The sequence below is a fragment of the Kribbella alba genome (assembly GCF_039529635.1).
In the GTDB taxonomy this organism is placed as follows: domain Bacteria; phylum Actinomycetota; class Actinomycetes; order Propionibacteriales; family Kribbellaceae; genus Kribbella; species Kribbella alba.
This window is the reverse complement of record NZ_BAAANE010000006.1, coordinates 84,630-140,271: the sequence shown is the minus strand read 5'-3', so window position 1 is coordinate 140,271 and position 55,642 is coordinate 84,630. Positions and strand designations below refer to the sequence as shown.

Below are 55,642 nucleotides of genomic sequence, written 5' to 3'. Positions count from 1 at the left end.
CGTCGACGAACGTGAACCCAGCCGCGGCATCGTCGCCCTGTCCACGCTCGCGATCGAGGGCCGGGTCACGGGTTCGTCCCCGCTCCCGCTCGGTCAGCCGGTCCGCGTCAAACTGGTCGAGGCTGACATCGCCGCGCGCACCATTGCCTTCGAACTAGTCGGCTAGATAGCCGTTCACGGCTTCGGTCGTGCGGTCGAGGTCACCCGTCGCGAGTAGGTCGAGCAGCGCTCCGCGCAACATCGCCAGTACTCCGGTACGCCGCGCCTGCCCGCGATCCGAACCCCGCTCGCCCGCGGGTTGTGCGGTGGCGAGCAGGTCGAGCCAGTCGTCCACGGTCGAGCTCGCGAAGTCCGCCCACGGCCCGTCGGGTGCGACCAGCGAACGTCCGTAGGCCTCGACCCACAGCTTCATGAGTGGCCGGCGCTCCTCCGCGGCGAGCCACGTCCACAGCTCTCGCCCGACCACCTCCAGGCCGGGCGGCTCGTCGTACCGGCTGTTGAGCTGACGCAGCAGGTCGAGTTCGTCGGCTCGGGCGCGGGCGAGGAGTGCGCGGATCAGGCCGTCCTTGCTGCCGAACAGGAACAGCAGCACCCGGGGGCTCGACCCGATCGCAGTCGCGAGGGGCCGCAGCGAAAGATCAGCCAGCCCGTGGGTGAGCGAGTACGCGTAGGCGCGTTCCAGGAGTTCGGTCTGGCGCGCTGACGGGGGTGGTTTCGTCGGGTCCACAGAGCTAGTATCGCTGACTGAAACAGTCGTGTCAGTCAATCGGGAGGACGTGCATGTCCGAGATGGTGATCAGGCCGGCGGACCAGCCGGGCGATCTGGGCTGGGTCGTGATGGTTCATGGCGAGGTCTACGCGGCCGAGTACGGCTGGGGTTCGTCGTTCGAAGCGCTGGTCGCGCGGATCGTCGCCGACTACGCGGCCGACCATGACCCGCAGCGCGAGGCCGCCTGGATCGCCACCGTGGGTGGCGAGCGGGTCGGCTGCATCTTCTGCGTCCGTGGTCCCGACGAGGGCACCGCCAAACTGCGGCTACTGCTCCTGGCGCCCGCGGGGCGAGGGCTCGGTCTCGGGGCCCGGCTGGTTGACACCTGCCTCGCGTTCGCCCGTTCTGCCGGCTACAAGCGGATGGTGTTGTGGACCAACGACCCGCTGGTCGCGGCTCGCCACCTCTACGTCGACCGCGGCTTCAAGCTCACGGGGGAAGAGCCTCACGAACTCTTCGGCACCGGCCTCCTCAGCCAGACCTACGAACTCGACCTTGTCTAGTTGGAGCCGGTGCGACAGGTGGGTGCGCCCTCCGCGGGTCCACCGCGGATGAAGTGGTCCAGGAACGTGACGACGTACCCGTTCTGGATCGTCAGCGCCCGACGCGGGTCGATGCTGCCCAGCGGTAGGAACTTCCGCAGCGGCTGGGCAAGGTAGAAGGCGCTGTAGTCGGTGAAGTTGAAGTGGCGCGCACCCGGGATGACCGAACACCACTTCGGCCCGGTGCTGGCGTCGATCAGGCTCTGGGCCCGACGACGATCGTCCGGGTTGTCCTTGGCCTTGGGTCCACAGGTCGCGGTGATACAGGAGTCCTCCGAGCCCAGCAGCAGGATCGGCGCCTTCACCCCCGCCTGGACCACCTTGCCGAACTGGGAGCCGTCGAGGTCGACCGCCCCCGCGCAGCGGCTGTCGAGATGGCACGCCTCGAGTGACGCCGCGCCGCCGAACGAGTGCCCCACATAAGACACCTTCGCGGCGGTGTCGATCCGCCCGGCGAACAGGCCACCTCGTCCGGCCAGGGTCGCCGCGACGAAGCGCGCGTCGGCGGCCCAGGTGGCGACGATCCGATCACCAGCGGCGTCGGCACCAGGCGTGTTGTCGCCGAGGTTGTCGGGATTCGCGGCCTTCGTGCTGCCGATCGCCTGGCCGTCGAGCACGGTCAGATTGGCGCTGTACGTCGGGGTGACGCCGGCGACGATGTAGCCATGGCTGGCCAGATCCTCGGCCAACGAGGCGTACAAGGGCGCAGCGAATCCCATGCCGGGTTGGAGTACGACGACCGGGAACCGGCCGGGCGCCACCGCAACATCCTGCAGGGCGTGGTCGCGCAGCATCTCGAACGGACCCTGGAACAACGAGGCGACTCCCTGCAGGTGGAGTCCGCTCCACAGGTCCGGTGCGTAGTCGGCCCTGGCCGCGGTGGCATTGGCCTCGGCCGGATACCAGATCCACACCGCGAGCCTGCGCGGAGCTCCCGGCTTCGGTGCGAACGGGTCGACCCGCGACGAATCGGTCCACTCGACGCTGGTCCGGCCGACTCGGAACTCACCGGTCGGGGTGGGCAGGTCCACGGGACGTGACCGCTCGACCAGCACCCACCCGACGTACCCGCTCCCCGCCATCAGGCCGACCAGTGCCGCGAGAACAACCCCCGCCACCACCCGCCGCGCCCTCATACTCCGATGGTGCCACCGGATCGAGCATCGAGCGCCTCCTCGATGTCGAGACCGGTACGCCGGTTCCGACGTCGCGGGTGATTCTGACTGTCCGACCTAGGAGTTTTCGATGGAGCTGCCGCAGATCGTGTCGCGCCCGGAGTGGGTGGAGGCCAGGAAGAGATTCCTGGCGGAGGAGAAGGAGTTCACCAAGCGCCGGGACGAGCTGAACGCCAACCGCCGCCGGTTGCCGATGGTGGAGGTGGACAAGGACTACGTGTTCGAGGGACCGGACGGGCGGGTGGGGCTGGTCGAGCTGTTCGAAGGGCGGTTGCAGCTGATCGTGTACCACTTCATGTTCCACCCGGAGTGGGATGCGGGGTGCCCGAACTGTTCGGGGTTCGCCGACGACATCGGGCACCTGAACGGCCTGACCGACCGGGGAACCACCTTCGCCGCGGTGTCGCGAGCGCCGTACGAGAAGATCGCCGCGTTCAAGGCCCGGATGGGGTGGACGTTCCCGTGGTACTCGTCGGACGGGAACGACTTCAACTACGACTACCACGTGACGCTGGACGACTCGGTGGTGCCGTTCGAATACAACTACCGCACGAAGTCCGAGTGGGACCAGCTGCAGAACAACGAGCATGTCCAGGGCGGTCAACCCTTCGACCTGCACGGCATGAGCTGCTTCCTGCGCGTGGACGACGACGTGCACCACACGTACTCGACGTACGGCCGTGGCACGGACTCCATGGGCTTCACCACCAACGCCCTCGACCTCACCGCCCTGGGCCGCCAGGAACCTTGGGAAGAACCCAAGGGCCGAACCACCGGCCTGGGCGCCGTGGCCGGCGACCCGCGGATAACCCATCGCGAAACCGAAGACCACTGCCACTGAAGTCCGCGACGACCTCGATCTCAGCCGGTGACCGAGATCGAGGTCGTCGGGACAGCTGCGGCCGGGCTACCGCAGGGTGAAGTAGTCGACGTCGAACAAGGAGCCGGTGCCGCCGCTGAAGGTGAGGAAGGCCGGCCCACCGGAGGAGGCTGCGAGCGTTGTCGACACGGTCTGGAACGTGTCCCAGCTTCCAGTCACCGGCACAGCCACCGTGCCGAGCACCGGACCGGTCGCCGAGCCGGACCGGATCCGGATCGTGCCGCCTGCCCCGGCGGAGGAGACCCTCGCACTGAAGCTGGTCGCGTTGGCCGTGTTCACCTGCGAGTAGCCGGCCCAGTCGCCGTTGTCGATGTAGCCGAGCGTCTGCCCCCCACTCGCCGACCCGTGCCCGGCGACTTGGACGCCGAACTGCGAGGTGAACGCCTCACCTTCGACGTGAGGCTGCGCGGAGACGCCGGCCGCGTACTGGATGCCGCCGAGCAGATGGGCGCGGAACGCAGGCTCCGAGTAGGAGGCGATGGTGTGCCCGAACCCCGTGTAGAAGGATCGGCCGGAACCTTGCGCGTGGTACCAGGCGATCGGGTGATCGCCCATGTCGCCGCCGGTGTAGGAGGACTCGTCCAGCGTGATCAGTACCCGCACATTGGGTCTGGGGTTGGTGCGGTAGTTGTACAACTCGTCCGTGCGCACCCAGGTCTGGCCCAGGTGGCTAGTCGACGGATGCGTGCGATCCTCCACCCTGGCCGTCGCCTGCTGGATGGCCGGATGGCTACGGAACCAGGCGCCGACGAGCTGACCGTAGTACGGCCAGCTGTACTCCGTGTCGGCGGCTGCGTGGACGCCGACATAGCCACCGCCGCCGTTGATGTACGACTCGAACGCGGTCTGCTGCGCCGCGTTCAGTACGTCGCCCGTCGTGCTGAGGAACACCACGGCCCGGTAGGCGGCGAGCTGGGTCGTTGTGAAGGCCGCGCTGTCCTCAGTGGCTGTGACGGTGAAGCCGTTGGCGTTGCCCAGCTCGCGGATCGCCTGGATGCCGGCCGGGATGGAGTCGTGCCGGAAACCGGCCGTCTTGCTGAAGACCAGTACCTGGTAGGGAGCGGAGACGGACGCGGACGCGGGCCGCCAGTCGACCAGGCCGCCGACCAGTAGCAAGGCACCGGTCACCAGTGATTCGCGGCGAGTGAAAGTTGTCATGGCATCTCCTCACGAGATGGTGAAGGTGTCGACGTCGAAGAGGTTTCCCGCGCCGCCGGTGAAGGTCAGGAACAACGGGCCGGCGGCGGAACCGGTGAGGGTGGTCGAGACGGTCTGGAACGTCTCCCAGCCGCCCGTCACCGGGACGGTGACCGACCCGAGCAGGGTGCCGGTGGCCGAGCCGGAGCGGACCTGGATGGTGCCACCCGCCCCGGCCGACGAGACACGTGCGCTGAACGTCCTGGCACCGGCCGTGCTCACCGAGGAATAGCCCGCCCAGTCGCCGTTGTCGATGAAGCCAAGGGTCTGCCCGCCGCTTGCCCCGGCATGAGTAGCCGCCTGCACTCCGAACTGCGAGGTGAACGCCTCGCCCTCCAGGGTGGAACCGATGGATCCAGTCGTGGCGATGGTGAAGGAGTCGACGTCGAACAGGTTGCCCGCGCCTCCCCGGAACACCAGGAACAACGTCGTCGAGCCGGTCGGCCGGTTGGTCAGGTTGGCCGAGACGTTCGCGAACGTGTCCCAGCCGCCGGTCGACGTCACTGGAAGGCTCGCCATCAGGGTCCCTGTCGCCGAGCCGGCCCTGACCTCGATGGTCCCGCCCGTAGTGCCCGAGGAGACCCGGGCGGTGAAGGACGTGGCGTTGCCCACTGCGTAAGGCTGGAAGGAGATCCAGTCGCCGCTGTCGACGAAGCCGACGGTCCGGCCGCCTTCCGCAGTACCGTGATCGGCCAGCTGGATTCCCGACTGGGCGCTGAAGTGCTCGGCCTGCCGATGGCGCGGCTGGAGTGTGCGGACACTGTGCGAGGTGAGCCCGCCGTTGTCGGTGTACTCCGCGTCGAACACGCCGAAGACGTTGGCCGCCGCGTCGTGCTCACCGTCCACCGGTACTGCGATCGATCCCGTGCACCCGTTCTTCGACGTGATCTGGTGCCGGTGATCGTCATGCCCGAGCAGATAGGTGACCTTCACCCGGCTGCAGTCGATCGTGCCGTCCTCGGGGTCGCTCACACTCACCTGGAACGCGACGGTGTCCCCGAAGGAGAACAGTTGCCCGTCGAGCGACGTCTGCAGGGTGATCGTCGGCGCGGTATTTCCCACGCTGATCTGCACATTGGCCGAGCCGGTCAGGCCCGCCGGGTCGGTCACCGTCAGCGTCGCCGTGTAGGTGCCGGCGGTGTTGAAGGTGTACGTCGGGTTGGCCTGGGTGGAGGTTCCGCCGTCGCCGAAGGTCCAGCGATAGGTCAGCGCGCCGCCCTCGGGATCCGAGCTCCCCGCGGAGGAGAAGGCCACGGTCAGCGGCCGCCCGCCGGACGTCGGGTTCGCGCTCGCCTTGGCGATCGGGTTGCGGTTCTGGTTGCCGCGGTACTCGATCCGCCACAGCGCCTGGTTGTTGGAGCCCGTGCCGTAGTCGAGCACATACAGGGCGCCGTCCGGACCGAAGGCCATGTCCATCACCTGCGTGCCGGTCCACGGGAACGCGCCGATGTCACCGGGCGCTCCACCCGCGGTCACCTCGATCGCCTTGATCCACTTGCGTCCGTACTCGCCGGCGAAGTACCGGCCGTCCAGCGAGGCCGGGAACTTGACCGCCGAGTTGAGGTTCGGGTCGTAGCGGTAGACCGGGCCGCCCATCGGGGACTCGGAGCCGCCGGTGCCGAACTCCGGCGGCGTGCCGGCATCACCGCCGTACCGGATCCAGGAAGGTTTGGCCGGCTGCAGTTGGGTCTGACCGGTGTTGCGGAAGGAGTTGTTCGTGACCCCGCCCGCGCAGTTGAACTTGCCGCCGGACGGCCCACTCGGGAACTGGAAGTCGTTGTAGGTCTCGTTCGTCGTGTTGGTGCCGGTGCAGTAGGGCCAGCCGTAGTTGCCCGGCGAGGTGATCCGGTTGAACTCCACCTGGCCGTTCGGTCCACGGTTGGCATTGGTGACGCCGGCGTCCGGCCCGTAGTCGCCCAGGTAGACGATTCCGGTCGCCCTGTCCACGCTCATCCGGAACGGGTTCCGGAAGCCCATCGCGTAGATCTCGGGGCGGGTCTGTGCGGTGCCCGGCGCGAACAGGTTGCCGCTCGGGATCGTGTAGGTCCCGTCAGGCTGTGGGTGGATCCGCAGTAGCTTGCCACGCAGGTCGTTGGTGTTGCCGGCCGTGCGTTGCGCGTCGAACTGCGGGTTGCGGGTCGTGCGCTCGTCGATCGGTGTGTAGCCGTCGGACTGGAACGGGTTGCTGTCGTCGCCCGTGGTGAGATAAAGGTTGCCGGCAGCATCGAAATCGAGATCGCCGCCGACGTGACAGCACTGGCCGCGGTCGTTCGGCACCCGCAGCACGATCTTCTCGCTGGCCAGGTCGAGAGTGTTGTCGGTCTTGAGGGCGAAGCGGGACAGGTGCAGTTCGCCCTTCCAGCGGTCCCAGTCGGCCTGCGTGCCGTCGGTCGGCGCATCGCCGTCCGGAGTGGTCAATCGGGGCGAGAAGTACAGGTAGACGAAACGGTTGGTCGCGAAGTTCGGGTCGACCGCGACGCCCTGCAGACCCTCCTCGTCGTGGGTGTAGACGGTCAACTTGCCGGCGAGCTTGGTGTTGCCGGCCGCGTCGGTGACCCGCACGGAGCCGTCTCGCGCGGTGTGGATCACCGTTCGATCAGGCAGTACGGCCAGCGACATCGCCTCGCCGAGCTCGTTGCCACCGCTGGCGAGCGACACCTGCTGGTAGTCGCCGGGCGGGATGACTGACCCGGCTTCGGCCAGCGGGGCGCTCAGGCCCAGGGCAGCTGTCAGGACGGTCGTGATCAGCACGGACGTGTGCCGAATACCTCTTCTGGTCATGGCGCACACTCCTTCAGTTGTTGATCAGCTCGAACTGTTCCCACGGACCGATCGCCGTTCGATTGGCGATCAGCGGGGCGGCCCCGGCGTTCTCGGCACACACGAGGCTGTTGTTGACCTGGGCCCGCAGGCTGACCGATCCGTCGGAGTTGCGGATCAGCTGGAAGGTCTCCCAGGAACCGACGGCCGAGTTCTTGGCGAGCAGCGGTGCGGCGCCGGCGTTGTCCGCGGCGACGTACAGGTTGTTCACCTTGGCCTTGAGGGAGATGTTCCCGCCGCCCCGGTCGGTCAGTTCGTACTGCTGAGCCGTGCCGATCGTGGTGCTGTTCGCGATCAGCGGCGTTCCGGTGCCGGCGGTGACGTACTTGCCGTTCGCCCTGGCGAGGAGGCTGACCGTGCCGGTACCACTGGTTGCCTTCGGCAAACCGATGGTGGCTCGGTCGTAGCGCCTCGCCGCCGTGGCCGGCGTACCGGACAGGGCTTCGAAGGGTTGTGCGTTGGTCGGTGAGCCGGTCCGCTCCACCAGGTAGGTCCGCCCGGCCTGAGCCGGGATGACGAAGGTCGCGTTGGTCTGCGGACCGACCACGGTCGCCCGCGTCTGACCGTCGACCACGGTCACGCTCTGCCCCGGCCAAGGGCTCCGCACAGTGAGCTGCTGGGCTGCTCCAGAGGTGATGGCCACAGTCGTTGCAGTGCCGTTGCTGATCTGGACGTGCGCCTTCGAGTTGTGCGGGATGGCGACAGTGCCTTCGCCGGTCCAGTCGCTCGGCCAGGCCGGCGCGACCCGCAGTACGCCGTCGTAGTACTGCACGAGCGCCTCTGGCACGGTTTGCGCCAGTACTCCGGACTGCTCGATGTACGGCTCGGACGCCTGTACTCCGGTGAAACTCGCGAGGCCGGACGGGTAGACCTGATAGGACCTGATCGCGGCCAGCAACGCGGTCTTGACCTCGCCGGCCAGGCCGAGCCGGGCGGCGTGCAGCGCGTCGAAGCTCCAGTCGTTGCCGTTGACATAGCTGCGCGAGGTGTACGTACGCCGGCCGAGCGCCGTCATCGGTCCGGTGTCTCCGACCAGGCTGAACGGCCAGACCGCTTCCAGGCCGATGTTCTCGCTGTTGTGGCGTTGGGCGGTCGGCTGAGTGGACAGGCCGATCATGTTGTTGCCATTGGGATCCGACGACGGGCCGAGCAGCTGGGTCTGGGTCGCGGTGTCGGTCCGCGGCAACGACTGGATCTTCGGGATCGCCGCGTTGAGTTGGTTGACCAGGTCGGCGTCGACACCGAGTGTCTGGGCCGCCTTGACCGCCACCGGGAAGAACGCCTGCATGGCGGCGATATCGGTGGTCGGATCGGTGACGTCCCACTGGGTCTCGTGGGCGTTGGATCGGGTGTGGAGCTTGCCGTCCGAGCCGGTCGTCGCGTGCGAGAGCAGGAACTGGGCGGCGCCGCGGATCAGCGGATAGTTCGTCGTCAGGAACGACCGGTTGTCGGTCAGCTGGTAGTGCTGCCACACCCACAAACCGATCTCGGCACCGGTGGTGACGGTGAGGGAGTTGTAGGTCGGCGCAATGGTCGAGTCGCAGGACGCGTTGCTCGTGCCGCCGTTGTAGGTGCCGTTGCCGTTGAACCTCATGGTCTCCGGAACGCACAGGCCCTGTCGGCCGGGCATATGCGCTGAGGTCCAGGCGGCGATCTCGTTGAGGTTGTTCGAGTACAACCGGAAGATCGGATCGTTCAGGCCGGGCAAGCCGGCGGCCAGGTTCGCGCCGACCTGCATCCGTAGGTTCCAGAACCAGTAGCCCGATGGATACCAGTCCCGCTTGTCCTGCGAGAACGTGAACAGGTCCGCGACGCCGGCCTGCGAACCTGGCAGCGTGCCGCGGCTTTGAGCGGCACTGGCGTAGAGGAAGATCGTGCGAAGGTTCTCGACGTAGTCGCCGGTGCCGTCGGGTGAGGTGATCTTGATCAGCCCCGCAGAGCGCCAGAAGTCGTGCCACCACTGCAGATGCGCGTCGCGCACCTCCGGCTGCGGCCGCGTCGCCGCTCCGTTCAGGACCGTGTTCGTGGTCGCGATCGAGTCGCCACCGGTCCACGTCGGTGCTGCCACGACCACCCGGAACGAGCCGTCGGTGTTCGGCTGGAACGAGACCTGTGCGGTCAACGAGTTGGGGGTGGAGGCATCGACGCTGCGGCCGCCTGCGGTCAGACCGGCGAGCGAGCCGAACGTGCGCCCGGAGGCGCCGGCGCCGGAGTTGTCCACCCAGGTCTCGGCGAGGGCCGCGACCGAGCCGGACGCCCGAGCTGCCGGGGAGCGGCCGCTCCACAGCTTCACTTGCGCGGTTTGGGCGGAGCTGGGGTCAGCGCCCGTCACGTCGACCACCAACTGCTGGGTGTCGGCCCGGACGAAGGCGGTCATCGTCATGCCGCCGCCGGACTGGCGCAGCATCCCGTCGTACAGGTCGAGCCGGCCGCTGAAGTCGGCGGCGCTGGTCATCCGGGACAAGCCCGGGATGACCAACTGGCCGAGCGACTTGCGATCGGGGAACGTATCGGTTCGGTTGAGCTGGGCGGTGAACCCACCGGCGGCCCAGACTGCCGCACCGAGGGCGCCGTTGCCGAGTGGTATCGACTCGGCGGGTGTGGAGTTGGCCCGGCCGAGGACGACGTCGGAGCGGCGGACCAGGTTGGGCGTGTCCACCACGAACGAGCCGTTCTGCCACGCGGTGGTGCCGGGGGCGGCTGAGGCGGACCCTCCTCCGGCGGCGAGCAGGCCGGCCACCAAGGCCAGAGTGAGGAGGATTTTGGGCAGGCGGGAGCGTATGAGCGTACTCATCGGATCTCTCCTGAAGAGCGGGGCGGACCCCTCGGCTTGCGGAGCGGAGAGACCAAGGGGTAGACGTCGGATCTTTCTGTGCCAGCCCGATCAAGTCAAGACTTCGGCAGCCGACCTGCCGAAATACTCCGCGCCCGCTGCGCAGACATCGATTGCCCGTCAACCTGTACGTGCCTGCACCGCGGTGCGATGGTGAGTTCGGGGGCAAACTCGGGCAATTCTTGGGGAGGTGGGACCGATGGCCGAACTCGAGGCAACGGTCCGGAAGCTGATGGACGCGTTCGACCGGAAGGATTTCGACACGATCACCGCGATGGCGACGGACGACGCGCAAGCGGTGGACGAGATCTCGCGACGCTGGATCCGCAGCGGCAAGGAGCTCGACGAGTACTTCGCCGAGGTAGGACCCGCGATCGAGGACCTCAGCTCGGAACTGAACGACCTGCACGAGCGCAACTGGGGTGATACCGGGCTGGTGACCTGCTGGCTCGAGCAGGACTACCTGTTCGACGGCGTGCAGGAGCACGTCTCGGCACCGACCACGGTAGTGCTCCGCAGAATCGACGGCGAGTGGCGGATCGCGTTGATTCACTCGGTCCCGTTGTCCGAGGCGGACTGACCTCCGGCCACAGCACTGTCAGGCCGTACAGCTGGCCGAGGGGCTCGGCGATCCGTTCCAGCCGGGTGCCCGTCCGGGTCGCGGAAGTAGATCGACGTGCCGCTCTCCTCCTGGTAGTCGACGCCGGCGGCCTGGAGGTACTCCCGCTGACCTTTATCGGGGACAGGACAGGCCATTGCCGCTGTGAAGGACGAGGAGCACTATCAGACGTGATGTGAGTCACAAACACTTCAGCCGCCGAGGGGGTGGCCCAATGACCAGAACTCATCTCACCCAGGAGCGGGCACCGTGCGGGCGGGTCGTGGACGGGGACCGGAGCCAGGAGGACGACTTCGAGGGACTCCGGTTCGACGACACGCAGTACGCCTGCGGGTGCCGGCGGACCCGGCACGAGTTCCATGACGGCAGCCTGCGGATCAGGACCATCCGGCATGACGGCAAGGTCCTGCTGGACGAGCACAGCGGCGACCACGAGGCATGACCGGGCGCCCATGGCGACATTCCATGACGTTGTGGTGATCGGGGGCGGCGGCGCCGGCTTACGCGCGGCCATCGCAGTGGCGGAGACCAACCCGCGGTTGAAGGTGGCCATCGTCTCGAAGGTCTATCCGATGCGCAGCCATACGGTTTCCGCGGAGGGCGGAGCCGCCGGGGTCGCCGCTGCCGACGACAGTCTGGACGAGCACGCCTACGACACCGTGTCCGGCAGCGACTGGCTGAGCGACCAGGATGCGGTCGAGGCCTTCGTCGCCGAGGCTCCGCGCGAGCTTCTCCGGCTGGAGCACTGGGGTTGTCCCTGGAGCCGCCAGCCGGACGGGCATATCGCGGTTCGGGCTTTCGGCGGCATGAAGAAGATGCGGACCTGGTTCGCTGCCGACAGAACCGGGTTCCACCTGCTGCACACGCTTTTCCAGACCGCTCTGTCCTATCCGGACATCGTCCGGTACGACGAGTGGTACGTGACGAAGCTGCTCGTCGACGAGGGGAAGGTGCGGGGTGTCGTGGCCATCGAACTGGCCACCGGCCGGGTCGAAACCATCACGGCGAGCGCCGTCATCGTGTGCACCGGCGGGTGCGGCCGGGTCTATCCCTTCACCACCAACGCGAACATCAAGACGGGAGACGGGATGGCGCTCGCCTACCGGGCCGGCGCGCCGCTCAAGGACATGGAGTTCGTCCAGTACCACCCGACCGGTCTTCCCTTCACCGGCATCCTGATCACCGAGGCGGCCCGGGCCGAGGGCGGCTGGCTCCTCAACAAGGACGGCTACCGGTACCTGCAGGACTACGACCTGGGGCAGCCATCACCGACGCCGGTACTGCGCAGCATGGAGCTCGGGCCACGGGATCGGTTGTCGCAGGCGTTCGTGCACGAGTTCGAGAAGGGCCGGACCATCGATACGCCGTACGGGCCGATCGTCCACCTGGACCTGCGCCACCTCGGTGCGAAGCTCATCGACGCGAAGCTCCCGTTCGTCCGGGAGCTGTGCTCGAAGTACCAGAACATCGACCCGGTCACCGAGCTCGTCCCGGTGCGCCCGGTGGTGCACTACATGATGGGTGGTGTCCACACCGACATCCATGGCGCGACACCGCTCGAGGGCCTGTACGCCGCGGGCGAGGTCGCCTGCGTCAGCATCAACGGCGCCAACCGGCTCGGGTCGAACTCTTTGCCGGAGTGCCTGGTCTTCGGTACCCGCGCCGGGCGGGCCGCGGCTGTGTTCGCCGGCCGGTACGGCGACACGGTACCGGCGGCGATCCTTGCGCAGGGCCGCGACGAGGAGCGCAGGCTGAAGCGAGAGCTGGAGCGGCATGCGGAAGGGCACGAGCGCATCGCGGACATCCGCTCGGAGATGCAGACCACGATGGAGAACGGCGCCGGGATCTTCCGCGACGGCGACTCGCTGGCGAAGGCGGCCGACGAACTGCGGGAGCTGCGAGTGCGGTTCGCCGACGCGGCGATCGACGACCACAGCCGGACGTTCAACACCGAGCTGGTGGCCCTGCTCGAGCTGTCGTTCATGCTGGACGTTGCCGAGAGCATCATCGCCTGCGCACTGCAGCGCGAGGAGTCGCGCGGGGCGCATCAGCGCACCGACTTCCCGGCCCGCGACGACGCGCGGTTCCTCGCGCACTCACTGATCACCCGGGAACCCGACGGCACTGGCCGTGTCCGGTACCTCCCGGTGACGATCACTCGCTGGCCACCAGGAGAACGCGTGTACGGGAGGTAGGGGATGGCGGACCGGATCACACTCGAGGTCGCACGCTACCGGCCGGAGTCGGACAGCGAACCGGTGATGGAGTCCTACGAGGTGCCACTGCGCGAGCATTGGGCGATCCTCGACGGTCTGACTTACATCAAGGATCACCTGGACGGCTCGCTCTCCTTCCGCTGGTCCTGCCGGATGGGCATCTGCGGCAGCTGCGGCATGACCGTGAACGGTGACCCCACGCTGACCTGCGCCACCTTCCTCACCGACTACGCGCCCGGCCCGGTGCGGGTCGAACCGCTGCGCAACTTCCCGGTGATCCGCGACCTCGTCGTCGACATCGGTGACTTCATGGAGAAGCTGCAGGCCGTCAAGCCTTGGGTCGTCCGCGACGTGCACAGCCCGATCGAGGCCGGCGAGTACCTGCAGACACCCGATGAGCTCGACGAGTACAAGCAGTTCAGCATGTGCATCAACTGCATGCTCTGCTACTCGGCCTGCCCGGTCTACGCACTCGAGCCGCACTTCCTCGGCCCGGCGGCCATCGCACTGGCCCAGCGGTACAACCTCGACTCCCGGGACGAGGGCGCCGCGGAGCGTGAAGACGTACTGTCGTCTCCGGACGGGATCTGGGCCTGCACCTTCGTCGGTGAATGCAGCGCCGCCTGCCCCAAGGACGTCGACCCGGCCGCCGCGATCCAGCGCTACAAGGTCACCGCGGCCACCCAGGCAGTCAAGAACTTTCTGCTGCCGCGGGGCGCGCGATGAGCGGCCTCTACCAGCGGCCGATCTCCACCTTCTGGTGGCTCGAGCGCCGTTCATACCTCGTCTTCGTCCTGCGTGAGCTCAGCAGCGTCTTCGTCGCGTGGTTCGTGGTCTACCTGCTGCTCTTGGTCAACGCCACCAGCGCCGGCAGTACGCAGTACGAGCGGTTCCTGGACTGGAGCGCGCACTGGTGGGTGGTCGTCATCAACCTGATCGCCCTGTTCTTCGTGTTGCTGCACGCGGTGACCTGGTTCGGCCTCGCGCCGAAGGCCATCGTGGTGCGGAGGCGTGGTCGCCGGGTCCCGCCCAGCCAGATCCTGGTTCTGCACTACCTGGCCTGGCTGCTGCTGTCGGCCTTCGTCGCCTGGGTGATCCTGCGATGACGACCCGCCGACCGCCCTCGCCCGAGCCGTTCCTCTGGCTCCTCTTCAGCGGCGGCGGCATGATCGCCGCCCTGCTGGTCCCTGTCCTGCTCTTCCTGTTCGGCGTCGCGTTCCCGCTGGGCTGGCTGACCGCGCCCGACCACGCACACTTGCTCTCGGTGCTGCAGAACCCCATCACCAAACTGGTCCTGTTCGGACTCTGCGTGCTGGCGCTCTTCCACTGGGCGCATCGGTTCCGCTACACCCTCTACGACGGCCTGCAGCTCAAGAGGTTCAGCGTCCCGATCATCCTGTTCTGCTACGGCGGAGCTGTCGCAGGATCACTCATCTCCGGCTACCTCCTGCTCCGCGCCTGACAGCGCGTTCTGCGGTGGAACCACGCGAGGCCGCGCACTGGTAGCCACCACGCGCTGGCTCGCAGTACTGGAGTGGGTGTATGACGATCTGCGGCGGTTGCGGGAAGTCGCGGCGACATTGGTTGCGTCGTTGCTGCGTTGGTCCATCGCGGCGGGCGGTGCGCTCGATAATCTCGGGGTATGCCGTCGATCCTGCATATCGCCTTCGTCGATCAGTGGAACGCCGCCCGGGAAGCGGGCGCCTATCGGGTCTCGACCCGGGGCAAGACCCTCGACGACGGAGCGACCTTCATCCACGCGTCCCGGCCGGAGCAGGTCAGCCTGGTCGCCAACTTCGTGTACGCCGATGTCACCGAGCCGCTGTGCCTGCTGGTCATCGATGTCGAGCGCCTCGTCTCGGCCGTCTGCGACGAGGACCTGGACGGCATCGGCATGTCCTTCCCGCATATCTACGGGCCGCTCAACCTCGACGCGGTGGTCGACGTCCGGCCTTACGAGCGGGGCGCCGACGGGCGCTGGCCGGACATTTCGGTGCAGGCCTTATCCTGACTGTGGAACGGGCCGGTCGGGCGATCGCGTCGTTCACCGTCAAGGTGAGCGCCGAGGAAAGTCCGGACTCCACAGGGCAACGTGGTGGGTAACGCCCACCCGGGGTAACCCGCGGGACAGTGCCACAGAGAACAGACCGCCAGCGGCCTCGACGGACCAGTGGTTCGTCGAGGTGCGGGTGAGGGTGAAACGGTGGTGTAAGAGACCACCAGCTCCGCAGGTGACTGCGGAGGCTCGGTAAACCCCACGTGGAGCAAGGCCAAGAAGGACGGCGGGCAACCGCCGTCCGCGTGAGCGTCCGAGGGCTGCCCGCCCGAGCTCACGGGTAGGCCGCTAGAGGTGGCCGGCAACGGTCACCGTAGATAGATGATCGCCACCGACAGAATCCGGCTTACATGACCGGCCCGTTCCCGCACCACCGCTCGACGCAGAACCGCCAGTTCGGCACACATGGTCCGGACTAGGTCTGCCCCGGCGCTCGATTAGGGTCTTTTGCATGGCGACGGCTGAGCGGGAACCGAAGAAGACGGCAGCACAGGACAAGACCTCAGCCGGTACGCCGGCCGCGGCCGAGGCCGCACCTGCTGCGAAGGGCCCGACCGACGACCTGAAGACGACCCAGCACGTGCTGTCCATCGGCCGGCGCAAGCTGCGGTACTCCGCGACCACCGGGCGGATCGTGCTGCGGCAGGAGGTGCTCACCGACGGTAAGTTCGACGGGCACCGGCCGAAGGCGGAGGTGTTCCTCACGGCCTACACCGTCGACGGCGCCGATGCCAGGGAACGACCGGTGACGTTCGCCTTCAACGGCGGCCCGGGTTCGTCGAGCATCTGGCTGCACCTCGGCCTGCTCGGTCCACGCCGGGTGGTGTCCGGGGATGCCGGCGAGCTGACGCCACCGCCGTACGAGCTGACCGACAACCTCCAGACCCTGCTGCAGCACAGCGACCTGGTCTTCATCGACCCGGTGTCGACGGGCTACTCACGCGCGGTCGAGGGGGAGAAGCCGGGGGAGTACCACGGCTTCACCAAGGACCTGGAGTCCGTCGGTGAGGTGATCCGGCTGTGGACGTCGCGGAACGGTCGCTGGATGTCGCCGAAGTTCCTGGCCGGCGAGTCCTACGGTACGACGCGGGCCGCCGGGCTTGCGGAGCATCTGCAGGACCGGTACGGCATGTACCTCAACGGGGTGATGCTGATCTCCTCGGTCCTCGACTTCGGCACGATCTTGTTCACGCCGGGGAACGACTTGGCCTATGTGCTGTATGTGCCTTCCTACGCGGCGATCGCGCACTACCACGGTGTCGGTGCGGAGGGATCGCTCGAGGAGGTGCTCGCGCAGGCCGAGGAGTTCGCGTCCGGTGTCTACCCGCAAGCTCTTGCCCAGGGCAACCGGCTGCCCGCTGAGCAGCGAGCCGAGGTGGTTGCCGAGTTGGCCAGGTTGACCGGGCTGACCGAGGACTACGTCGACCGGGTGAACCTGCGGATCGAGCACAGCCGGTTCTTCGCCGAGCTGCTGCGTCCGCGACGTCAGCTGGTCGGACGGCTCGACGGCCGTTTCACCGGCTGGGGTGCCGACGGTGCGCACGAGCGGCTGCAGGCCGATCCGTCGTACCACGCGATCATGGGGCCTTACACGGCTGCGCTGAATCACTACGTGCGCGCCGAGCTGGAGTACCTCAACGACCTGCCGTACGAGATCATCAACGGCGACGCGAACGAGGCCTGGTCGTTCAAGGAGTTCGAGGGCAGTCCCGTCACCGTGGCCGACAAGCTCGCTGAGGCGATGCGGGCGAACCCCCATCTCAAGGTCCACGTCGCCTCCGGCCGCTACGACGGCGCGACACCCTACTTCGCCACCGAGTACACGATGGCGCGGCTGGAGATCCCGGCGGAGCTCCAGAACAACATCGAGTTCCACTACTACCCGGCCGGCCACATGATGTACGTCCATGAACCGTCGCGGCTGCAGCAGTCCAAGGACCTGGCCGCCTTCATCAGAAGCGCCTCGAACCGATGACCACCCTGCCGCCCGCTGTCGAGGCAACCACCTCCCGCTATCTGGAGTTGATCGACCAGGCTCTCCCCGGCCAGGTGATCGGGCTCTACCTGACCGGCTCGATCCCGCTCGGCGACTTTCAACCAGGGCAGAGCGACATAGACGGCGCGGTGATCGTCGCCGAGCCGTTGAAGGACGCTTCGGCTGTGCAGGAGGTGCACGCCGCGCTGCCGTCGAAGCCTGCCTTCGACGTCACCTATCTGACCATCGACGACCTCGCTCTGCCGCCGGACCGGGACAAGCCGGTGGTGTTCACCCTCGACGGTGTGTTCAAGGAGGCGCCACGCGGCGGTCCGATGACGCCCGTGCTGGCCCGCGACCCGGTTGTGTTGAGGGCTGCACCCGGGCTGGTGGTTCACGACGACGCGCAGGCTCTGACGGCCTACACCCGCGACAACCTCACGTCGTACTGGGCGCCGATGCTGGACCAGGTCGAGACGGCGACGGCTGCGCTGCCGGATGACGAGGTGCTCGAGGCCTGGCTGGTTCCGTGGTGCGTGCTCGGTATTCCGCGCCTGCACGCGCTGCTTGCCACCGGCAACATCATCTCCAAGGGCGCCGCCGGCCGCCACGCCATCGCTGTCTTCCCTGACTGGGCTGCGCTGGTGGAACGTTGCCTTGCGCACCGAGAAGGCGACGAGCAACAGTTCACGGTCGCCGACGCCAATTCCGCGGTCACCTTCGGCCGCACGGTCATCGCCGCCGCGCTTGCCGTTGCCCCTGCCCTTGCCCTTGCCCTTGCCCTTGCCCTTGCCCTTGCCCTTGCCTGACATGCTGACGCTGGTCCGATCGCCTGCGCCTCTATCGGTCGCTGCGCTTCCGGCGGACGTCGTACTCCGTGCGCCCGAGCCGGATGACGCAGTTGCGGTCGGGCGGTTGTACTTCGACGCATATGAGCCGGGCATCGCCGGTGCCGATGAGTCCGAGGCCATCGATGACATCCGTGCCAGCTTTGCAGGGGAGTACGGCGCATTGCGGCTGGACTGGAGCTGGTTGGCGCTGAGCGGGGAGACGGTCGTCGGGACGGTCCTGATCGTTGATCGAGCGCCGTGGCCGGATACTCCAGACTGCCCGTTCATCATCGAGCTCTTCACCGCACGGAACTGCCGACGGCAGGGAGTCGGCCGCGCCCTCGTCGCAGCCTGCATCGACGCAGCGGGCGGTGAGGTGGCCCTGCGAGTCAATCAAGACAACAGCGCCGCGCGGCGGCTCTACGCGTCCTTCGGCTTCAGCGAGGCGTGAGCTTCGGGCCTCGGTCCGGGCCCTGCTGATCGAGGGCAGACGGGTGTTTGCCGATGCAGTGGTGCGTGGCTTCGGCAGGCCCGTGCTCGGCGGGCCGGGCTTCGGTGGTTGTCGGCTTCCCACTGGCCCTCAGCGGTGACACCGGGCGTGGCATGCCGGGGGCCGGGTGCCGGGCTAGGTGTTGCTCACGGGCCCGGGGAGGCGGCGTCCTGGTCGTCGTCCCAGGGCGCCTTCCAGGTGGTGTCGTTCTTCGGCTGGGTCAGTGTGCGCGCCGGCGTCGGTGGGCGCGGTTCGTCGCCCCAGGGGTTGAGGCGTGCGGTTTCCTCGGGGGTGATCCAGGGGATGTCGCTGGTGTGTGGCCAGGCCGGGGCTGGGCGCGGTGGCCCGTCGGCGCGGGGTGGCTCTTCGTCGTCCGTTGCGCCGGGTGCCCCGGGTGAACCGGGCGCGCCAGGTGCAGGTCCGCCGGGTGAACCCGGTGCAGGGCGTGTGTCTGGTGTGGCGGGTGGTCGTCGGCGGTTGAGGCGTGGGAGGCGGCCGGGTTCGGCCCAGGTGGGTCGGGTGACGGTGACGCGGCCGCGGGTGATGGTGATGTTCCAGTGGCCGTGGTGGATCTGGATGTGGTGGGCTCGGCAGAGCAGGACGAGATTCCACATCGCGGTGGGTCCGCCGTCGATCCAGTGGATCAGGTGGTGGGCGTCGCACTGGATGGGTGGTGCTCCGCACACGACGCAGCCCCTGTCGCGGAAGTTCAGTGCGCGGCGCATCGCGCGGTTGACGAACCGTTCTTCCTTCCCGACGTCCAGGGGTTCGGAGTCGGTGCCGAGGATGATGGGGACGACGCCGGCGTCGCAGGCGAGGCGGCGGACGGCGGCGGCGGACAGGTTGCCGCCGTAGACGAACCGGCCGAATCCCGGGTTGGTGTGGTCGAGGGCGCCGAGCCCATCGAACCCGCCGGGCCCGCCGAGCCCGGCGAGCCCGGCGAGCTCCTCGAACCCCTCGAACCCGCCGTTTCCCTCGAGCCCGCCGTTTCCAGCGAGCCCGCCGAGCCCGTCGTTCGCGTCGTTCCCGCTGCCTTCGGCGTTCCCGCCGTTCCGGCCGTTCCGGGCGTTCCTGCCGGTGGTGGCGAGGGCGTTTTGGAGGTCGGTGAGGTCGATGGTGACGGTGATGTGGGGTTTGATGGCGCCGTGGCCGGTGGTGCCGGCACCGGCGGCGGCGTTCAGCACCGTGGTCAAGGCGTCGGCTTGGCGCTTGTCGCGGGATCTTGGGTCTTGTTCGCCGTCGATGGTTTTGTGGGGTTTGGCGTTGGCGTCGATGAGGGTGTTGAGGAGTTCTGCGTTTTCGTTGGCGAGGAACCCGCCGAATTTCAGGCCGTGGTCGGCGTTTTTCATCCAGAACGCCTCGCGGGCGTAGGCCTTGTCCTCGGCGGGTTCGGGTCCGTCGGTGTCGAGGAGTTCGAGGATTTGTCGGCCGAGGTCGCGCAGGTCGCCGGGTGGCAGGTGCCGCGCGGCCCGCACCATCTGCTCCTCGGCCGCGACCACATGCTCGACCGGTACCGTGGTGGGGACCTTTTCCAGCGCGGACACGATCGCCCTCGCCTGGGCCAGGTGCAGCAGCACCGGAGCGTCCCCACCCGCGGCGCCGTCGGCGTTCTCCTTGTCGGCCTGCTCGTCACCGGTGGTCTGGTCCTCGCCGGTCTGGTCGCTGTCTGGTGCGGCGGGGTCGCGCTCGTTGCCAGGCTCGTCGCCGTCGAGGCCGGGGGTGGGTAGGGCGGCGGTGACGAGTTCGTACTTGGGCAGCGCCGCGGCGAGTTTGAGGTCGCGGCGGACGTCGGCTTTGTCGAGGCGGTGCCGCAACGACACGAGTTCGGCGGTGTCGCGGGCGCCGAGCTGTTTGGCGTGGCCGCCGGCGTCGAAACCGGCCAGGACCTGGAGCCGGTAGGTTTCCAGCCGGGCGATCTCGTCGCGCACTGCGTCGAGGGTGGTCAGCTGTTCGCTGCCACTCATCGACCACACCGGCCGCATCTCCACGAGATCCATACCGACAACTGTAGACGGGGCCGCCGACAGTTTCTGTGCCGAGAACCCGTTATAGATAAGGGATTCCGTGAGGCACCGAAACTAGCCAAGTTGTCCACAGCAACCGTAGACCTGTGGATGGGAGAGGCCTTGATCTAGGGCTGGTTGTCCACAGAAGTAAACCAGCGCGGCGTTTGATGCGCACCTCCGTCGTAGGCAAGTGGTGTCCATGCCAAGCAAGGAAGACGAGCCGGACGAGTTGAGTTTCCCCCCACCGGAGTCGCTGCTCGGGTCGGGTGAAGACCCAGGCATCCTGCGGAATAAGGCGACTCACGACTCAACGTCGGCTCGTCGTAGACCTCGCTGCACAACACCGAGACAGCAGCAGCCGACTCATGCACCACCTCGAGCGATGCCCGCCCATGAAACCGAGGCCCAAAGGGGTGCATAGATCCGTGACGACCAGGCGGTCCGTTGCACATGACCACGGGTGCATCAAAGCCGGGACACTTCAGAAGTGCCTACATGGCCTCAGTGGTAGATGCGGAAGCCGGTGAAGGTGTGGTGGTCGAAGGAGCTGTAGAACTTCACGGCCGTGTCCGTGACGAGGTCGACTCGCTGTGCACCGGTGAGAGGCACTGCGTAGGCGATGAGGGCGCGACCGATGCCCGGGCGACGATGAGTCGCGCTGACGGCCATCAGGGACAGGTGAGCCTGGATATGGCCGTCGCTTTGCAAGTAGGCAAAGCCGACTACCTCGTTGCCGTCCAGGGCGGCCACTGCTGTGACCCCGGGCGCCGTCAGTACTGCGTGTGCGCGCTCGGGGTCCGCTGGGAAGCTCGGCCAGCCCTCCGCCTCGCACAACGTAAGAACGCCGGCGAGGTGGCTGCGCTCATAACGCGCAGGGTTCACGGGAGTGTGAGCACCTCGGCGCCGGTGTCGGTGACCAGGAGGGTGTGCTCGAACTGGGCGGTGCGCGACTTGTCCTTGGTGGTGGCGGTCCAGCCGTCGTCCCAGAGGTCGTAGTCGTAGCTGCCCAGGGTGAGCATCGGCTCGATGGTGAACGTCATCCCGGCCTCGATCACGTCGTCGAAGCGCTCGTCGTCGTAGTGCGGGATGATCAGGCCGGAGTGGAACGAGGTGGCGATGCCGTGGCCGGTGAAGTCGCGGACCACGCCGTAGCCGAAGCGCTTCGCGTACGACTCGATCACGCGGCCGATGATGCTCACCTGGCGTCCGGGCTTAACCGCCTTGATGCCGCGGTTGAGTGCCTCGCGGGTGCGCTCCACCAGCAGGCGGCTCTCCTCGTCGACATCGCCGACCAGGAACGTCGCGTTGGTGTCGCCGTGCACACCGTCCAGGAACGCGGTGATGTCGACGTTCACGATGTCGCCGTCCTCGAGCGGGCGGTCGTCCGGGATGCCGTGGCAGATCACCTCGTTCACCGAGGTACACAACGATTTCGGGTAGTTCCGGTAGCCGAGGGTGGACGGATACGCTCCGCGGTCGACCAGGTAATTGTGGCCGACCTCGTCCAGCTCGTCCGTGGTCACGCCGGGCTTGGCTACGGCACCGACGGCCTGCAGCGCCTGCGCAGCAAGTTTGCTGGCGACACGCATTTTCTCGACGAGCTCCGGCGCCGTCACATACGAACCGTCGTACGGCGTGGGCGCGGGCTTGTCGACGTAGTCCGGCCGCGGGATGGATGCGGGGACCGGGCGGCGCGGCGAGATGAGACCGGGAATGAGAAGCGACATGGTGGGAACATTCTAGTAAGCCGCGACAAGACTCCCGGGAGGTGGTCAAGCGCAATGGCCGACGATCACAGCAACGAGTGGTACTACTGCCTCAAACACCACAAGGTCGAGCCGTACGAAGGCGACAAGGCGGCCGATCGGCTCGGGCCCTACAGCTCCCCGGAGGAGGCGGCGCGCGCCTTGGAGAAGGTTCAGGAACGCAACGAGTCCTGGGACAACGACCCGAACTGGAACGACGACTGAAACGCCGCACCTGACACCGAACAGTCGCGCCTGGCGCCGAGGGTCGCACCTGATTCCGAACAGTCGCGCGCCTGACGCTGAACAAGCGTGCTGACAAACGGCAGCTGAGGGGCACCACCTGAAACCGGTGGTGCCCCTCAGCTCATTTGTCTCGGCAACTGTCCTTCCGGGAAGGAGATCACGCCTTCTTGGCAGCGACCTTGCGGGCCGGGGCCTTACGGGCCGGCGCCTTCCGGGCGGTCGTCCGCTTCGCGGCGGCCTTCTTCAGCGGCGCCTTCTTGGCCGCGACGCGCTTGGCCGGTGCCTTCTTCGCGGCGGCCTTCGCTGGCGCCTTCTTGGCGGCGACCTTGCGAGCCGGCGCCTTCTTGGCCGCGGTCTTCTTCGCAGTCGTCTTCTTGGCAACGGTCTTCTTGGCCGGTGCCTTCTTCGCGACGGTCTTCTTCGCGGTCGTCTTCTTGGCCGGTGCCTTCTTCGCGACGGTCTTCTTGGCCGTCGTCTTCTTGGCCGGTGCCTTCTTCGCGACGGTCTTCTTCGCCGTCGTCTTCTTGGCGGGCGCCTTCTTCGCGACCGTCTTCTTGGCCGGCGCCGTCTTCGCCGCACTCACCTTCTTCGTCGCTGTCTTCTTCGCTGTGACCTTGCGTGCGGTCGTCGTCTTCGCAGCGCTGGCCTTCTTGGCGACAGTCTTCCGGGCGGGAGAAGCCTTTGCGGTGGTGGCCCTCTTGGCCGGCGCCTTCTTTGCCGGAGCCTTCTTCGCGGCCTTCTTGGCTGTCGCCTTCGTTGCGGCTGCCTTCTTGGCTGGCACTCTGCCTCCTTGGTGCGGCTGAGGAAAACCACGGTGGATTCCTCGTCGTCACGATGATGACAACACTTGGTGGCTACGTAAAGCACCTGAAACGTCGCCACGTCAAGGCATCGCGATCAGCCATTTGGGCGGTAAAGCCGAAAATCCTTGTGGATAAGGGTTTCCGGTGCACGTCGAGCATGCCCGAAGGCGGCAAAGAAATGTTGGCGACACGCGCACGAAGATGCCGTTCAACGGCCTCTTCGCATGCTTTCGATGAAGTGTTGTCATCGGCAACGACGCTGAGAAGCGCTACTCGCAGTGGCCTGCGATGCTGTTGTCAGGCGACGAAACGAGGTGTTGAGAACAGTGCGGGACGACCTGCGAACAGTTGTGGAATTGCCCTCGCGAGTGCGTCGCGTGGTGAGCATCGTGCCGTCGTTGACGGAGGCGATCGCGGCCACGCACCAACACCTGTTGGTCGGTGCGACCGACTGGTGCACGCAGCCCGCGGACCTCGAGGTGACGCGCGTGCGTGGAACGAAGAACCCGGACGTCGATGTCATTCGCGAACTCGTGCCGGACGTGGTGCTCGCGAACGCCGAAGAGAATCGCGAGCAGGATCTCGACGCGTTGCGCGCTGCCGGACTCGCGGTCTGGGTGACCGCGCCGACCACTGTCGGCGAATCACTCGACTCACTCGAACGAATGCTCTGGGCAATCATCGGCGAGACCCCGCACTGGCTCGAGGTCGCACGCGAGGTCTGGAGTACGCCGTACGAGGGCCGTCGCCGGACTGCGGTGGTTCCGATCTGGCGGCGGCCGTGGATGGCACTCGGGCGGGACACGTTCGCGGGCGACGTGCTGGCCCGGCTCGGTGTTGACAACGTGCTCGCGGAATCACCCGAGCGTTATCCGCGGATCGACCTCGGCGCGTTACCGGAGTACGAGGTGGTGGTGTTGCCGGACGAGCCGTATGCCTTCTCGCCGGCGGACGGGCCGGAGGCGTTCGATCGGCCCGCGCGCTGCGTCTCGGGGCGGCACCTCACCTGGTACGGGCCGTCGCTGGTGGAGGCGCGCGACCTGCTCACCGAACAGCTGAGGTGACGTGCGCCACGATGATTGCGCTGTCAGCTAGACGCTTAGGGTTGCCTCACCTACACTCGGCTAGTGCCGTCTATGACCGCGAAGAAGAAGTGCTGCAAGGACAAACCGAGGTGCAAGAAGTGCCCGGTGGTCCTGAAGCGGCTTGCCGATGCCAGCTGCGCCGAGCGGCTGGACATGCGGCACTACATCGTGGACAAGAAGGTCCCGAAGAAGGTTCTGAAGGACGCGCGCAAGCGCTGAGCGGTCAGGAAGCGCGGCGCAGCTCGAGCGCTGAGACCGCCTGACGCAACAGGCCCGGGATGGTGACGTGCGCGGCCTGGCCGGTCGCCTCCAGCTCGTCCGAATGCCACCAGCCGTGGTCGCTGATCGTGGCCAGCTCGAGCTCCTCCTGGTTCGCGAAGCTCACCTCGACACCGTCGACGCCGACCGCGAAGAAGGTCTGGTGCTGGACGATCTGGCAGCCGCCCCACTCGAACTCGATCGTGTTCGTCGCGACCGGTTCGCCCAGCGACTCAGCGGGCAGCAGGATGCCGACCTCCTCGCGCAGTTCGCGACTCGCGGCCTGCGTGACAGTCTCGCCGGCTTCCACTCCGCCGCCGATGGTGAACCAGTACGGCGTGTTCGGGCGCAGCGGGTCCCACCCGTGCAACAACAGCACCTTGCCGTCCGGGCGGACAGGCAGGACTCGAGCCGTCGTACGCCGGACGACGGTGCCGGGCGGTGGCAGGCGGGAATCAGTCACACCACAAAACGCTAGTCGAGAGCTCCGGTACTTCGGGCGCCCGCGCGGCGCGTCTCACCTTCTGAGGCGGGCACGAGCGTGGTGAGACGATCGAGGTATGACGCTGCGCATCGGCCTGGGTCTCGCCGCACTCGGACGGCCCGGCTACATCAACCTCGGTCACGACCAGGACCTGCCGCCCCGCCGCGAGGTCGAGGATCTTCGCCACCGCACGCACGAGTTGCTCGACGAAGCCTGGCGCGTCGGCGTGCGCTACTTCGACGCGGCGCGCTCGTACGGTCTGGCCGAGAAGTTCCTGGGGGAGTGGCTCGCCGCGAACCCAGGTCGTCGTGCGGAGCTGACGATCGGCTCGAAGTGGGGCTACACCTACGTCGCCGACTGGCGACACGACGCGGTCACGCATGAGGTGAAGGACCACTCGCTGCAGACGTTCGAGCGGCAGTGGCCCGAGACTTTGCAGGCGCTGGGCGGTCCGCCCGACTTCTATCTCGTCCACAGCCTCACCTCGGACAGCCCGGCGCTGACCGACACCAAGCTGCTCGATCGCCTCGGCGAACTCGCGGCGGACGGCGTCCGCGTCGGGTTGTCGACCAGCGGCCCGCATCAGGCGGCGACCCTGCGCCAGGCGCTGAAACTCGACAGGCCCTTCTCGGCGGTGCAGGCGACCTGGAACGTTCTCGAACCCTCGGTCGGTACTGCGCTCGCAGAGGCCCACGACGCCGGGTGGTTCGTCGTCGTCAAGGAGGCCGTCGCCAACGGCCGGCTCACCTCGAAGGCCGGCGAGACTCCCTTCAACGAGTTCGCCGGTCAACACCACCTCAGCCCGGACGCGCTGGCGATCGGCGCCGCGGCCGCACAGCCCTGGGCCGATATCGTCCTGAGCGGCGCCACAACCGCCGAGCAACTCGAAAGCAACCTTGCCTATGCCAACGCGACCCCGCTGGCCGAGTTCGTCCAGGAGCCCTCGGAGTACTGGTCGGAACGCTCAGCTCTTCCTTGGATCTAGTCCGGTGTGATGGGCGGCGAAGGCCAGGCGGAGCTGACCGTTTCACCTGTGGGCAGACGAATCGGCCCGGCGGTCAGAAGGTGTGGTCGTCCGTGGGGAACGCGCCGGAGGCTACTTCGGCGGCGTAGGTGGTGGCGGCGTTGGTGAGGATGCCACGGAGGTCGGCGTACTGCTTGACGAAGCGGGGCATCGGGCCGGAGCGGAGGCCGGCCATGTCCTGCCAGACGAGAACCTGCGCGTCGGTGTCGCGGCCTGCGCCGATGCCGATCGTCGGAACCGGGATGCGCTTGGTGATCTCGGCGGCCACGTCGCCGGGAACCATCTCCAGCACCACCGAGAAGGCACCCGCTTCGGCGAGGGCTACCGCGTCGTCGATCAGACCGGCGGCCTGGTCACCGCGCCCTTGGACTCGATAACCGCCGATGCTGTGCTCGCTCTGCGGGGTGAAGCCGATGTGCGCCATCACCGGGATCCCGGCCTGGGTCAGCTTCTCCACAGCCGGTACGACGGTCCTGCCGCCCTCCAACTTCACGGCGTGGACGCCTGCTTCCTTCATGAAGCGGACGGCGGTGTGGAAAGCCTGCTCAGGTGATGCCTGGTAGGAGCCGAACGGCAGGTCGGCGACAACCAGCGCGTGTTCGACGGCACCGGCGACCGCACGAGCCAAGGGGATCAGTTCGTCGACCCTGACCCGCAGCGTCGACTCGTACCCGTACACGTTGTTCGCCGCGGAGTCGCCGACCAGCAGCACCGGAATGCCAGCCTCGTCGAAGATCTCGGCCGTGTACTGGTCGTACGCCGTGAGCATGGCCCACTTCTCGCCGCGGGCCTTCATGTCGCGAAGGTGGTGGATCCGATACCTGCGCGGCCGCTTGCCGCCGTCCGCCGGGGTGCTCAGTGTTGACGATGTTGACGGAGTCGACGGTGTTGACGCCGTACCGGCCGACTCGGAAGAGGTGCTGGCGGTCGGCTGCGCGCGACGAGCGGCCCGGTGCGACGAGGACGGCTCGCTCGGGACCTGGCTGGGCGCGTCCTGCTGGACGTCAGCGCGACGCCGTGCGCCGAGCGGCTGGCTCCCACTCGCCTGGGCTGCTGGGTTGTTCGCGGGCGAGTAGCCTTCGTACTCCGCTGACGGGTCCGAGGGGTATCCATTGGACGAGGTCGGCGCCGGGCCGGCCGCCGGCGCGGGCGAACTCCACCCGGTCGGCGCATTCGCGGGAGGCCTGGCCGCAGGCGGACCACCAGCAGGCGACCCAGCCTGGCTCGACGGACCTTGCGACGACCCACTGCCGCTGCCGAGGCCGTTGTTGCTCGGCCCGTGATTGCCCAGGCCGTTGTTGCTCGGCCCGTGATTGCCCAGGCCGTTGTTGCTCAGGCCATTGTTGGCCAGCCCGTTGTTGCTGGGGCCGTTGCTGCTGAGCCCGCTCGAGGCCGAGCCGGGTTGCTGTGGGCCCTGGCTCGGAGGCTGGTTCCAGCCGTTGCTGCTGGAACTGTGCGGGCCAAGGCCGTTGCTGGACTGCGGACGCGGCGGACCAGCCTGTGCCGGACCAGCCTGTGCCGGACCGCCAGGCCCGTGGTTGCCTGGGCCCGGATTGCCGGAGCCAGGTCCGCCCGCGCCAGGCCCACTCGGCCGCGCCTGCGGTTGGCCCGGTGGTTGCGAAGGCCCCTGGGACGGCGAAGGCGCCTGCGACGGCGGTTGGGCGGGGGCCTGCGACGGACCACTCATCCCGTTGCGACTCGGCGCAAAAGGGTTCTGCTGTGCCTGCGTCGGCGGTCCCTGCTGCTGCGGCGGCGTTTGTTGACCCGGCTGCTGGCTGGGCTGGCCACCCGGCTGCTGCGAAGGGCGGAACGGGCCCTGCTCCTGGTACGGCGTACGCGGCGCGAAGGGCGACTCGTCGTACCGGTCTGAGCTGGACTCGCCGTACGACTCCCCGTACCGGTTCTGCTCGTCATACGACTGCTCGCCGTACTGCTGGCCGCCGGCCGGATACCCACCACGCTCAGGCGCGGCGGGAGGCGGTCCCGGCAGGAAGGGAGGCTTCGGCACGTACGGCTGCTGCGGCACCGGCCCGCGCTCATAGGACCGTGGTGCGTTCGGCAGCGACGGCGACGGGTCCAGGCCGTCCAGCGAGGTCGAGCGTTCACGCCACCCGTCGCTGAATCGTTCCGGCTCGGAGTAGCCGTAGTCCGAGCGGTGTTGCTCCTCGGTTGTCCGGTTCTTCGGTCCGGTCCCGTACGGCGCCGGCAGTTCGTCGTCGGCGTCGCCGTTGGTACCGGCCGACATGGAGTTGTCAACCATGCCTTCATCGTCCCACCGTTGCGGAGGGTGAGCGCCACCGGCTGTTCGTGAGGGATCGGTCACACGCCGTTCGGGCAGGTCGAAGTCCTCCCGCGCGTCCGGATCCTCGGACGGGAAGAAGGGGCTGTCGTTGAACGGGCGGTTGCGCCACGAGCCGCTCAGGTCGGGTTCACCTTCTTCGCGTCCTCACGCCATGCGTTCGTGATCGGCAGCCGCCGGTCCCGCCCGAAGGCCTTGTGCGTGATCTTCGGACCCGGCGGATACTGCCGCCGCTTGTACTCCGCCTTGTCGACCAGCTGGATCACCTTGCTGACGAGGTCGGGGTCGAACCCGGCCGCGACCAGCTCGGCGGAGCCGCGGTCCTGCTCGACATAGTCGTCGAGGATGTCGTCCAGCAGGTCGTACGGCGGCAGCGAGTCGCTGTCGACCTGACCCGGCCGCAGTTCGGCGGACGGCGGCTTCGCGATCGAGTTCTCCGGGATCGGCGGCTGCTGCCCGCGCGCCTGCGCGTCCTCGTTGCGCCACTTCGCCAGCCGCCAGACCACCGTCTTCGGCACGTCCTTGAGCGGCGCGAACCCGCCGACCGCGTCGCCGTAGATGGTGGAGTAGCCGACGGACAGCTCCGACTTGTTGCCACAGGCAAGGACCAGGTGGCCGTCCGCGTTCGACAGGCCCATCCAGACCACCGCGCGGACCCGGGCCTGCAGATTCTCCTCGGCCAGTCCGGTCAACCCGAGTGTGTCGAGGAACGGCTGCACCATCGGCTGGATCGGCACCACCCGGTAGTTCAGCCCGGTGCGAGCGGCCAGTTCCGCCGCGTCGTCCTTCGAGTGGTCGCTGGAGTACACGCTCGGGTTGGAGATGCCGAACACGTGCTCGGCACCGACCGCGTCGCAGGCGATCGCGGCGACCAGCGACGAGTCGATCCCGCCCGACAGCCCGAGCAGGACGGACTTGAACCCGTTCTTCCGCACGTAGTCGCGCAGCCCGGTCACGATCGCGCCGTACATCTCGGCCTCGTCGGACAACCGGGGCGCCACCGCCACATCGATCGGCTCGTACGCCGGCAGCGGGTCCTCGTGCAGCACGGTGTGCACGATCCGGATCCCCTCGTACTCGCCGGACGGCGTACCGGTCGCGGCCGGCAGGTCGAGGTCGACCACCATGCTGCCCTGCTCGAACTGCGGCGCCCGCGCGAAGACCCTGCCCTCGGCGTCGGCGATCAGCGAGTCGCCGTCGAAGACGAGCTCGTCCTGCCCACCGATCAGGTTCACGTAGGCCAGCGAACAACCGGCCTCGCGGGCCCGCCGGCTGACCAGTTCACCGCGGACGTCGTCCTTGTTGGCCTCGTACGGCGAACTGTTCACGACCAGCAGGAGTCCCGCACCGGCGGCCCGCGTGACGGCCACCGGACCGCCGTCCTGCCAGAGGTCCTCACAGATCACCAGCGCGACGTCGACGCCGTGGATCCGGATCACCTGCAGGGTGTCGCCGGGGACGAAGTGCCGGAACTCGTCGAAGACGCCGTAGTTCGGCAGGTGGTGCTTCACCGCGCTGGTGACGACCTCACCTCGGTGGATCACCGCCGCGGAGTTCGTCGGCGAGCCCTTCGGCCGACCCAGCCGGTCCACGCCCATCGCCGTACCGGTCGCGCGATCGAGATACCCGCAGACGACCACGATCTCGCCCAGACCCTCGTCCGCCAGCCGGGTCGCGAGCTTGTGCAGCTTGGCCTGCGACGCATCCACGAAGGACCGGCGCAGTGCCAGGTCCTCGACCGGATAACCGGTCAGCGCGAGCTCCGGAAAGGCGACGACATGGGCGCCACGCTCGACCGCGTTCCGGGTCCAGGAAACGATCTTCTCGGTGTTCCCGTCGATGTCACCGACCGTCACATCGAGCTGAGCGAGAGCAAGCCGTAGCTGAGGCACGGGAGCACCTTACTGGTCAGTCGCACCACATTCGATCCGGTCGGCGCATCTTCACGATTTCGTGCGCGCAGCGGTCTCGTCGAAGGCATCGCGGTGGGTGCGGACCTGGGTCGCGTTGTCGCAGCTCTTTGTCAGGTCGTCGGGATCCGGATTCTGGTGCATTGCCATGCCACTTGCTTACACCCATGTGCCTTTTGTAAGGCTCTTGGACGCTGTGCATAGTGGGTTGTGTGAACCCCGTTGAGTTCGGCGTCTTCATCTCGCCGCAGTACCAGGACCTTCCGCGCCTGCAGGAGCATGTGCTCACCGCGGAGACAGTCGGCTTCGACTATGTGTCCATCCAGGATCACCCCTACTCGGCTCAGTTCCTGGACATTTTCGCGCTGATCGGAACCATGATCGGGCGGACCAGTCGGGTGCGGTTCGTGCCCAACGTGGCGAACCTGCCGCTGCGGCCACCGGCCATGCTGGCCAAGACCAGCGCAACTCTGGACCTCCTGTCCGGCGGCCGGTTGGAGCTCGGACTTGGTGGCGGCAGGCTCTGGCCACAGATCGCCGGACTCGGCGGTCCCCGGCGCACCCCTGGCGAGGTGGTCGAGTCGGTCGACGAGGCCATCACCGTCATCCGCGCGATGTGGACGCCCGGGCAGATCGCGAACTTCCAGGGCCGCCAGTACTCGCTGACCGCCGCACAGACCGGGCCCGCGCCGGCCCACGACATCGGTATCTGGCTGGGCGCGGTCGGACCCCGGATGCTGAATCTCATCGGCCGCAAGGCGGACGGATGGGTCGCGCCCCTGGCCAGCGACTACGACACCAAGCCGGCGGGCCAGGATCGCATCGACGCAGCCGCACTCGCGGCCGGTCGCAAGCCCACCGACATCCGCCGCATCATCCAACTGGTCGGTGCTGTCATCGATCACGTGCAGACCCCCGAACGGCCCCGCAGCGGTCCGGGCGGCCAGCCGATCCGCACCACGCCGGACGGCTGGGCGAAGATCATCGCCGAGTTCGTCCACGAGGAGCGCTTCGACGCGGTCAACTTCGTGCCCGAGGACGAGAGCGTCGAACAACTGACCCGCTTCGCCACCGAGGTCATCCCCGCCGCCCGCGCCGCCATCGCGGCGTCCTAGAAGTCTTACAGCCGGAGTTTGTGATGTTGCGGGGACGGGCCCGGACTGCGCAGCGGTCAAGAAGCGGCGACCTTGAACACCAAACAGGGACCGCGGACACGAAATAACGTGTTCAAGGTCCCGACTACCTGTCCCAGGTCCCCACTCTTGGTCAGAGCTCGCAACCTGGCTCCCACCATCGGCCTCGGCGAACTGATGCGCCGCGCGGACTACCGCGGCCCCCTCGAGAGCCTGATCCGCAGGTTCACCTATCCCATCGCGGCGGCTACTCGGTCGCGGAGTTCGGGGAGTCGGGCGTAGAAGACGTCGCCGGGGCACTGAGTGGTGTTGTAGTCGCGGTGTCCGACGATCGCCACGTGCGGATCCAGCCCGTAGGTGTTGCAGAGCCAGGCGCAGGTCAGGACGGAGGTGTCGAACAATGCGGTAGGCACGTTCGCCGTGACGTAGATGCCCTCGTGCTCGATGCCGATGGTGTGGCTGTTGTGGTTGGCGGTCTGTGCGCCCAGCACGTTCTGCCGGTTCGCGATGGACGACAAGGACTTGGAGCGGCCTTCCATCAGGTAGCCGCCGCGGCTGATCGTCAACTGCTGGCCGGCGTCGATCCAGCCGTTGGTGTCCATGTGCAGGTCCTGGATCCAATGCGACACCTTGTAGGCGGCGGCCAAGGAATAGTCCGTGACGTTCTGGCTCGCGGTGTGGTGGATGACGATGTGGTCCGGGGCGCCGATCACCTGGGTGGCCGAGCGCGGCGGCCGGGCTGACCATTCCGCGCGGGTGTAGGCACGTGGGGCGGGTGCGGCCTGGGCGGGACCGGTGGGCAAGGTGATGCCCCCGATCAACAGGCCGCCGGCGGCCGCGCCGCGGAAGAGATTGCGGCGGGACAGGGCATGGTTTGGTTGCTCAGTTTCGGGGGCGGTCATGTATTGGTAAATTCCCTACCGCGATCGGTATGAAACCACGCTGGTGTGTAATGGCGGGCGTGACGAGTCGCGGGGGCCGGACCGGGGACGTTCGGCTGGGCAGGGTTGGCAAGGGCGTCAGGGTGCTGGTTGCCCTGGTGGGGATCGGACTGTTGATCAACGGGTCGGTTCGTGCGACCGATGACCTGTGGCCGTTCGGGCCGATGTCGCAGTACGCGATGACCGTGCCGGACGACGCCTCGATCACCTACACACGGATCACCGCGCAGACCGACGCCGGCACCTCGGTCGACGTACCGCTGAACATCGAAGGTGCGGGCGTCGCCCGTGCTGAGATCGAGGCGCGGATCGGGGAGATCGTCGACGATCCGGCCAAGCTGCAGGCGGTCGCGGACGGCTGGGCGAAGAAGCACCCGGACAAGCCGCAGTACCTGAAGCTCGAGCTGATCCGCGACACCACGACGCTGGTCAAAGGCCGGGTCGAGGGTCCGCCGACGTCCGAGGTACTGGCGACCTGGCAGGTCCGCCGATGAGCCGCGCGCAGGGCCTCGCCGTTCGGGCTGCCGGCTGGTTCACTCCGACGATCGCGCTGGCCCGGATCGCCTGGCTGCGGACGATCCTCTACCTGTTCGTCATCCTCGACATGCACGCGTTCGTGCGCGACACCCGCCTGAAGGGCGAGCACCCCGGGCTGTACCAACCGCTGTTCCTCGCCCGCCTCTTCGACCTGCCGAAGCCGTCGGTGGCGAACACGACAGCCTTGTACTTCGTACTGATCGTCGCCTGTCTGGTGGCTGCCTCCAACAGGTTGCCGCGGATCGCCGGTTGGGTGGTCGCTCCGGCGTTCACCTGGTGGGTGTTGATCGGGATGAGTGACGGCAAGGTGGACCACGACCACCTTGCTCTCGTCGTCGCGCTCTGGGTCCTTCCGACGGTCGCGCCCAACAAGGCCCGCGTGGGCTCGCCGTACGCGGACCAGACGAAGTCGGAGGCGGCCGGCTGGGCGATCCGGTGTATCCAGATCGCGGTGGTGTCCACCTATTTCCTGTCGGCGATCGCCAAGCTCCGCAGCGCCGGGTGGGCGCTGACCTGGCCCGGCAGCGCGATCCTGACCTGGGCCATCGTGCGTCGGCCGCATCCGGTCGGGGAGTGGTTGCTGCAGCATCCGTGGATGCTGCACGTCATGCAGTGGGTAGGGATCATCGGTGAGTTCCTGTCGCCGGTGGTCCTGTGGCTCAAGGGCCGGTGGCAGTTGCTCGGGGCACTGTTCTTCCTCGGGTTCCACGTGGCCAATACGGCGATCTTGTTGATCCACTTCCTGCCGACGGTGGTCTGCTGGCTGGCATTCGCGCCGATGGAGCGGATCGTGCCGTGGTTCCAGCGGAGTAGGTCAGCTCGCGAATCCGGCCAGGCCGAAGACGAGGCCGAAGATCGCGGGCAGGCCAAGGAGCAGGCCGGCGCGTAGCCGGAAGCGGCGACCGCCCGGACCCGGCGTACGGACCACGCGGGACAGGACCGCCCCGGCGTACCCGAAGACGAGGGCGGCGAGCAGGATCTGCGTGGTCGGCAGGCGAGAGTCCTCGTGCGTCAGGCCGAGCGTGACCAGGCCGGGGCAGCAGAAGGCGAACATCCCGAACCCGAGTTCGGGGACCGGCAACCAGCGGCGGCCGAGCACGTCGAGCTCGGCGGGACGACGGGACTGGACCGAACGGACGAACCGGGCGGTGCTGATCAGCAGATCGCTGACGCAGAGCACGGCGGCGACGATCAGGGCGGCCCGGAAGATCGTCTGCACGGCTGAACGCTAAGGCCTCCGGGTCGCGGTTGGGTGACGATCCGGGCATGTCTGGGTCACGAGGCCGAGCCTTCGAGTGAACATCAGGCATCAGTTCGGGGTACAGACGCAGGGCCGGAGACACGCTTCCGCGGTACGCCGGGGCAGCGTGCGGCTGGGCCCGGCGAACACGTAACGTCTGCTTAACAGATCCGGGGCACACTGTGTGAGGCCGCGGAACCACATGTTCGAACCGAGGGAGAGGTGGACTCGCCGATGGACAAGCAGCAGGAGTTCGTGCTGCGCGCGCTCGAGGAGCGCGACGTACGGTTCGTCCGGCTCTGGTTCACCGATGTGCTCGGGTTCCTCAAGTCGGTGGCGGTGGCGCCGGCCGAGTTGGAGGGCGCCTTCGCGGAGGGCATCGGGTTCGACGGTTCCGCGATCGAGGGATTCGCCCGGGTCACCGAGGCGGACATGCTGGCCAAGCCGGACCCGTCGACGTTCCAGATCCTGCCCTGGCGGGGCGAGACGATGGGCACCGCGCGGATGTTCTGCGACATCAACATGCCCGACGGTTCCGCGTCGTTCGCCGACCCGCGGCACGTGCTGAAGCGGACGCTGTCCAAGGCGGCCGACCTCGGCTTCACCTTCTACACCCACCCCGAGATCGAGTTCTACCTGTTCAAGTCGCTCACCGGCGCGCCGGGCACGTACCCGGAGCCGGTCGACTCGTCCGGGTATTTCGACCACACCCCGCAGGGCATCGGCAACGACTTCCGCCGCGAGGCGATCACGATGCTCGAGTCGATGGGCATCTCGGTGGAGTTCAGCCACCACGAGGGCGGCCCGGGGCAGCAGGAGATCGACCTGCGCTATGCCGACGCGCTCAGCACGGCCGACAACATCATGACGTTCCGCGTCGTGGTGAAGGAGGTCGCGCTCAGCCAGGGCATCAGCGCGTCGTTCATGCCGAAGCCGCTGAGCGACCAGCCGGGCTCGGGCATGCACACCCACATGTCGCTGTTCGAGGGCGACCGGAACGCGTTCTTCGAGGGCGGCGCGCAGTACCAACTGTCCAAGACCGGCCGCGCCTTCATCGCCGGGCTGTTGCACCACGCGTCCGAGATCACCGCGGTGACGAACCAGTGGGTGAACTCCTACAAGCGGCTCGCGGTCGGCGACGAGGCACCCTCGTTCATCTCGTGGGGTCACAACAACCGCTCGGCCCTGGTCCGCGTGCCGATGTACAAGCCGCACAAGGGGCAGTCGAGCCGGGTGGAGTTCCGCTCGCTGGACTCCGCGGCGAACCCGTACCTCGCCTTCGCGCTGATGCTCGCCGCCGGGCTGAAGGGCATCGAGGAGGGGTACGAGCTGCCCCGCGAGGTCGAGGACGACGTCTGGTCGCTGACCGACCGGGAGCGCCGCGCGCTGGGGATCAAGCCGCTGCCGAGCAGCCTGGCCGAGGCGATCTCCGCGATGGAGGACAGCGAACTGGTCGCCGAGACGCTCGGCGAGCACGTCTTCGACTTCTTCCTGCGGAACAAGCGCACCGAGTGGCAGGACTACCGTCGGCAGGTCACCCCGTTCGAGCTGAACAAGCTGCTGCCGGTCCTGTAACGCGCTGCTTCCTCCCGCCCGCCCGCCCGCGCCTGCCCGCTCGCTTGCTTGCGTCCGAAGAACGTGAGGTCAGGACCCCGGGTTCTTCGGACGCAGCGGGCGGGAAGAGTCAGCTGGCGTCGGCGTGGTCGGGGGTGGACCAGCGGGAGGCGGCGGTGGAGTGCCGGTACGGCGTCTCGGGCTCGGCCGGCGGGCGGAGTGTGGTGAGGCCGGTGATGTCCAGGTCCGGGACGGGCTCCACCACGGGAGTTCCGTCGGGTGCGAGCGCGTACACCTCCTCGACCGTGAACAGCGCGACCGGCCGGACTCCTTCGGTGACCACCACGATGCACCCGGGCACGACCTGCTGGGCGCGGTTGCCCTTGCCCGGCACCAGGATCCCCTCGGCCGGCGAACGCCAGGCGCCCGGCGCGAACCGGCGCAGCGCGACCCCGGCCTGCCCGTCGTCCGCCGTTCTGGGCGGGAGGTAGGCGGTTGCTGTGTAGTCGTAGTCGTAGTCCGGCTCAGGCGGCCCGGACACTCGCCCACCCTGCTGCGGTGTCAACCAGACCACCGTGCCCCGGATAGAAAGCGACCCCGTCATCATGACCATAGCCAGCCATCATGCCCATTACGGACCGAATCCGCCAGACAACTCCGAGTGTTGACCGCAATCTCCCCGAGACCCCGCCGAGCCGCTACCGAGATGCGGACGCCCCGGTGTCCGCCGCGCCGGCACCGACCGGGTGGGTAGCCTTCGGGGGTGGCCGAGGTGCGGAGGAGTTCGGGTGAGGGGCGGCTGGCCCGGATCGGTTTCGCCGATTCGCGGCGGGCGGGCCGGATGCTCGATCAGCTGGATGCGCTGGATCCCCGCAGTCCGATGGCGACCGATCAGCTGATCACCTCGCTGTCGGAGTCGCCCGATCCCGACCTCGCGCTGCAGGGCCTGCTCGGCACGGCCGAGGCGCTGCACCACAACGGGTACGACCTCGCGGCGTTCGCGCGCACGCTCGAGGTGGACCCGGACTTCCGGCGTCGGCTGACGAGCGTGCTGGGTGCGAGCGAGGCGCTCGGGCGGCATCTGACTGTGCACCCGCGGCATTGGTACGACCTGGCCGATCCCGCGCTGGCCAGATCCCGGCCGACGCATGACGACGTCGTCGCACTGCTCGCCACGGCCGTGGATGCGCCGAACCCGGTGGACGCGCTGCGGGTGGAATACCGGCGGCTGCTGCTGCGGTTGGCGGCGCGGGATCTCGCTGAGGGATTACTCGTCGACGAGGTGGCCGTAGTACTGGCTGATCTTGCTGGGGGAGCCCTGGAGACGGCGTTGCAGATTGCGCGCAACCAGTACTTCGAGGCGCATCCGGGCGCGGCCGACTGCCGCATCGCGGTGATTGCCATGGGCAAGTGTGGTGGGCGGGAGCTCAACTACGTCAGCGATGTGGACGTGCTCTTCGTCGCTGAACCGCTGGCGGGCGAGCCCGAGGCGCCTGCGCTGAAAACCGCCACCCAGTTGGCATCCGCCGCGATGCGGATCTGCTCGGCGCACACCGCCGAAGGGACGCTCTGGCCTGTCGATGCCGCCTTGCGACCCGAGGGGAAGTCAGGCCCGCTGGTCCGGACCATCGACAGCCATCTCGCGTACTACGGTCGGTGGGCCAAGACGTGGGAGTTCCAGGCATTGCTCAAGGCCCGGCCGGTCGCGGGGGATGTCGAGCTCGGCCGGCGTTATGCCGAGAAGATGGGCCGGCTCGTCTGGTCGGCGGCGGACCGTGAGGGGTTCGTCGACGATGTCCAGGCGATGCGCCGGCGGGTGGTCGACCACATCCCCGCCGCCGACATCGATCGGCAGTTGAAGCTCGGGCCGGGCGGTCTGCGGGACGTGGAGTTCGCGGTCCAGCTCCTGCAGCTGGTTCACGGCCGCAGCGACGAGTCGGTGCGCAGTGGGACCACCTTGGTCGCGCTCGAGCAGTTGACCGCCTCAGGCTATGTCGGGCGGACCGACGGGGCGGTGCTCGCGGATGCGTACCGGTTCCTGCGGTCGATGGAGCATCGGATCCAGCTGTACCGGCTGCGGCGTACGCATCAGGTCCCCGAGGACGACGACGATCTGCGCAGGCTGGGCCGGTCGCTGGGGTTCACCAAGAACCCGATCGACGATCTCACCGCGGCCTGGAAGAAGCACGGCCTCGAAGTACGGCGGCTGCACGAGAAGCTCTTCTACCGACCGCTGCTGGCCGCGGTGGCGCGGATTCCGGGCCAGGAGGTGCGGTTGACGCCCGAGGCCGCCAAGCAACGGCTGACGGCTCTGGGGTACGACGACCCGGCCTCGGCGCTGCGGCACATCGAGGCGCTGTCCGAAGGAGTGTCGAGGCGTTCCTCGATCCAGCGGGCGTTGCTGCCGGCCATGCTCGGGTGGTTCGCCGAGTCGCCTGATCCTGACGCGGGACTGCTCGCGTTCCGCACGATCTCGGACGCGCTCGGCGCGACGCCTTGGTACCTGCGGCAGTTGCGCGATGAAGGTGCCTCCGCCGAGCGGCTCGCGCACCTGCTCGCGAGCGGGCGGTACGCCGTGGACCTCCTGCAGCGTGCTCCCGAGGCGACGGCGATGTTGGCCGACGAGCGTGAGTTGACTCCGCGGGCGGCCGATTCACTGCTGGCCGAGATGTCCGCGGCCGCGCGACGGCAGGATCAGCCCGAGGCCGCGGTGGCGGCGATCCGTGCGGTGCGCCGGCGGGAGCTGTTCCGCGTCGCGGCGGCGGATCTGTCCGAACTGGTCGACGTCGAGCAGGTCGGTGAGGCGCTGACCACGATCTCCGTCGCCACCCTGACCGCTTCGCTCGCGGTGGCCCGACGGACCGTGGCGAAGGGCGAGCCGGAGCCCACCAAAATGGCCGTCGTCGCGATGGGGCGGTTCGGTGGGCACGAGCTGAGCTATGGCAGCGACGCGGACGTGATGTTCGTGCACGACCCGCTGCCGGGTGCGTCCGAGAAGGAGGCGACGGATTTCGCGACGCAAGTGGCGAGCGAAGTCCGGCGGCTGCTGGCACTGCCGGGTGCTGATCCGGCGCTCGTCGTCGACGCGGATCTCCGGCCGGAGGGGCGCCAGGGGCCGCTGGTGCGAACGCTCGCTTCCTATGCCTCGTACTACGCGCGCTGGTCGGCCGTGTGGGAGGCGCAGGCGTTGCTGCGGGCGGATCCGCTCTGCGGAGATCCCGAGCTGTGCGAGGCCTTCCGGGAGTTGATCGATCCGTTGCGATACCCGGCAGACGGGATCCGGGAGCGTGACGTGATGGAGATCCGCCGGATCAAGGCGCGGGTTGACGCCGAGCGGTTGCCGCGCGGTGCAGACCCCGCGACCCACACCAAGCTGGGGCGCGGTGGGCTGGCGGACATCGAGTGGACCGTGCAGCTGCTGCAGCTGCGCGAGGCTCATCGGGTGCCGGGCCTGCGGACGACCCGCACGCTGGGCGCGCTGCGTGCAGCCGTCGAGGCAGGGCTGGTCGAGCCACGCGATGCGGAGGTCCTGGAGCGCGCGTGGAAGACGGCGACGCGCATCCGCAACGCGATCATGCTCGTCCGGGGCCGGCCCAGCGATTCGCTGCCCCGCGATCCCGGCGACCTGGCCGCGGTCGCCCAGATCTGCGGCTACCCACCGGGCGAGACCTCCCGCTTCTCCGACGACTACCGTCGCCAGACCCGCCGCGCCCGCAACGTGGTCGACCGCCTCTTCTGGGGCGACTGACCACCCCTCACCCGGGGCCTTCCGTCCCGACTGCCGCCCACCTGCAGCTTCGCAACCGGTACGTCGGCTGCGGGGCTGGAGTCGGCTGGCGGGTTCTTCGGCCGGTGGCGTCAAGTTTTGGCGCCAGCGGTCCTATATCCCGCTGTCGGGTACTCGGGCACGGGCTGGTCGGGGGCTGGGGTAGCTCGGCGGCAGCGGGGGGTTTGGGTAGGTTGGGTGGGTGGAGACGGTGGATGAGGTCCGGCAGGCGGGGGTGTTCAGCCACGTCCGGCGGAGTGTGCGGATGACGGTTGGGCAGCAGCGCGTCTGGCGGACCAACTGGACTGAACTGGGCCAGCGGCTGGAGGACCTGGCGGGTCCGGTCGACCTCGCCGCTTGGTTCGGGCGGAAAGCCCCGACCGTGCTGGAGATCGGGTCGGGGATGGGCCATGCCACGGCGCAGCTGGCTGCGGCGAGTCCCGAGGTCAATCACCTGGCGGCCGAGGTCTACCCGGCCGGCCTCGGCCAGTTGATGTTGTGGGTGGAGAAGCACGAGCTCGAGAACGTGCGGCTGCTGCACGGCGATGCGCTGGACTTCCTGCGGGACCACCTGGCGCCCGGGTCGCTAGACGGCGTACGGATCTATTTCCCGGATCCGTGGCCGAAGAAGCGGCATCACAAGCGGCGGTTGATCACGGCGCCGTTCGTCGCGCTGGTCGCGTCCCGGCTGGCACCGGGCGGAACGTTGCACCTGGCAACGGACTGGGCGAACTATGCGGACCGGATGCTGCAGATCTGCGAGGCGGAACCGACCTTGCGCAACCAGTACGACGGTTGGGCGCCGCGGCCTGATTGGCGTCCGACCACGAAGTTCGAGGCACGCGCCCATGCTGAGGGGCGGGTCTGCCGGGATCTGCTGTTCACCAGGCTCGCCTAATTCGGCCCGGCTGGACCGGCGATCCGGTCCAGGCCGACGGCCGGCTTCAGGAACCCCGGCTCGTGAAGTGCCAGTGACCGGATCCGACCGTGTAGATCGTGTAGCCGTCCTGCTGGACCGGTTCCCCGGCGTACGGCGCCGGCACGGCCGCAACCTCGGTGACAGCTGACGAAGGAACGTGGATCGAGGCGGTCGATCCGACGGGCACCTGCACGTCGAGCTCGAAGACCCGGCCGACGCGACGCCAGGAGACGGCAACGCGGCCGCGGACCGTGTCGGTTCGCAACGAGGCGGAGTCCACGTCGTCCCGGGCGTCGGGTCGCACCAGGATGCGCTCCCAGCCGTTGGCGACGTTGCGGAGTCCCGCGACATTCTCGAGCAACCACTGCGCGACGGTTCCCTGGAAGTAGTGGTTGCGCGACCGTGTGTCGTCCTCCCACATCTCCCACATCGTGTCGGCGCCCTGGTCGAACCAGTAACCCCAGCTCGGATAAGTCCGCTGCAGCGCGATCTTGGCCGCTACGTCGCCATGCCCGTGCGCGGTGAGAACAGGAAGCAGTACGCCGACCCCGAGGCATCCCGTGTTGAGGTGGAACCCGCGGGCCTCGACGTCCGCGACCAGGTTCGCCACGACCCGGGGGACCAGGTCCTCCGGGACCAGGCCGAACGCCAGTGGCAGAGCGTTCGAGGTCTGCCGGTAGTCGGGGTCCTTGTCCGTCCGGTAGAGCCCGGCTTCCCGGTCGAGGAAGGCTCGGTTCAGCCCGTCCGCCAGTTCGGCCGCGGACTTCCGCAGGCGATCCGCGTCGGCTGCCCGGCCGAGGAGTTCGCCGATCTCAGCTGTGGCGATCACCGCGCGGTACAAGTACGCCGTACCGGTCAGACGGCGGTCTTCGGGCGGTGGGCCGGCAGGGTAGCCCGGGGGGATCCAGTCGCCGAGAACGCTGAGCGACAGGCCGTCGACGACTCGCGCGAGTTCCCAATCGATGTAGCGGCGGACGGAGTCCCAGTGCTCCGCGAGCAGCCGTTCATCGCCATAGCTCCGGTGCATCTCGTGCAGCAGGAACGGGTAGACCGTGGACCACTCGGTGGCGGGGGAGAGCTCGGTGAGGCCCCAGCCGCTGCTCGGCACGATCACCGGCAACTGACCGTCCGCCTGCTGGCTGTCGCGGAGATCGCCGAGCCATTTCGTGAAGAACCGGGCGAGATCCAGCATCCCGGTCATCGTCTGAGCACCGACCTGCGCGTCGCCGGTCCAGCCGTTCTTCTCGAACTCCGGCGTGTCCGTCGGGATGCCGTGCAGGTTGTTCAGCACGGTTCTCCGCATCGCCTGCTCGATCTGCTCGTACAGACCTTGGCTCGCCGAGAACCGGCTGACCTCTGTGACGTCGGAATGAACGACGCACAGCGTCAGCTCGGGTTGAACAGCGCCTCCCACTTGCACATAGCGAAACCCCTTGTAGGAAAAGCGCGGCTCCCACTCCTCGACGCCGTTGCCAGCAGCAACGTATTCGTTGAGCTGGAAGCGGTCGCCCTCGACGTGTCGGTTGACCGCGGCAACCATGCCGTCGCCCGTCAGCGTCTCGCCGTGCAGCAGGCTGATCTTCGTCCCAGCTGGGGCACTCACCTTCAGCCTGGTCCACCCAGCCGTGGTTTGGCCGAAGTCGGCGACCCAGACACCTTCGCGCGGCGAGGTGACCTCGACCGGAGCGACCTCTTCGACCACGCGAATCGGTTCGTGCTCCTGTGCTCGAACACGACCTCGGGGAGCCGGCATGACGGTCGCCGGCGACCAGAGGGAGTCGTCGAAACCAGGAGCGTCCCACCCGGGTAGAGCAAGCCGGGCATCGTAGGTCTCACCGGCATAGAGCGAGTCCGAGACGGTCGGACCTGACGTCACCTGCCAGGTCTCATCAGAGTGGACCTCGGTGGTGGTTCCGTCCGTACGCGTGATCACCAGGCGTGCCAGCAGTCGGGGCTCGCCGGTCCAGGGCGCCTGGTGCCAGCGCCACACGTTCGGGGTCTTCATTCCGAAGAATCCGCGACCCAGCTCGGCGCCCAGGAGGTTGTCGCCGGTTTGCAGCAGGTCCGTCACGTCGTGGGTCACATAGAGGACGGTGTCGTCGTAGTCCGTGAACCCTGGGTCCAGCACGGCATCACCGACCCGCTGCCCGTTCAGCCGCAGTTCGGCATACGCGAGCCCACTGACATACAGCCGGGCTTGCTCGACCGATCCATCGACGACGAACGCCCGCCTGAGCAGAGGAGCCGCCTCGGTCTCGTGGTTGCCGCCGATCCACTGCGCAGCGCCGAATCCCTCGTCCAGCAACCCCGTCTCGAACCACCCGGGGTCGCTCCACGGTCCCACTCGTCCCAGCCCGTCCCACAGGCGAACGGCCCAGTGATACCTGGTACGCGGGGCTAACTCAGGCCCGTCGTACTCAACCCGAAAGGCGTCCGACGACTCCTGCCCCGAGTCCCACACGTCACCCGTGCCGGCCGCGAGCAGTTCGGCGGAGGACGCCACCAGCACCTGGTACGCCGACTGGGTGGCTCCATGCCCGGCGGCAGTCGCGATCCACGCGAGCCGGGGCCGACGGATATCCGTGCCCAACGGGTTCTCGGCGTACTCGACTGTCAGCCGGTCTACCACCAGCGGCCCACCGCGGGTCCAGTCGTCCGCTACGCCTTCGACCATTGGGCAGAGCTCCTCAGCAGACGACGCCAGTATCCCGCAGGACCGTACGTACCCACCAACCAGCAGGCAAGCTTCCTGTCCACATCCGGCCAGCTCAGGATCGAGGGGTGAGGGCGAGAGCCCAGAGGCGGTCGGGGACGAGGGTTGCGGCCTTCATCAGGAGCGCCATCTGCCAGGGAAACACGATCCGCGCGGACCGCTTCTCGATCCCGTTCGCGATCGAGCGCGCCGCCTCCTCGGCCGACACGATGAACGGCATCGGGAAGGAGTTCTCCGACGTCATCTCGGTCTCCACGAAGCCAGGACAGACGGTCAGTACGTCGACGCCGTTCGGGCGCAGGCGGGCTCGCAGGGATTCCAGCAGGTTGAGCTGCGCCGCCTTGGTGGCGCCGTAAGCCTCAGCGCCGGGCAGACCGCGATACCCGGCGACCGAGGCGATCCCGACGATCATCCCCGCGCGGCGGGCGCGCAGGAACGGGATCACCGCGCCGAGGCAGTTGGCGAACCCACCCAGGTTCACCTCGACATGCCGGTGGAACGACTCGACATCGAAGTCGTCCATCTGCTTCCAGTAACCGGCGCTCAGTACCGCGATGTCGAGCCCGCCGAGTTCCTCGACCACCTGCGCCAGCGCGTCCGGCACCCGCGCGGCGTCAGTGACATCAAGCGGGACCACCGCCATCCGATCGCCCGCCACCGCGCGGAGGTCGTCGGCTCGCCGGGCGGAGATGGCCACGGCCGCACCTCGCTCGACGAGCTCGGTCGCGAGTGCCGCGCCGATGCCCGAGGAGGCACCGATGATCCAGACCCTGCGTCCGGCGAGATCCATGACTCACCTCCTGATGAGGGCCAGTTGCGAGACACCGAGGTAGCCGGCCCTGAAGCCGGCCTCGGAGTAGGCCAGGTAGAACTCCCACATCCGCCGGAAGGTCGCGTCGAAACCAAGGTTCGCCACCACCGGGGCCTGGGAGGTGAACCGCTCGCGCCACAATCTCAGCGTGCGTGCGTAGTCCGGCCCCAGATCTCGCTGTCCTACGACTGTGAGCCCGCCCGCGGTCGCGGCGGTCTGCTCGATCGCGGTCAAGGAGGGGATCAGCCCGCCGGGAAAGATGTACTTGTGCACCCAGCTCTGGGCGTGCCGGGTCGCCAGCATCCGGTCGTGCGACATGGTGATCGACTGCAGGCCGAACCTGCCGCCCGGCGCGAGCACGCGGTCCACCGTCGCGAAGTACGTCGGCCAGTACCGCTCGCCGACGGCTTCGATCATCTCGACGCTGACGACCGCGTCGTACTGACCCTCGACGTCGCGGTAGTCGCGCAGCTCCACGGTGGCGTTCACGCCCGCCTCGGCGATGCGCCGGCGGGCAAGGTCGCGTTGCTCGGTGGACAAGGTGATCGACGTGACCTCGGCGCCGCGCTGTGCGGCTTGGATCGCCAGTTGTCCCCAGCCGGTGCCGATCTCCAGCACTCGCGATCCTTCGCGGACCCCCGCTAAGTCGAGCACTCCGTCGATCTTGCGGACCTGCGCCGCACCCAGCTCGTGGAACCCGGCAGCCACCTGGTCGTATCCGTCGGCAGCTGGGGAGAACCAGGCCGAGGAGTAGGTCAGGGTCGGGTCGAGGAAGGTCGCGAATAGCTCATTCGACAGGTCGTAGTGCCGGGCGATGTTCGCACGGGCACCGATCCGGTCGTTCTCGTCGGCGAGGCGCGGCTCGACCAACTTGCGGAACCGCTGCGCTACCGGCGGCACCAACTCGGTCAGCCTGCTCGCGAACGTAGTCAGCAGATCGGCCAGGTCCGTACCGCGTCCGGCCCGCCAGTCGCCGGCCATGTACGCCTCGCCGAATCCGATCTTGAGGTCGGCGCCGATCCGGTGGAAGAACGCGTCCGACACGATCTCCATCACCGGTGCGCCCGCCCCACCCGAGCCGAGCCGGGTGCCGTCCGGTAGCAGCACGACCACCGGCAGGTCCCGAACCGCGCGGTGCAGGATCAGGCGAGCCGCCTCGGCCCGCAGCGGACTGTTCGGCGTACGGGCGACTCCTGGCCAGCGGTCGGTGTCGATCAGTTGCAGCGTGCTCATCAGACTCCCTCCGGAGGAACGTGACGCCTTCGCGGGATCATCGGGAGGCGGCGCAGCCAGAGCCACACACCATGGATTCGGATCAGCGCCCACACCTGATAGGTCGCAGCTGGCGTGCGCAGCGCCACACCCAGCACCGCGAGGGCCCGCGCTGGACGTGGCCGTCCGGAGAACGCGGCGGAGAACACGCGCTGATCGCCCTGCGTCAGGTCGATAGCGACGGACACCCGCTCGGGATCGAGCCGCAGCGTCACGTCGTACCGCCCGTCGACCGAGAAGAACGGCGAGACGTAGAAGTCCTTGCCGACCGAGAACCGCCCGTCCCCATCAGGCCGCGCCAGCTGCGCATGCCGCTCGCCGTACGTGTTGTGAATCTCCAGTACTACGCAACGCACGTCCCCGGCCGAGGTGAGACACCAGAACACGCTGAGGGGATCGAAGACGTAGCCCAGGCCGCGCGCGTTCGCCAGCATCACGACCCGATCGTCGGGCGCGAGCGGAATCCCTTGTGCAGCAGCGAAAGCCGCGACATTCTCCCGCAGGGAGCGGTCGGCCGAGCCCAGGTGATCGGAGGGGGAGAAGGAGGCGAGTGCGCCGAACCGCGGAAGTTCATCCACGTCCACGAGCCACTGGTAGGTGCGGTGGCCGAACCGGTGGCGCACTGGCATCCGCCGCGCATGGGTGACCCGGCCTGGCACCAACGCCGGCAGCACAGGCAACATCACCATGCGCCGCCGAGCCTGGCCGCGGCCTCGACTCCTGAGCGGCAGCCGTCTTCGTGGAATCCCCAGCCGAGGTGTGCGCCCGCGAAAGCGAGCCGCACCCCGCCGGCAGCTCGAAGCGCGGGAGCCGCCGCGACCGACTCGGGAGTGAACACCGGATGCGTGTAGGTCATCCGCTTCACCGCGGTCGCCGGATCCACCCAACCATCCGGGTTCAATGTCACCAGGTGCTCATCCGCGGACTGCAAGCTCTGGAGGCGGTTCATCCAGTAGCTGACCAGAACCTGCGGCTCGTCCTGCTGACAACCACGCATGCGGTAGTTCCAAGAGGCCCGGGCACGATCGGACGCAGGCAGCACGGATGTATCCGAGTGCAACCACGTCGGGTTCACGGAGTACCGGAACTCGCCGAGCAACGACTTCTCCTCGGGAGTCGCGTCGCCCAGCAGGTCGAGCGCGGTATCGGCATGGGTCGCCACGACGACACGGTCGAACTCGGTCGGATGATGGTCGGCCGTGATCACCTCAACCGCGTCGTCATGACGCAACACGGCGCGAACAGGCGTCGAGGTCCGCACCGTGTCGATCCGGTCGACGACGGCATCGACGTAGGTCCGCGAACCTCCCGTGACGGTCCGCCAGCGCGGTGCTCCGCCGACCGACAACATCCCGTGGTGCTCGAGGAACCGGAACAGATAACGCGCGGGATAGCGGGCGGCATCCACCGACCCGGACGACCAGACGCAGGACACCAGCGGTACTGCGAAGTGCCACACGAAGTACGGCGAGAACTTCCGCCGTTTGAGGAAGTCACCCCAGGTCAGAAGATCGTCGCCGGCCGCGAGCACCGCCCGAGCCTCGCGGTGGAACCGCGGCACCTCGGCGAGCATCCGCAGGAACCGGCGATCCACCGTGCGGCGCGACTGGCTGAAGAGCGCGCCCGGCCCGCGGCCACCGGCGTACTCGAGTCCGCAGCCGTCGCAGTGCACGCTCATGCTCATCTCGGTCGGCTGGGTCCTGATCCCGAGCTCGGCGAACAACCTCAGCAAGTTCGGGTAGGTGCGCTCGTTGTGCACGATGAAGCCGGTGTCGATCCGCAGCGGCGTACCGGCCGAATCCGTCACGTCGTGGGTGTGGGCATGGCCGCCGGGCCGGTCGTCCGCCTCGAAGAGGGTGACGGCATGCGTCCGGCTCAGTACGTAGGCCGCGGTCAGACCGGAGATTCCGGAGCCGAGAACCGCGGCGGTCGGGCGATGGCCAGTCATAGCCGAAGCCTTCCAGGTGCATAAGTTTCGAACAATTTCTCTGCACTGCCGGATGGACTTCGGAGCCGGCGGCCGTCCTGATCGGTCCCGCCGGAAAGGGCTTACTTGTCTCAGATCGCGATTTCCCGTCTCATATCCCGAAACAAAGCCCCGTCGCTGTACTTTCTTTGCTTTCATGGTCGGCATGCAGCTCAACGTCGCCCCCACCGTCGGCGCCTTCACGCGTCGTCGTCACGTTGACCTGCTCCGCGTCGCGTCCGCGGCTTGTTGTTGACCCCTGGTGCCCCCTAGCCCGCTCTGATCACGCCAGCCCGCGACCGACCGGTCGCCCGCACCTGAAGGTCATTTTTGTGAGGATCACGAACTTCCGTCCGACCCGTGTCCTGGCCGTGTCGGCCGCCGTCGTTTCCCTCGTCGCAGCCGTTGCCGGCTGCTCGCGAGCCGAGACGAACGCGTCGCCCGCTGCTTCGACCGACAAGGGCCCGGCCACCGAACTGCGGCTGGGCTACTTCCCGAACGTCACTCACGCGGCCGCGCTCGTCGGCCTCGGCGAGGGCCTGTTCACCAAGGAACTGGGCACCACCAAGCTGGTGCCGACCAAGTTCAACGCCGGTCCGGAAGCTGTCGGGGCACTGCTCGGCGGCTCCTTGGACGCGACCTTCATCGGTTCCGGTCCAGCCATCAATGCCTACGCCAAGTCCAACGGCGAGGCGGTCCGGCTGATCGCGGGTGCGACTTCGGGCGGTGCTCAGCTGGTGGTCAAGCCGACCATCACCAAGCCGGAGGACCTGGTCGGCAAGACCGTGGTGACGCCGCAGCTCGGCAACACCCAGGACGTCTCGCTGAAGAAGTGGCTGGCCGAGAAGAACCTGACCGGCAAGGTGAAGATCACCAACCTGGAGAACGCCCAGACGCTGGACTCGTTCAAGAAGGGTGATGTGGACGCCGCCTGGCTGCCCGAGCCCTGGTCCTCGCGGCTGGTCCTCGACGCCGGCGCGAAGGTGCTGCTGGACGAGGCCTCGATCTGGCCGGACGGCAAGTTCCCGACCACCGTGCTGATCGTGCGGACGCAGTTCCTGCAGGAGCACCCGGCGACGGTCAAGGCGCTGCTCACCGGTCTGGTCGCATCGATCGACGCCAGCGCCAAGGACGCGACCGCGACCAAGAAGGTCGTGAACGACCAACTGCTGAAGCTGACCGGCAAGGCGCTGAAGCCGGCCGTGATCGACCGGGCCTTCGCGAACATCACCATCACCGCCGACCCGATCGCCGCGCAGTTCCCGCAGCTCGCCAAGGACCAGGTCACCGCCGGGATCGCGAAGCAAGCGCCGAGCGTCTCCGGATTCGCCGACCTCGGACCACTGAACGAGGTACTGACCAAGGCGGGCAAGCCCACGGTCGATGCCGCCGGGCTGGACAAGAAGTAGCAGCACCGTGATCCGGATTTACTCAGGAGGCAGACGATGACCGCGACGCTCGAGGCCAGTCAGGCAGTCGTTCCCGGGCTGAAGCCGGTCCGGTTCCACCAGGTCGGCAAGGCCTTCGGCCAGGGCCGGAAGGCTGTGGTCGCGCTCGACCAGGTCGACCTGGAAGTAGGCGCCGGCGAGTTCGCGTGCCTACTGGGTGCCTCGGGCTGCGGCAAGACCACGTTGCTCAACCTGGTCGCCGGGCTGGACCAGCCCACCAGCGGTCGGATCGAGCTGAACTCGTCAAGGCCCGCGGTCGTGTTCCAAGAGGCCGCGCTGATGCCGTGGTTGACCGCTGCCGGCAACGTCGAGTTGCCGCTGCGGATGGCAGGGGTGTCGAAGGCCGCGCGTCGCGCGAAGGCGGCGGAGCTGCTCGAGTTGGTGCGGCTGGCCGGGCTCGGTGACAAGCGGCCGCACGAACTGTCCGGCGGGATGCGGCAACGCGTGGCTCTGGCCCGGGCGCTCGCGTCGACCACGGACAACACCGGCTCGGGCTCCGGCAAGCCGTCACTGCTGCTGATGGACGAGCCGTTCTCCGCGCTGGACGCGATCACCCGGGACGTGCTGCAGGGTGAGCTGCTGCGGATCTGGCGTGCTACCGGTACGGCGATCCTGTTCGTGACACATGACGTGCGCGAGGCCGTCCGGCTGGGGCAGCGCGTAGTACTGCTGTCCTCCCGGCCGGGTCGCGTTGTGCAGGAGTGGGACGTCGACGGCTTGTCCGGGGCGGGGGAGACCGGTGCTGTGGACGAGATCAACGCAGCTCTCCGGACGGTGATCAGCAGTCATGCCGCAGCCTGACACCACCGAGTTGCAGGACCGCGTCTCGACCGACTCGTACGCCGGGTCGGTGGAGGCCGGGCTGGATGCGCTGGACACACCGGTCAACTCGAACGACGGCGGCCTGCTGCGGCGGATCGTCAGCCGGGTGTTGCCGCCTGTCGGCGCGATCGTGCTGTTCGTGGTGATCTGGCAGCTCCTCTGGGCGGCCGCGTTCTGGCCCGAGTTCAAGCTGCCCGCGCCGGTCGACGTCTGGTCGCAGATCTGGCAGCTGGTGACGACCGGGAAGATCGTCGAGCTGTTCTGGGTGTCGGTGCACCGCGCAGTGATCGGATTCGCGATCTCGTTGCTGATCGCGCTCCCGCTCGGCCTCGCCATCGCCAACATCACCGTGGTGCGCCGCGGTGTCGGACCACTGGTGTCGGGCCTGCAGAGCCTGCCGTCGGTGGCCTGGGTGCCGGCCGCGATCCTGTGGTTCGGCCTGAACGACCGGGCGATCTACTGGGTCGTCCTGCTGGGTGCCGTGCCGTCGATCGCCAACGGGCTCGTGTCCGGTCTCGACCAGGTGCCGCCGATCCTGCCGCGGGTGGGCAAAGCGCTCGGTGCCGGGCGGTGGGGCGGGATCAGGTACATCCTTCTACCCGCGGCCCTGCCCGGGTTCCTGGGCGGGCTAAAGCAAGGCTGGGCGTTCTCCTGGCGGTCGCTGATGGCGGCCGAGCTGATCGCGACCTCGCCGGATCTGGGTGAGGGACTAGGTCAGTACCTGCACAACGGCATGTCCCTGTCCGACATCTCGATGGTCTTCGCCGGGGTCTTGCTGATCTTCGTCGTCGGCGTCGGGATCGAGTTGCTGGTGTTCCGTCCGCTGGAGAACTCCGTGCTCCGCGCACGTGGTCTCACCCGCGCCACGTGACAAGCCCCGTACTGTTGGAGCGTGGTCCGATTTCTGCCGTTCCTGATCAGCCTGGCGCTCAGCGTCTACGCGCTCTTCTCCTGCATCCAGACCCGCGATGAGGATGTTCCCTACCTGCCGAAGCTGGTCTGGGTAGTCCTGATCGTGTTCGTGCCCTTCGTGGGGCCGATCGTCTGGCTGCTGATGGCGCGTAACACTGGTGGAGCGCGCCGCGACCGACCGGTGCGGCCCGCCACGACGCCGGGACGACCTGTAGCACCCGATGACGATCCGGACTTCCTCGCGTCCCTGGAGCGCTTCCGCGACCCCCGTACTACGGTCCGGCCGCCGACCCCGGGCGATCGGTCCAAGGGCAAGCCGGCTCCGAAGGACACTCCGGACGCCTCGAGCCCGGCTGACAAGGCACAGACCGAGGACGAGAAGGCCCGTGAGGCGAAGAAGAAGCCCCGCGACACCGAGTCCGGTGCGCCGACCGAGTCGGACGACGGCAAACCCTGAGCACACTTGCCGGCGCTGGCCGCTGGCGGCTGAGCGCCGGGCGTGCCTGGTCCTGGTCCTAGGTCGTGGTCCTGGTGCGAAGCCCCGGGGCAAAGGCGCAGTGCTGGGGGGACTCGCGGGTCTGCTTGCGATCAACCTCCGGCGGGTGAGGCCGCTGGGGTTGGGTCCGGGCCCGGCCGTTGAGTGGCCGGACCCGGATGGGCCGGGTGGTTCACTTCCCGGCGGCCGTCAGGCGGACTTCCTGTGTTCGGCGAGTACGACGTTGTCCCGCTCGGATTCCGTGGTGCCACCCCAGACGCCGTACGGCTCTCCCACCGAGAGAGCGTGCTGACGGCATTCGGGCTGGACCGGGCAGGTACCGCAGAGCGACTTGGCCACCATCTCGCGAGCGCGTTTGCGAACGCCACGCTCCGATTCGGGGGAGAAGAACAGCTCCGGGTTGACGTCGCGGCAAGCGGCCTGCGACTGCCAGTCCCACAGATCCATGAGCGGGCGGGGTAGGCGAGGCATCCCTCTCGACATGGCAACCTCCTTGACTCACCGTGAGCGCGGACGGGCGCTCGGTGAAAACTATGCTCAACTCATGCGTAGTTCAACCCTTGTTGTCTCGAACTTCGGTCGAGTTGTTATCGGCTCGTGGCGTTTTCCGCCGTCCGGAGGCCCGGAGCGGGCATCATGAAAGCCGTGGCGCCCGACACTGAAACCCTCACCGTGGGGGCCGCCGCGCGTCGTCTGGGGATCGCCGCGCCTACTCTCCGCAGCTGGGAACGTCGGTACGGATTGAGCCCGAGCGCACGCTCAACGGGTGGTCACCGCCGCTACAGCCTGGAGGATCTGGCCCGGCTGGGGGCGATGCTGCGAATGGTGAACCAGGGTGTCCCGACGGCCGAGGCAGCGTCGGTCGTTCGTGACCGGTTGTATCCCGACCCGTCACCGACTGTGACATCCGCCACTTCTATTGCCGAGGGCACCCGCGGGCGCGGCCACCTGGTCCCGAGGAGGGCCGGCCGATCGGCCGGCGGACGGTCGCGAACCGGCGGGCCCGGCAAGCTCGCGGACCTCTTCGAGCTCGCGAACGCGATGGACGGCGAACGGCTGACCCACGAGATCGCCCGCAGCCTCGACCGGTCGGGCGCGGTCGAGGCGTGGACGAGCCGGTTGGTGCCGCTTCTCGTCGGGGTCGGCGACCAGTGGGAGCGGACCGGTGCCTGCGTCGAGGTCGAGCATCTGGCATCCGACGCGGTCGCGGGCGGGCTTCGCTATCACACCCGCCGCGCGGTCGAGCGGTTCAAGCCGGACGAGACGGAGCGGCCCGTAGTACTGGCGTGTCTCGAGCGGGAGGATCACGCGCTTCCACTGCTGGCGGTGGCCGCTGCGCTGGCCGAGCGCGCCGTGCGGGTGCGGACCCTGGGTGCCGCGACTCCGGTGAGCTCGCTGTCGACTGCCGTACGGCGGATCCGGCCCGCCGCGGTGTTCATCTGGTCGAGTGCGCCGGGAACTGCCGATCTTGACGCGCTGCGGACCTTGGCGCGGACCCGGCCGTCGTACTCGCTGGTGGTCGGTGGGCCCGGTTGGCAGGCGCCGGGCAAACCCGACGCCTGGGTCAGCTCCCTCGCCGACGCCGTGGACACCTTGGTGCGAGCTGTGCGGACCTGAGTCTGATCAGCTCAGCGCACGCGCGAGGAGGATCCCGAGGGTCGCCGCAGCCAGACCCGCGGCGAGGCTCACCAGCACGTTGAGTACGGCGTACCAGCGGGCGCCCTCCTCTGCCAGCCGGATCGTCTCGTAGCCGAACGTGCTGTAGGTCGTGAACGCTCCGCAGAAGCCGACGCCGAGCAGCAGCGTGACCGTGCTGTCCGTGGTCACCGTGAGGAGGCCGAGGATGAAGCTCCCGGCGACGTTGACCGTCAAGGTGCCCCAAGGGAAGGGGGAGTCGCGGCGGCGCTGGACGGTCCGGTCGACCAGGTACCGCAGCGGAGCGCCGATCGCCGCCCCCGCTGCCACCAGCAGTACGGTCATCCGGCGTCAGGCGGGGTGAGCCGAACGACCTCGACGGGCTCGAGGGTGATCGATCCCTCGATCCGCAGCTCTCGCAGGCCGGCGACGAACTCCCGGACCAGCGGCTCGCGATCCACGATCATGATCGCGACCGGCATGTCCTCGCTCAGGCTGAGGATCCTGGTGGTGTGGATGTGGTTGTTCGCGCCGTAGCCCTCGACGCCGCGGAACACGCTCGCGCCCGCGAGTCCGGCGGCATGGGCGCGCCGGATGATCTCGTCGTACAGCGGCCGGTGCTGCCACTGGTCGTCCTCGCCGATCAGGATCGTCAGCCTGACCGCGGGGGTCGTCTCCAAAGTCATCGTCCGCGCCTTCCTGGTCGAGTCGCGCGCCGAGTGACCACGACCCCGGTCTGTACCGCGAGCAGGGCCGCCGCGACGGTGCCGAAGAAGTAGGTGACGGCGGCCAGCGGGTGGGCGCCCAGCAGCCCCTCCGTCTCGACGCTGAACGTGGAGAAGGTCGTGAAGCCGCCGAGAACCCCGGTGCCGAGGAACGGACGGCTCAGCGGGTGGACCGTCCGGGCCTCGGTGATCACGACCAGGAGGACGCCGATCAGCAGGCAGCCGCTGACGTTGGTCAGGAAGGTCGCCCACGGAAACGTGCCCGCGCGATGTGGCATCGCCTCGGCCAAGCCGTAGCGGCCCAGAGCGCCGATCGCGCCGCCGAGAGCGATCACGGCGAGCACCTGGGGGCCGGTCGGGTGGAAGCGAGGCCGATCAGACATCGTCGGCTGGGTCGTAGCGGTAGTACTCGTGGGAGCCGTGCGCGGTGTCCTGCTCGCCGGTGAGGGCGCGGATGACCATCGAGTGGGTGATCGCCAGGACCGGGCCGTCCGTGCTCGCGGTATGCCTCGCCAGGGCCGCACGTGCCCGCTCACGAACCCGTGAGAGCGGTTCCCAGGGCCGTGGCACCCCCTCTGGCCACTCGCCGTCGTACGCGTCGAACTCGGCCCGTGCAGCCCGTACGTCGGCTGTGCCACGCCAGGAGCCGGTGTGGTCAGGAAGCCAGTCGCGCAGGTCGTAGTCGACCCGGACGCCGAGGGCGAGCCGATGGCCGATGATCGCCGCGCTGTGCAAGGCCCGGGTGAACGGCGAGCTGACCAGATAGGTGGCGCCGATGCCGCTGAGCAGATCCGCGACAGCCTCGGCTTGCTTGGTCCCCTGCAGGCTGAGCGGCGCCGTGTCAGCCGCCATCCCCGGCCAGCCCCGGCTGTCGATCGGCTCGTAGTCCGGCTGGCCGTGCCGGACCAGGTAGATCTGGGTCACGAGCCAGTTCTACCTGAGATGACGAGCGCCCGCCCAGCCTCGGGCGTGGCCGCTCGGAAGGCCGGCGGGATCGGCGATCCCGCTCGGGGGACGAACGCTGTGGGGCGCGCCGAACAGGTGGTCGAGGTCGCTGCCGAGGTCAGGCTCGGCCGGTTCCAGCCAGCGGACCTCCGTCGCGCCCTGGTGCCCGTGCACCGCCAGCACCGAGTCCAGGTCCGGCCAGACCGCGGTCGCGGGGTTGTTGCCCCGCCAGCGCAACGCCACCGACCCGTCGGTGAATACGCAACCCTCGGCCACCACGCCGGTGCCGGAGACGCCGCTGAGGTCGTGATAGCGGACGAGTTCGAAAGTCCGCGGCCTCACCGTCCGGCCCCGGCAGGGCGACAACCGAGTGGACCCTGACCCCCGAGCGGACCTGCCACCGTGCTGCACCCCTTTGAACCTCGACCCGGACGGAACCCCGACGTTCATGTCGTTGCGACCCTCAACGACCCACCAGCCACGGTGGTTACACGACGGAAATGTCTGATCTCACCCAGTGACACCGCCCGCCTCGTTGCCACCGATAACGGCTTCTTGGACCAATGGCGCCCAAATTTGCCGACAGTGGCCCAGCAACCCGCCAGTCGACCCTGACCCTGCGCCACGGGCGGTTGGCGAGGCCATCGGTTTGGCAGCTGGGATTCGGGGGGTGGTAGCGTTGGTGACGTGAAGCGCAGCTATTGGCAGTTTTTTGAGTGGCCGGCCCTGGTGCCGGGCGACTCGGCTGAACGCTGACGCCCTACAAGAACCAGAGCCGGCTCGAGGCAAGGACAGTCGTCCTTGCCTTTTCTCATTCTCAGCCGGCGCTGTCCTCGGGAACGACCGCGGAAGTCCGGCGGAAAGGTCCCACTGATGAGCACCCTCCCGAAGCAGGCCACCGCTGGCGCGGTCGTGGACAGACGGATCGAGAAGACCGTCCCGCTGATCACGCCGATGGCGCTGCATGACGAGTTGCCGTTGAGCGAAAGCCTCGCGGAAGCCGTCGTCGCCGGACGGCAGGCGGTGGCGAACGTGCTGGACGGCACGGACGATCGCCTACTCGTTGTCGTCGGCCCGTGTTCGGTGCACGACGCTAAGGCCGCGCTCGAGTACGCCGAGCGCCTCAAGCCGGTCGCCGAGAGGCTGTCCGACGGGCTCCTCGTGGTGATGCGCGTGTACTTCGAGAAGCCCCGGTCCACGCTCGGCTGGAAGGGCCTGATCAACGACCCGGGCCTCGACGGTTCGGGTGACGTCAACACCGGCCTGCGAACCGCCCGCGCCTTGTTGCTCGAAGTGCTCGCCCAGGGACTCCCTGTCGGGTGCGAGTTCCTCGACCCCATCACCCCGCAGTACATCGCCGATACCGTCGGCTGGGGCGCCATCGGGGCGAGGACCGTGGAGAGCCAGGTGCACCGGCAGTTGTCGTCCGGTCTGTCGATGCCGATCGGGATGAAGAACCGCCCGGACGGCAGCATCGGTACGGCGGTCGACGCGATCAAGGCGGCCGCTGTCCCGCACGTGTTCACAGGTATCGCCCACGACGGT

General features: G+C 68.1%; 56 protein-coding genes and 1 other RNA gene (2 of these 57 only partly in view). 31 read left to right on the top strand and 26 right to left on the bottom strand.

All coding sequences use genetic code 11. From position 1 onward, the window contains the following. Positions 1-166 carry the 3' end of an RNB domain-containing ribonuclease gene (locus ABD210_RS17625; RefSeq protein ID WP_344112662.1) on the top strand. 1,271 nt of this gene lie to the left of the window's left edge, so the window shows 166 of its 1,437 coding nt (coding positions 1,272-1,437); the start codon falls outside the window, past its left edge; the stop codon is at positions 164-166. Here the strand turns inward: ABD210_RS17625 and ABD210_RS17620 are convergent. Further along, complete coding sequence (locus ABD210_RS17620) at positions 155-727, bottom strand: TetR/AcrR family transcriptional regulator (protein ID WP_344112661.1); 573 nt, start codon at positions 725-727, stop codon at positions 155-157. The two genes, ABD210_RS17625 and ABD210_RS17620, sit on opposite strands and share 12 nt — an antisense overlap. Before the next feature lie 53 nt (positions 728-780). Between ABD210_RS17620 and ABD210_RS17615 the strand changes: the two genes are divergently transcribed. Beyond that, entirely contained in the window at positions 781-1,272 is a 492-nt protein-coding gene (locus ABD210_RS17615) for a GNAT family N-acetyltransferase (protein ID WP_344112660.1), read from the top strand. On the opposite strand, the gene ABD210_RS17610 is transcribed toward ABD210_RS17615, so the two are convergent. Then, positions 1,269-2,447 carry an alpha/beta hydrolase family protein gene (locus tag ABD210_RS17610; RefSeq protein WP_344112659.1) on the bottom strand — a complete coding sequence of 393 codons (1,179 nt, stop codon included), beginning with the start codon at positions 2,445-2,447 and terminating at the stop codon, positions 1,269-1,271. The genes ABD210_RS17615 and ABD210_RS17610 overlap by 4 nt on opposite strands. A 109-nt stretch (positions 2,448-2,556) precedes the next feature. On the opposite strand from ABD210_RS17610, the gene ABD210_RS17605 reads away from it, so the two are divergent. After that, the gene (locus ABD210_RS17605) at positions 2,557-3,327 is read left to right on the top strand and encodes a DUF899 domain-containing protein (protein WP_344112658.1); all 771 of its coding nucleotides are present in this window, start codon (positions 2,557-2,559) and stop codon (positions 3,325-3,327) included. A gap of 66 nt (positions 3,328-3,393) precedes the next feature. Here ABD210_RS17605 and ABD210_RS17600 read toward each other — a convergent pair whose 3' ends face one another. The 3 genes from ABD210_RS17600 to ABD210_RS17590 are packed head-to-tail and all read right to left on the bottom strand — an operon-like array spanning position 3,394 to position 10,177. Then, the gene (locus ABD210_RS17600) at positions 3,394-4,524 is read right to left on the bottom strand and encodes a ThuA domain-containing protein (protein ID WP_344112657.1); all 1,131 of its coding nucleotides are present in this window, start codon (positions 4,522-4,524) and stop codon (positions 3,394-3,396) included. Between the two features lie 9 nt (positions 4,525-4,533). Continuing rightward, on the bottom strand, positions 4,534-7,344 hold the full coding sequence (locus ABD210_RS17595; protein WP_344112656.1) for a carbohydrate-binding protein: 2,811 nt from the start codon (positions 7,342-7,344) through the stop codon (positions 4,534-4,536). Between the two features lie 13 nt (positions 7,345-7,357). Then, positions 7,358-10,177, bottom strand: a complete 2,820-nt coding sequence (locus ABD210_RS17590) for a glycosyl hydrolase family 95 catalytic domain-containing protein (RefSeq protein ID WP_344112655.1) — start codon at positions 10,175-10,177, stop codon at positions 7,358-7,360. 238 nt (positions 10,178-10,415) lie between these two features. Here ABD210_RS17590 and ABD210_RS17585 point away from each other — a divergent pair, with 238 nt between their 5' ends. From ABD210_RS17585 to ABD210_RS17535, 11 genes are all read left to right on the top strand, one after another. Continuing rightward, positions 10,416-10,796 carry a YybH family protein gene (locus tag ABD210_RS17585; protein WP_344112653.1) on the top strand — a complete coding sequence of 127 codons (381 nt, stop codon included), beginning with the start codon at positions 10,416-10,418 and terminating at the stop codon, positions 10,794-10,796. A 253-nt stretch (positions 10,797-11,049) separates the two neighbouring features. Further along, on the top strand, positions 11,050-11,277 hold the full coding sequence (locus ABD210_RS17580; RefSeq protein WP_344112652.1) for a hypothetical protein: 228 nt from the start codon (positions 11,050-11,052) through the stop codon (positions 11,275-11,277). A gap of 10 nt (positions 11,278-11,287) precedes the next feature. Beyond that, positions 11,288-13,030 carry a fumarate reductase (quinol) flavoprotein subunit gene (frdA, locus tag ABD210_RS17575; protein WP_344112651.1) on the top strand — a complete coding sequence of 581 codons (1,743 nt, stop codon included), beginning with the start codon at positions 11,288-11,290 and terminating at the stop codon, positions 13,028-13,030. 3 nt (positions 13,031-13,033) lie between these two features. Further along, complete coding sequence (locus ABD210_RS17570) at positions 13,034-13,777, top strand: succinate dehydrogenase/fumarate reductase iron-sulfur subunit (RefSeq protein WP_344112650.1); 744 nt, start codon at positions 13,034-13,036, stop codon at positions 13,775-13,777. Beyond that, positions 13,774-14,157, top strand: a complete 384-nt coding sequence (locus ABD210_RS17565) for a succinate dehydrogenase/fumarate reductase transmembrane subunit (RefSeq protein ID WP_344112649.1) — start codon at positions 13,774-13,776, stop codon at positions 14,155-14,157. Before ABD210_RS17570 ends, ABD210_RS17565 begins: the two co-directional genes overlap by 4 nt. After that, a complete protein-coding gene (frdD, locus tag ABD210_RS17560) occupies positions 14,154-14,513 on the top strand; it encodes a fumarate reductase subunit FrdD (RefSeq protein ID WP_344112648.1) in 360 nt (119 codons plus the stop codon). The genes ABD210_RS17565 and frdD overlap by 4 nt, the downstream gene beginning before the upstream one ends. Before the next feature lie 180 nt (positions 14,514-14,693). After that, positions 14,694-15,062: a DUF952 domain-containing protein gene (locus tag ABD210_RS17555; RefSeq protein WP_344112647.1), complete on the top strand. Its 369-nt coding sequence runs from the start codon at positions 14,694-14,696 to the stop codon at positions 15,060-15,062. Between the two features lie 8 nt (positions 15,063-15,070). Continuing rightward, positions 15,071-15,473, top strand: an RNA gene (gene rnpB, locus ABD210_RS17550) — RNase P RNA component class A. 85 nt (positions 15,474-15,558) lie between these two features. After that, positions 15,559-17,082 (top strand): S10 family peptidase, encoded by a 1,524-nt coding sequence (locus ABD210_RS17545; protein WP_344112646.1) that lies wholly within the window; start codon positions 15,559-15,561, stop codon positions 17,080-17,082. Next, the gene (locus tag ABD210_RS17540) at positions 17,079-17,891 is read left to right on the top strand and encodes an aminoglycoside adenylyltransferase domain-containing protein (RefSeq protein WP_344112645.1); all 813 of its coding nucleotides are present in this window, start codon (positions 17,079-17,081) and stop codon (positions 17,889-17,891) included. The genes ABD210_RS17545 and ABD210_RS17540 overlap by 4 nt, the downstream gene beginning before the upstream one ends. A gap of 1 nt (position 17,892) precedes the next feature. Beyond that, complete coding sequence (locus ABD210_RS17535; protein ID WP_344112643.1) at positions 17,893-18,363, top strand: GNAT family N-acetyltransferase; 471 nt, start codon at positions 17,893-17,895, stop codon at positions 18,361-18,363. A 185-nt stretch (positions 18,364-18,548) separates the two neighbouring features. Here the strand turns inward: ABD210_RS17535 and ABD210_RS17530 are convergent, their stop codons facing one another. The 3 genes from ABD210_RS17530 to map form a co-directional block, all read right to left on the bottom strand. Further along, positions 18,549-20,399: an HNH endonuclease signature motif containing protein gene (locus ABD210_RS17530; protein WP_344112642.1), complete on the bottom strand. Its 1,851-nt coding sequence runs from the start codon at positions 20,397-20,399 to the stop codon at positions 18,549-18,551. Positions 20,400-20,909: 510 nt separating this feature from the next. Further along, on the bottom strand, positions 20,910-21,290 hold the full coding sequence (locus ABD210_RS17525) for a GNAT family N-acetyltransferase (RefSeq protein WP_344112641.1): 381 nt from the start codon (positions 21,288-21,290) through the stop codon (positions 20,910-20,912). Then, positions 21,287-22,135, bottom strand: a complete 849-nt coding sequence (gene map, locus ABD210_RS17520) for a type I methionyl aminopeptidase (RefSeq protein WP_344112640.1) — start codon at positions 22,133-22,135, stop codon at positions 21,287-21,289. Before map ends, ABD210_RS17525 begins: the two co-directional genes overlap by 4 nt. 54 nt (positions 22,136-22,189) lie before the next feature. On the opposite strand from map, the gene ABD210_RS17515 reads away from it, so the two are divergent. After that, positions 22,190-22,378, top strand: coding sequence for a hypothetical protein (locus ABD210_RS17515; protein ID WP_344112639.1), 189 nt, complete (start codon positions 22,190-22,192; stop codon positions 22,376-22,378). Positions 22,379-22,556: 178 nt separating this feature from the next. On the opposite strand, the gene ABD210_RS17510 is transcribed toward ABD210_RS17515, so the two are convergent. Further along, positions 22,557-23,180, bottom strand: a complete 624-nt coding sequence (locus ABD210_RS17510; RefSeq protein ID WP_344112637.1) for a histone H1-like repetitive region-containing protein — start codon at positions 23,178-23,180, stop codon at positions 22,557-22,559. Positions 23,181-23,582: 402 nt separating this feature from the next. On the opposite strand from ABD210_RS17510, the gene ABD210_RS17505 reads away from it, so the two are divergent. Both ABD210_RS17505 and ABD210_RS17500 read left to right on the top strand, forming a co-directional pair. After that, positions 23,583-24,266 carry a helical backbone metal receptor gene (locus tag ABD210_RS17505; protein ID WP_425552684.1) on the top strand — a complete coding sequence of 228 codons (684 nt, stop codon included), beginning with the start codon at positions 23,583-23,585 and terminating at the stop codon, positions 24,264-24,266. A gap of 63 nt (positions 24,267-24,329) precedes the next feature. Next, positions 24,330-24,506, top strand: coding sequence for a hypothetical protein (locus ABD210_RS17500; RefSeq protein WP_344112800.1), 177 nt, complete (start codon positions 24,330-24,332; stop codon positions 24,504-24,506). A gap of 4 nt (positions 24,507-24,510) precedes the next feature. Here the strand turns inward: ABD210_RS17500 and ABD210_RS17495 are convergent, their stop codons facing one another. After that, complete coding sequence (locus ABD210_RS17495) at positions 24,511-25,008, bottom strand: NUDIX hydrolase (protein WP_344112635.1); 498 nt, start codon at positions 25,006-25,008, stop codon at positions 24,511-24,513. Between the two features lie 97 nt (positions 25,009-25,105). Between ABD210_RS17495 and ABD210_RS17490 the strand changes: the two genes are divergently transcribed. Beyond that, positions 25,106-26,014: an aldo/keto reductase gene (locus tag ABD210_RS17490; protein WP_344112634.1), complete on the top strand. Its 909-nt coding sequence runs from the start codon at positions 25,106-25,108 to the stop codon at positions 26,012-26,014. 73 nt (positions 26,015-26,087) lie between these two features. On the opposite strand, the gene panB is transcribed toward ABD210_RS17490, so the two are convergent. Both panB and ABD210_RS17480 read right to left on the bottom strand, forming a co-directional pair. Then, positions 26,088-28,313 (bottom strand): 3-methyl-2-oxobutanoate hydroxymethyltransferase, encoded by a 2,226-nt coding sequence (gene panB / locus ABD210_RS17485; RefSeq protein WP_344112633.1) that lies wholly within the window; start codon positions 28,311-28,313, stop codon positions 26,088-26,090. A 158-nt stretch (positions 28,314-28,471) separates the two neighbouring features. Continuing rightward, positions 28,472-30,244 carry an NAD+ synthase gene (locus ABD210_RS17480; protein WP_344112632.1) on the bottom strand — a complete coding sequence of 591 codons (1,773 nt, stop codon included), beginning with the start codon at positions 30,242-30,244 and terminating at the stop codon, positions 28,472-28,474. Between the two features lie 230 nt (positions 30,245-30,474). Between ABD210_RS17480 and ABD210_RS17475 the strand changes: the two genes are divergently transcribed. Continuing rightward, on the top strand, positions 30,475-31,377 hold the full coding sequence (locus tag ABD210_RS17475; protein WP_344112631.1) for an LLM class flavin-dependent oxidoreductase: 903 nt from the start codon (positions 30,475-30,477) through the stop codon (positions 31,375-31,377). Between the two features lie 248 nt (positions 31,378-31,625). Here the strand turns inward: ABD210_RS17475 and ABD210_RS17470 are convergent, their stop codons facing one another. After that, entirely contained in the window at positions 31,626-32,297 is a 672-nt protein-coding gene (locus ABD210_RS17470) for a peptidoglycan recognition protein family protein (protein WP_344112629.1), read from the bottom strand. A 50-nt stretch (positions 32,298-32,347) separates the two neighbouring features. Here ABD210_RS17470 and ABD210_RS17465 point away from each other — a divergent pair, with 50 nt between their 5' ends. Next, a complete protein-coding gene (locus ABD210_RS17465) occupies positions 32,348-32,830 on the top strand; it encodes a hypothetical protein (protein WP_344112628.1) in 483 nt (160 codons plus the stop codon). Then, positions 32,827-33,762, top strand: coding sequence for an HTTM domain-containing protein (locus ABD210_RS17460; protein ID WP_344112627.1), 936 nt, complete (start codon positions 32,827-32,829; stop codon positions 33,760-33,762). The genes ABD210_RS17465 and ABD210_RS17460 overlap by 4 nt, the downstream gene beginning before the upstream one ends. Here ABD210_RS17460 and ABD210_RS17455 read toward each other — a convergent pair. Continuing rightward, on the bottom strand, positions 33,688-34,092 hold the full coding sequence (locus ABD210_RS17455; protein ID WP_344112626.1) for a hypothetical protein: 405 nt from the start codon (positions 34,090-34,092) through the stop codon (positions 33,688-33,690). The genes ABD210_RS17460 and ABD210_RS17455 overlap by 75 nt on opposite strands. A 255-nt stretch (positions 34,093-34,347) precedes the next feature. On the opposite strand from ABD210_RS17455, the gene glnA reads away from it, so the two are divergent. Beyond that, positions 34,348-35,688: a type I glutamate--ammonia ligase gene (glnA, locus tag ABD210_RS17450; RefSeq protein WP_344112625.1), complete on the top strand. Its 1,341-nt coding sequence runs from the start codon at positions 34,348-34,350 to the stop codon at positions 35,686-35,688. Positions 35,689-35,797: 109 nt separating this feature from the next. On the opposite strand, the gene ABD210_RS17445 is transcribed toward glnA, so the two are convergent. Further along, complete coding sequence (locus ABD210_RS17445) at positions 35,798-36,280, bottom strand: hypothetical protein (protein WP_344112624.1); 483 nt, start codon at positions 36,278-36,280, stop codon at positions 35,798-35,800. Between the two features lie 150 nt (positions 36,281-36,430). Between ABD210_RS17445 and ABD210_RS17440 the strand changes: the two genes are divergently transcribed. Both ABD210_RS17440 and trmB read left to right on the top strand, forming a co-directional pair. Continuing rightward, positions 36,431-39,415 (top strand): bifunctional [glutamine synthetase] adenylyltransferase/[glutamine synthetase]-adenylyl-L-tyrosine phosphorylase, encoded by a 2,985-nt coding sequence (locus tag ABD210_RS17440; protein ID WP_344112623.1) that lies wholly within the window; start codon positions 36,431-36,433, stop codon positions 39,413-39,415. A 220-nt stretch (positions 39,416-39,635) separates the two neighbouring features. Then, on the top strand, positions 39,636-40,331 hold the full coding sequence (gene trmB / locus ABD210_RS17435; RefSeq protein ID WP_344112622.1) for a tRNA (guanosine(46)-N7)-methyltransferase TrmB: 696 nt from the start codon (positions 39,636-39,638) through the stop codon (positions 40,329-40,331). Positions 40,332-40,377: 46 nt separating this feature from the next. Here trmB and ABD210_RS17430 read toward each other — a convergent pair whose 3' ends face one another. From ABD210_RS17430 to ABD210_RS17410, 5 genes are all read right to left on the bottom strand, one after another. Then, positions 40,378-43,026 (bottom strand): family 78 glycoside hydrolase catalytic domain, encoded by a 2,649-nt coding sequence (locus tag ABD210_RS17430; RefSeq protein ID WP_344112621.1) that lies wholly within the window; start codon positions 43,024-43,026, stop codon positions 40,378-40,380. Between the two features lie 94 nt (positions 43,027-43,120). Further along, positions 43,121-43,855, bottom strand: a complete 735-nt coding sequence (locus ABD210_RS17425; RefSeq protein ID WP_344112619.1) for an SDR family NAD(P)-dependent oxidoreductase — start codon at positions 43,853-43,855, stop codon at positions 43,121-43,123. A 3-nt stretch (positions 43,856-43,858) separates the two neighbouring features. After that, positions 43,859-45,109 carry a class I SAM-dependent methyltransferase gene (locus ABD210_RS17420; protein WP_344112618.1) on the bottom strand — a complete coding sequence of 417 codons (1,251 nt, stop codon included), beginning with the start codon at positions 45,107-45,109 and terminating at the stop codon, positions 43,859-43,861. Then, positions 45,109-45,837, bottom strand: coding sequence for a DUF1365 domain-containing protein (locus ABD210_RS17415; RefSeq protein ID WP_344112617.1), 729 nt, complete (start codon positions 45,835-45,837; stop codon positions 45,109-45,111). Before ABD210_RS17415 ends, ABD210_RS17420 begins: the two co-directional genes overlap by 1 nt. Further along, complete coding sequence (locus tag ABD210_RS17410; protein ID WP_344112616.1) at positions 45,831-47,096, bottom strand: NAD(P)/FAD-dependent oxidoreductase; 1,266 nt, start codon at positions 47,094-47,096, stop codon at positions 45,831-45,833. The genes ABD210_RS17415 and ABD210_RS17410 overlap by 7 nt, the downstream gene beginning before the upstream one ends. Positions 47,097-47,148: 52 nt before the next feature. Here ABD210_RS17410 and ABD210_RS32485 point away from each other — a divergent pair, with 52 nt between their 5' ends. The 5 genes from ABD210_RS32485 (at position 47,149) to ABD210_RS17390 (ending at position 50,753) form a co-directional block, all read left to right on the top strand. Further along, positions 47,149-47,370: a putative leader peptide gene (locus tag ABD210_RS32485; protein WP_425552683.1), complete on the top strand. Its 222-nt coding sequence runs from the start codon at positions 47,149-47,151 to the stop codon at positions 47,368-47,370. Between the two features lie 76 nt (positions 47,371-47,446). Next, a complete protein-coding gene (locus tag ABD210_RS17405) occupies positions 47,447-48,523 on the top strand; it encodes an ABC transporter substrate-binding protein (protein ID WP_344112614.1) in 1,077 nt (358 codons plus the stop codon). 36 nt (positions 48,524-48,559) lie between these two features. Further along, positions 48,560-49,363, top strand: coding sequence for an ABC transporter ATP-binding protein (locus ABD210_RS17400; RefSeq protein ID WP_344112613.1), 804 nt, complete (start codon positions 48,560-48,562; stop codon positions 49,361-49,363). Next, positions 49,350-50,255 carry an ABC transporter permease gene (locus tag ABD210_RS17395; RefSeq protein ID WP_344112612.1) on the top strand — a complete coding sequence of 302 codons (906 nt, stop codon included), beginning with the start codon at positions 49,350-49,352 and terminating at the stop codon, positions 50,253-50,255. The genes ABD210_RS17400 and ABD210_RS17395 overlap by 14 nt, the downstream gene beginning before the upstream one ends. Before the next feature lie 21 nt (positions 50,256-50,276). Further along, positions 50,277-50,753 (top strand): PLD nuclease N-terminal domain-containing protein, encoded by a 477-nt coding sequence (locus ABD210_RS17390; RefSeq protein ID WP_344112610.1) that lies wholly within the window; start codon positions 50,277-50,279, stop codon positions 50,751-50,753. A 228-nt stretch (positions 50,754-50,981) separates the two neighbouring features. On the opposite strand, the gene ABD210_RS17385 is transcribed toward ABD210_RS17390, so the two are convergent. Further along, the gene (locus ABD210_RS17385) at positions 50,982-51,275 is read right to left on the bottom strand and encodes a WhiB family transcriptional regulator (protein WP_012920258.1); all 294 of its coding nucleotides are present in this window, start codon (positions 51,273-51,275) and stop codon (positions 50,982-50,984) included. A 162-nt stretch (positions 51,276-51,437) separates the two neighbouring features. Here ABD210_RS17385 and ABD210_RS17380 point away from each other — a divergent pair, with 162 nt between their 5' ends. Continuing rightward, positions 51,438-52,409 carry a MerR family transcriptional regulator gene (locus tag ABD210_RS17380; protein WP_344112609.1) on the top strand — a complete coding sequence of 324 codons (972 nt, stop codon included), beginning with the start codon at positions 51,438-51,440 and terminating at the stop codon, positions 52,407-52,409. 6 nt (positions 52,410-52,415) lie between these two features. Here the strand turns inward: ABD210_RS17380 and crcB (ABD210_RS17375) are convergent, their stop codons facing one another. The 5 genes from crcB (ABD210_RS17375) to ABD210_RS17355 are packed head-to-tail and all read right to left on the bottom strand — an operon-like array spanning position 52,416 to position 54,439. Then, positions 52,416-52,772, bottom strand: coding sequence for a fluoride efflux transporter CrcB (gene crcB / locus ABD210_RS17375; RefSeq protein WP_344112607.1), 357 nt, complete (start codon positions 52,770-52,772; stop codon positions 52,416-52,418). Then, on the bottom strand, positions 52,769-53,113 hold the full coding sequence (locus ABD210_RS17370; RefSeq protein WP_344112606.1) for a DUF190 domain-containing protein: 345 nt from the start codon (positions 53,111-53,113) through the stop codon (positions 52,769-52,771). Before ABD210_RS17370 ends, crcB (ABD210_RS17375) begins: the two co-directional genes overlap by 4 nt. After that, positions 53,110-53,535 (bottom strand): fluoride efflux transporter CrcB, encoded by a 426-nt coding sequence (gene crcB / locus ABD210_RS17365; protein ID WP_344112605.1) that lies wholly within the window; start codon positions 53,533-53,535, stop codon positions 53,110-53,112. Before crcB (ABD210_RS17365) ends, ABD210_RS17370 begins: the two co-directional genes overlap by 4 nt. After that, positions 53,528-54,076 (bottom strand): histidine phosphatase family protein, encoded by a 549-nt coding sequence (locus ABD210_RS17360; protein ID WP_344112603.1) that lies wholly within the window; start codon positions 54,074-54,076, stop codon positions 53,528-53,530. Before ABD210_RS17360 ends, crcB (ABD210_RS17365) begins: the two co-directional genes overlap by 8 nt. A 9-nt stretch (positions 54,077-54,085) precedes the next feature. Further along, positions 54,086-54,439 (bottom strand): hypothetical protein, encoded by a 354-nt coding sequence (locus ABD210_RS17355; RefSeq protein ID WP_344112602.1) that lies wholly within the window; start codon positions 54,437-54,439, stop codon positions 54,086-54,088. A 531-nt stretch (positions 54,440-54,970) separates the two neighbouring features. On the opposite strand from ABD210_RS17355, the gene ABD210_RS17350 reads away from it, so the two are divergent. Continuing rightward, positions 54,971-55,642 carry the 5' portion of a 3-deoxy-7-phosphoheptulonate synthase gene (locus tag ABD210_RS17350; protein WP_344112601.1) on the top strand. 432 nt of this gene lie beyond the right edge of the window, so the window shows 672 of its 1,104 coding nt (coding positions 1-672); the start codon lies at positions 54,971-54,973; its stop codon lies beyond the right edge, outside the window.

Coding starts and splice junctions, on each gene's coding strand:
- ABD210_RS17615 (WP_344112660.1), top strand. CDS start 781: ATGTCCGAGATGGTGATCAGGCCGGCGGACCAGCCGGGCGATCTGGGC.
- ABD210_RS17610 (WP_344112659.1), bottom strand. CDS start 2,447: ATGAGGGCGCGGCGGGTGGTGGCGGGGGTTGTTCTCGCGGCACTGGTC.
- ABD210_RS17605 (WP_344112658.1), top strand. CDS start 2,557: ATGGAGCTGCCGCAGATCGTGTCGCGCCCGGAGTGGGTGGAGGCCAGG.
- ABD210_RS17600 (WP_344112657.1), bottom strand. CDS start 4,524: ATGACAACTTTCACTCGCCGCGAATCACTGGTGACCGGTGCCTTGCTA.
- ABD210_RS17595 (WP_344112656.1), bottom strand. CDS start 7,344: ATGACCAGAAGAGGTATTCGGCACACGTCCGTGCTGATCACGACCGTC.
- ABD210_RS17590 (WP_344112655.1), bottom strand. CDS start 10,177: ATGAGTACGCTCATACGCTCCCGCCTGCCCAAAATCCTCCTCACTCTG.
- ABD210_RS17585 (WP_344112653.1), top strand. CDS start 10,416: ATGGCCGAACTCGAGGCAACGGTCCGGAAGCTGATGGACGCGTTCGAC.
- ABD210_RS17580 (WP_344112652.1), top strand. CDS start 11,050: ATGACCAGAACTCATCTCACCCAGGAGCGGGCACCGTGCGGGCGGGTC.
- frdA (WP_344112651.1), top strand. CDS start 11,288: ATGGCGACATTCCATGACGTTGTGGTGATCGGGGGCGGCGGCGCCGGC.
- ABD210_RS17570 (WP_344112650.1), top strand. CDS start 13,034: ATGGCGGACCGGATCACACTCGAGGTCGCACGCTACCGGCCGGAGTCG.
- ABD210_RS17565 (WP_344112649.1), top strand. CDS start 13,774: ATGAGCGGCCTCTACCAGCGGCCGATCTCCACCTTCTGGTGGCTCGAG.
- frdD (WP_344112648.1), top strand. CDS start 14,154: ATGACGACCCGCCGACCGCCCTCGCCCGAGCCGTTCCTCTGGCTCCTC.
- ABD210_RS17555 (WP_344112647.1), top strand. CDS start 14,694: ATGCCGTCGATCCTGCATATCGCCTTCGTCGATCAGTGGAACGCCGCC.
- ABD210_RS17545 (WP_344112646.1), top strand. CDS start 15,559: ATGGCGACGGCTGAGCGGGAACCGAAGAAGACGGCAGCACAGGACAAG.
- ABD210_RS17540 (WP_344112645.1), top strand. CDS start 17,079: ATGACCACCCTGCCGCCCGCTGTCGAGGCAACCACCTCCCGCTATCTG.
- ABD210_RS17535 (WP_344112643.1), top strand. CDS start 17,893: ATGCTGACGCTGGTCCGATCGCCTGCGCCTCTATCGGTCGCTGCGCTT.
- ABD210_RS17530 (WP_344112642.1), bottom strand. CDS start 20,399: ATGGATCTCGTGGAGATGCGGCCGGTGTGGTCGATGAGTGGCAGCGAA.
- map (WP_344112640.1), bottom strand. CDS start 22,135: ATGTCGCTTCTCATTCCCGGTCTCATCTCGCCGCGCCGCCCGGTCCCC.
- ABD210_RS17515 (WP_344112639.1), top strand. CDS start 22,190: ATGGCCGACGATCACAGCAACGAGTGGTACTACTGCCTCAAACACCAC.
- ABD210_RS17490 (WP_344112634.1), top strand. CDS start 25,106: ATGACGCTGCGCATCGGCCTGGGTCTCGCCGCACTCGGACGGCCCGGC.
- panB (WP_344112633.1), bottom strand. CDS start 28,313: ATGGTTGACAACTCCATGTCGGCCGGTACCAACGGCGACGCCGACGAC.
- ABD210_RS17470 (WP_344112629.1), bottom strand. CDS start 32,297: ATGACCGCCCCCGAAACTGAGCAACCAAACCATGCCCTGTCCCGCCGC.
- ABD210_RS17465 (WP_344112628.1), top strand. CDS start 32,348: ATGGCGGGCGTGACGAGTCGCGGGGGCCGGACCGGGGACGTTCGGCTG.
- ABD210_RS17460 (WP_344112627.1), top strand. CDS start 32,827: ATGAGCCGCGCGCAGGGCCTCGCCGTTCGGGCTGCCGGCTGGTTCACT.
- glnA (WP_344112625.1), top strand. CDS start 34,348: ATGGACAAGCAGCAGGAGTTCGTGCTGCGCGCGCTCGAGGAGCGCGAC.
- ABD210_RS17445 (WP_344112624.1), bottom strand. CDS start 36,280: ATGGTCATGATGACGGGGTCGCTTTCTATCCGGGGCACGGTGGTCTGG.
- ABD210_RS17430 (WP_344112621.1), bottom strand. CDS start 43,026: ATGGTCGAAGGCGTAGCGGACGACTGGACCCGCGGTGGGCCGCTGGTG.
- ABD210_RS17425 (WP_344112619.1), bottom strand. CDS start 43,855: ATGGATCTCGCCGGACGCAGGGTCTGGATCATCGGTGCCTCCTCGGGC.
- ABD210_RS17420 (WP_344112618.1), bottom strand. CDS start 45,109: ATGAGCACGCTGCAACTGATCGACACCGACCGCTGGCCAGGAGTCGCC.
- ABD210_RS17415 (WP_344112617.1), bottom strand. CDS start 45,837: ATGGTGATGTTGCCTGTGCTGCCGGCGTTGGTGCCAGGCCGGGTCACC.
- ABD210_RS17410 (WP_344112616.1), bottom strand. CDS start 47,096: ATGACTGGCCATCGCCCGACCGCCGCGGTTCTCGGCTCCGGAATCTCC.
- ABD210_RS32485 (WP_425552683.1), top strand. CDS start 47,149: ATGGACTTCGGAGCCGGCGGCCGTCCTGATCGGTCCCGCCGGAAAGGG.
- ABD210_RS17400 (WP_344112613.1), top strand. CDS start 48,560: ATGACCGCGACGCTCGAGGCCAGTCAGGCAGTCGTTCCCGGGCTGAAG.
- ABD210_RS17395 (WP_344112612.1), top strand. CDS start 49,350: ATGCCGCAGCCTGACACCACCGAGTTGCAGGACCGCGTCTCGACCGAC.
- ABD210_RS17385 (WP_012920258.1), bottom strand. CDS start 51,275: ATGTCGAGAGGGATGCCTCGCCTACCCCGCCCGCTCATGGATCTGTGG.
- crcB (WP_344112607.1), bottom strand. CDS start 52,772: ATGACCGTACTGCTGGTGGCAGCGGGGGCGGCGATCGGCGCTCCGCTG.
- ABD210_RS17370 (WP_344112606.1), bottom strand. CDS start 53,113: ATGACTTTGGAGACGACCCCCGCGGTCAGGCTGACGATCCTGATCGGC.
- crcB (WP_344112605.1), bottom strand. CDS start 53,535: ATGTCTGATCGGCCTCGCTTCCACCCGACCGGCCCCCAGGTGCTCGCC.